Source organism: Actinoplanes oblitus, assembly GCF_030252345.1.
Lineage (GTDB): Bacteria > Actinomycetota > Actinomycetes > Mycobacteriales > Micromonosporaceae > Actinoplanes > Actinoplanes oblitus.
Window position 1 is genome coordinate 399,987 of record NZ_CP126980.1, and the last position, 52,514, is coordinate 452,500.

46 protein-coding genes and 1 pseudogene (1 of these 47 only partly in view) are annotated in these 52,514 nt (G+C 72.5%); 19 read left to right on the top strand and 28 right to left on the bottom strand.

Annotation, left to right across the window (positions count from 1 at the left end; translation table 11 throughout):
- Positions 1-280, top strand: partial view of an NADPH:quinone reductase gene (locus tag Actob_RS01840; protein ID WP_284918203.1) — the 3' portion only. The gene continues 740 nt to the left of window position 1, outside the view; only the last 280 of its 1,020 coding nucleotides appear in the window; its start codon lies beyond the left edge, outside the window; it ends in the stop codon at positions 278-280.
- Here Actob_RS01840 and Actob_RS01845 read toward each other — a convergent pair.
- From Actob_RS01845 to pseB, 6 genes and pseudogenes are all read right to left on the bottom strand, one after another.
- The gene (locus Actob_RS01845) at positions 255-1,265 is read right to left on the bottom strand and encodes a PseG/SpsG family protein (protein WP_284918204.1); all 1,011 of its coding nucleotides are present in this window, start codon (positions 1,263-1,265) and stop codon (positions 255-257) included. The genes Actob_RS01840 and Actob_RS01845 overlap by 26 nt on opposite strands.
- A gap of 79 nt (positions 1,266-1,344) precedes the next feature.
- The gene (locus Actob_RS01850) at positions 1,345-2,043 is read right to left on the bottom strand and encodes a glycosyltransferase family protein (RefSeq protein ID WP_284922209.1); all 699 of its coding nucleotides are present in this window, start codon (positions 2,041-2,043) and stop codon (positions 1,345-1,347) included.
- 40 nt (positions 2,044-2,083) lie between these two features.
- Positions 2,084-3,571: a class I SAM-dependent methyltransferase gene (locus Actob_RS01855; RefSeq protein ID WP_284918205.1), complete on the bottom strand. Its 1,488-nt coding sequence runs from the start codon at positions 3,569-3,571 to the stop codon at positions 2,084-2,086.
- Between the two features lie 218 nt (positions 3,572-3,789).
- Positions 3,790-4,584: pseudogene (locus tag Actob_RS01860) on the bottom strand (hypothetical protein); the annotation flags it as partial.
- Positions 4,585-4,587: 3 nt separating this feature from the next.
- Entirely contained in the window at positions 4,588-5,712 is a 1,125-nt protein-coding gene (locus Actob_RS01865; protein ID WP_284918206.1) for a DegT/DnrJ/EryC1/StrS family aminotransferase, read from the bottom strand.
- On the bottom strand, positions 5,712-6,692 hold the full coding sequence (gene pseB / locus Actob_RS01870) for a UDP-N-acetylglucosamine 4,6-dehydratase (inverting) (RefSeq protein WP_284918207.1): 981 nt from the start codon (positions 6,690-6,692) through the stop codon (positions 5,712-5,714). The genes Actob_RS01865 and pseB overlap by 1 nt, the downstream gene beginning before the upstream one ends.
- Positions 6,693-6,881: 189 nt before the next feature.
- On the opposite strand from pseB, the gene Actob_RS01875 reads away from it, so the two are divergent.
- The 10 genes from Actob_RS01875 (at position 6,882) to Actob_RS01920 (ending at position 19,506) form a co-directional block, all read left to right on the top strand.
- Positions 6,882-7,124, top strand: a complete 243-nt coding sequence (locus Actob_RS01875; RefSeq protein WP_284918208.1) for an acyl carrier protein — start codon at positions 6,882-6,884, stop codon at positions 7,122-7,124.
- Positions 7,121-7,852, top strand: coding sequence for an SDR family NAD(P)-dependent oxidoreductase (locus tag Actob_RS01880; protein ID WP_284918210.1), 732 nt, complete (start codon positions 7,121-7,123; stop codon positions 7,850-7,852). The genes Actob_RS01875 and Actob_RS01880 overlap by 4 nt, the downstream gene beginning before the upstream one ends.
- Positions 7,849-9,072: an AMP-binding protein gene (locus Actob_RS01885; RefSeq protein WP_284918211.1), complete on the top strand. Its 1,224-nt coding sequence runs from the start codon at positions 7,849-7,851 to the stop codon at positions 9,070-9,072. The genes Actob_RS01880 and Actob_RS01885 overlap by 4 nt, the downstream gene beginning before the upstream one ends.
- Positions 9,069-10,103, top strand: coding sequence for a LuxE/PaaK family acyltransferase (locus Actob_RS01890; protein ID WP_284918212.1), 1,035 nt, complete (start codon positions 9,069-9,071; stop codon positions 10,101-10,103). The genes Actob_RS01885 and Actob_RS01890 overlap by 4 nt, the downstream gene beginning before the upstream one ends.
- The gene (locus tag Actob_RS01895) at positions 10,100-11,287 is read left to right on the top strand and encodes an acyl-CoA reductase (protein ID WP_284918213.1); all 1,188 of its coding nucleotides are present in this window, start codon (positions 10,100-10,102) and stop codon (positions 11,285-11,287) included. The genes Actob_RS01890 and Actob_RS01895 overlap by 4 nt, the downstream gene beginning before the upstream one ends.
- Before the next feature lie 10 nt (positions 11,288-11,297).
- Complete coding sequence (locus Actob_RS01900; protein ID WP_284918215.1) at positions 11,298-13,595, top strand: hypothetical protein; 2,298 nt, start codon at positions 11,298-11,300, stop codon at positions 13,593-13,595.
- A 65-nt stretch (positions 13,596-13,660) separates the two neighbouring features.
- Complete coding sequence (locus Actob_RS01905; RefSeq protein WP_284922210.1) at positions 13,661-14,971, top strand: sensor histidine kinase; 1,311 nt, start codon at positions 13,661-13,663, stop codon at positions 14,969-14,971.
- A 40-nt stretch (positions 14,972-15,011) separates the two neighbouring features.
- Positions 15,012-16,568, top strand: a complete 1,557-nt coding sequence (locus Actob_RS01910) for a M1 family metallopeptidase (RefSeq protein ID WP_284918217.1) — start codon at positions 15,012-15,014, stop codon at positions 16,566-16,568.
- A gap of 21 nt (positions 16,569-16,589) precedes the next feature.
- Complete coding sequence (locus Actob_RS01915) at positions 16,590-17,234, top strand: response regulator (protein ID WP_284918218.1); 645 nt, start codon at positions 16,590-16,592, stop codon at positions 17,232-17,234.
- A 70-nt stretch (positions 17,235-17,304) separates the two neighbouring features.
- A complete protein-coding gene (locus Actob_RS01920) occupies positions 17,305-19,506 on the top strand; it encodes an MMPL family transporter (protein ID WP_284918220.1) in 2,202 nt (733 codons plus the stop codon).
- 222 nt (positions 19,507-19,728) lie between these two features.
- Here the strand turns inward: Actob_RS01920 and crcB are convergent, their stop codons facing one another.
- From crcB to Actob_RS01965, 9 genes are all read right to left on the bottom strand, one after another.
- Positions 19,729-20,085, bottom strand: coding sequence for a fluoride efflux transporter CrcB (gene crcB, locus Actob_RS01925; protein ID WP_284918222.1), 357 nt, complete (start codon positions 20,083-20,085; stop codon positions 19,729-19,731).
- A 24-nt stretch (positions 20,086-20,109) separates the two neighbouring features.
- The gene (locus Actob_RS01930; protein ID WP_284918223.1) at positions 20,110-20,523 is read right to left on the bottom strand and encodes a fluoride efflux transporter FluC; all 414 of its coding nucleotides are present in this window, start codon (positions 20,521-20,523) and stop codon (positions 20,110-20,112) included.
- Between the two features lie 275 nt (positions 20,524-20,798).
- On the bottom strand, positions 20,799-21,764 hold the full coding sequence (locus Actob_RS01935; RefSeq protein ID WP_284918224.1) for a right-handed parallel beta-helix repeat-containing protein: 966 nt from the start codon (positions 21,762-21,764) through the stop codon (positions 20,799-20,801).
- 80 nt (positions 21,765-21,844) lie between these two features.
- Positions 21,845-22,819 (bottom strand): hypothetical protein, encoded by a 975-nt coding sequence (locus Actob_RS01940; RefSeq protein ID WP_284918225.1) that lies wholly within the window; start codon positions 22,817-22,819, stop codon positions 21,845-21,847.
- The gene (locus Actob_RS01945; RefSeq protein WP_284918226.1) at positions 22,816-24,417 is read right to left on the bottom strand and encodes a hypothetical protein; all 1,602 of its coding nucleotides are present in this window, start codon (positions 24,415-24,417) and stop codon (positions 22,816-22,818) included. Before Actob_RS01945 ends, Actob_RS01940 begins: the two co-directional genes overlap by 4 nt.
- 1 nt (position 24,418) lies before the next feature.
- On the bottom strand, positions 24,419-25,435 hold the full coding sequence (gene pseI / locus Actob_RS01950) for a pseudaminic acid synthase (protein WP_284918227.1): 1,017 nt from the start codon (positions 25,433-25,435) through the stop codon (positions 24,419-24,421).
- Positions 25,432-25,881 (bottom strand): GNAT family N-acetyltransferase, encoded by a 450-nt coding sequence (locus Actob_RS01955; RefSeq protein WP_284918228.1) that lies wholly within the window; start codon positions 25,879-25,881, stop codon positions 25,432-25,434. Before Actob_RS01955 ends, pseI begins: the two co-directional genes overlap by 4 nt.
- 4 nt (positions 25,882-25,885) lie before the next feature.
- Entirely contained in the window at positions 25,886-26,947 is a 1,062-nt protein-coding gene (locus Actob_RS01960; protein WP_284918231.1) for a glycosyltransferase, read from the bottom strand.
- Between the two features lie 86 nt (positions 26,948-27,033).
- Entirely contained in the window at positions 27,034-29,367 is a 2,334-nt protein-coding gene (locus Actob_RS01965) for a putative bifunctional diguanylate cyclase/phosphodiesterase (RefSeq protein WP_284918232.1), read from the bottom strand.
- Positions 29,368-29,421: 54 nt separating this feature from the next.
- Here Actob_RS01965 and Actob_RS01970 point away from each other — a divergent pair, with 54 nt between their 5' ends.
- The gene (locus tag Actob_RS01970) at positions 29,422-31,083 is read left to right on the top strand and encodes an APC family permease (RefSeq protein WP_284918233.1); all 1,662 of its coding nucleotides are present in this window, start codon (positions 29,422-29,424) and stop codon (positions 31,081-31,083) included.
- A gap of 7 nt (positions 31,084-31,090) precedes the next feature.
- Here the strand turns inward: Actob_RS01970 and Actob_RS01975 are convergent, their stop codons facing one another.
- A complete protein-coding gene (locus tag Actob_RS01975; RefSeq protein WP_284918234.1) occupies positions 31,091-32,374 on the bottom strand; it encodes an NAD(P)/FAD-dependent oxidoreductase in 1,284 nt (427 codons plus the stop codon).
- An 80-nt stretch (positions 32,375-32,454) separates the two neighbouring features.
- Here Actob_RS01975 and Actob_RS01980 point away from each other — a divergent pair, with 80 nt between their 5' ends.
- Positions 32,455-33,516 carry a lysylphosphatidylglycerol synthase transmembrane domain-containing protein gene (locus Actob_RS01980; protein WP_284918237.1) on the top strand — a complete coding sequence of 354 codons (1,062 nt, stop codon included), beginning with the start codon at positions 32,455-32,457 and terminating at the stop codon, positions 33,514-33,516.
- On the opposite strand, the gene Actob_RS01985 is transcribed toward Actob_RS01980, so the two are convergent.
- The 6 genes from Actob_RS01985 to Actob_RS02010 form a co-directional block, all read right to left on the bottom strand.
- Positions 33,513-34,232, bottom strand: a complete 720-nt coding sequence (locus tag Actob_RS01985; protein WP_284918238.1) for a tetratricopeptide repeat protein — start codon at positions 34,230-34,232, stop codon at positions 33,513-33,515. The two genes, Actob_RS01980 and Actob_RS01985, sit on opposite strands and share 4 nt — an antisense overlap.
- Positions 34,233-34,327: 95 nt before the next feature.
- Positions 34,328-35,344: a tetratricopeptide repeat protein gene (locus tag Actob_RS01990; RefSeq protein ID WP_284918239.1), complete on the bottom strand. Its 1,017-nt coding sequence runs from the start codon at positions 35,342-35,344 to the stop codon at positions 34,328-34,330.
- Positions 35,344-36,237 carry a cyclase family protein gene (locus Actob_RS01995; RefSeq protein WP_284918240.1) on the bottom strand — a complete coding sequence of 298 codons (894 nt, stop codon included), beginning with the start codon at positions 36,235-36,237 and terminating at the stop codon, positions 35,344-35,346. Before Actob_RS01995 ends, Actob_RS01990 begins: the two co-directional genes overlap by 1 nt.
- 16 nt (positions 36,238-36,253) lie before the next feature.
- A complete protein-coding gene (locus Actob_RS02000; protein WP_284918241.1) occupies positions 36,254-36,841 on the bottom strand; it encodes a TMEM165/GDT1 family protein in 588 nt (195 codons plus the stop codon).
- Positions 36,842-37,093: 252 nt separating this feature from the next.
- Positions 37,094-38,683, bottom strand: a complete 1,590-nt coding sequence (locus Actob_RS02005) for an alpha/beta hydrolase (protein ID WP_284918243.1) — start codon at positions 38,681-38,683, stop codon at positions 37,094-37,096.
- Positions 38,684-38,775: 92 nt separating this feature from the next.
- Complete coding sequence (locus Actob_RS02010) at positions 38,776-39,972, bottom strand: MFS transporter (RefSeq protein WP_284918244.1); 1,197 nt, start codon at positions 39,970-39,972, stop codon at positions 38,776-38,778.
- Positions 39,973-40,057: 85 nt separating this feature from the next.
- Here Actob_RS02010 and Actob_RS02015 point away from each other — a divergent pair, with 85 nt between their 5' ends.
- Positions 40,058-40,630 carry a TetR/AcrR family transcriptional regulator gene (locus Actob_RS02015; protein WP_284918246.1) on the top strand — a complete coding sequence of 191 codons (573 nt, stop codon included), beginning with the start codon at positions 40,058-40,060 and terminating at the stop codon, positions 40,628-40,630.
- Between the two features lie 85 nt (positions 40,631-40,715).
- Here Actob_RS02015 and Actob_RS02020 read toward each other — a convergent pair whose 3' ends face one another.
- Positions 40,716-40,916, bottom strand: coding sequence for a hypothetical protein (locus Actob_RS02020; protein ID WP_284918247.1), 201 nt, complete (start codon positions 40,914-40,916; stop codon positions 40,716-40,718).
- A 26-nt stretch (positions 40,917-40,942) separates the two neighbouring features.
- Positions 40,943-42,493 (bottom strand): MFS transporter, encoded by a 1,551-nt coding sequence (locus Actob_RS02025; RefSeq protein ID WP_284918248.1) that lies wholly within the window; start codon positions 42,491-42,493, stop codon positions 40,943-40,945.
- A 115-nt stretch (positions 42,494-42,608) separates the two neighbouring features.
- Here Actob_RS02025 and Actob_RS02030 point away from each other — a divergent pair, with 115 nt between their 5' ends.
- Together Actob_RS02030 and Actob_RS02035 are read left to right on the top strand one after the other, a co-directional pair.
- Positions 42,609-43,106, top strand: coding sequence for a hypothetical protein (locus tag Actob_RS02030; RefSeq protein ID WP_284918249.1), 498 nt, complete (start codon positions 42,609-42,611; stop codon positions 43,104-43,106).
- A 4-nt stretch (positions 43,107-43,110) separates the two neighbouring features.
- Complete coding sequence (locus Actob_RS02035) at positions 43,111-43,797, top strand: LamG-like jellyroll fold domain-containing protein (protein ID WP_284918250.1); 687 nt, start codon at positions 43,111-43,113, stop codon at positions 43,795-43,797.
- On the opposite strand, the gene Actob_RS02040 is transcribed toward Actob_RS02035, so the two are convergent.
- Positions 43,794-44,957, bottom strand: a complete 1,164-nt coding sequence (locus Actob_RS02040; protein ID WP_284918251.1) for a glycoside hydrolase family 18 protein — start codon at positions 44,955-44,957, stop codon at positions 43,794-43,796. The two genes, Actob_RS02035 and Actob_RS02040, sit on opposite strands and share 4 nt — an antisense overlap.
- A 97-nt stretch (positions 44,958-45,054) precedes the next feature.
- On the opposite strand from Actob_RS02040, the gene Actob_RS02045 reads away from it, so the two are divergent.
- Together Actob_RS02045 and Actob_RS02050 are read left to right on the top strand one after the other, a co-directional pair.
- Positions 45,055-47,094, top strand: a complete 2,040-nt coding sequence (locus Actob_RS02045) for an alkaline phosphatase family protein (RefSeq protein WP_284918252.1) — start codon at positions 45,055-45,057, stop codon at positions 47,092-47,094.
- Positions 47,095-47,100: 6 nt separating this feature from the next.
- Positions 47,101-48,315, top strand: a complete 1,215-nt coding sequence (locus Actob_RS02050) for an NHL repeat-containing protein (protein WP_284918254.1) — start codon at positions 47,101-47,103, stop codon at positions 48,313-48,315.
- A gap of 637 nt (positions 48,316-48,952) precedes the next feature.
- Here Actob_RS02050 and Actob_RS02060 read toward each other — a convergent pair.
- Positions 48,953-49,789 carry an SDR family NAD(P)-dependent oxidoreductase gene (locus Actob_RS02060; protein ID WP_284918255.1) on the bottom strand — a complete coding sequence of 279 codons (837 nt, stop codon included), beginning with the start codon at positions 49,787-49,789 and terminating at the stop codon, positions 48,953-48,955.
- 140 nt (positions 49,790-49,929) lie between these two features.
- Between Actob_RS02060 and Actob_RS02065 the strand changes: the two genes are divergently transcribed.
- The gene (locus Actob_RS02065; RefSeq protein WP_284918256.1) at positions 49,930-50,427 is read left to right on the top strand and encodes a hypothetical protein; all 498 of its coding nucleotides are present in this window, start codon (positions 49,930-49,932) and stop codon (positions 50,425-50,427) included.
- A gap of 119 nt (positions 50,428-50,546) precedes the next feature.
- On the opposite strand, the gene Actob_RS02070 is transcribed toward Actob_RS02065, so the two are convergent.
- Together Actob_RS02070 and Actob_RS02075 are read right to left on the bottom strand one after the other, a co-directional pair.
- Complete coding sequence (locus Actob_RS02070; protein WP_284918257.1) at positions 50,547-51,215, bottom strand: DedA family protein; 669 nt, start codon at positions 51,213-51,215, stop codon at positions 50,547-50,549.
- Positions 51,216-51,324: 109 nt separating this feature from the next.
- Positions 51,325-52,143 (bottom strand): RNA polymerase sigma factor SigF, encoded by an 819-nt coding sequence (locus tag Actob_RS02075; RefSeq protein ID WP_284918259.1) that lies wholly within the window; start codon positions 52,141-52,143, stop codon positions 51,325-51,327.
- Positions 52,144-52,514 lie beyond the last annotated feature (371 nt).

Below are 52,514 nucleotides of genomic sequence, written 5' to 3' on the forward strand. Positions count from 1 at the left end.
CGCCGTCCACGTGGCCGGTCAGATCGCCGTGTCCGGCACCAGGGCGGCGCTGAAGAACGTCAGCCTGGACTTCGTGCTGACCTACCCGACCACACCGGAGCAGAAGGCGCACGCGGTGGCGGCCGTCGCCGAGGCGGCGAACGCGGGCGCGTTCCGGGTCGGTGCGGAGCACGGGCTGCCGATCATCCGGTTCCCGTTCGACAGGGTGGCCGAGGCCCACGAGGCGGTGGCGCAGCACGCCGTGGGCAAGGTCGTCATCGAGGTGACAGCACCCTGCTGAGCAGCGCGTCGGCGACCCGTTCGACGCCACGGCCGTCCACGGCGGCCCAGCCGGCGGCGGCCAGCGCGGTGCGTGCGGCCGGGTCGGTGAGCAGGGTGCGCAGCACCTCGACGGCGGTGACGTCGAAGGCGCCCAGCCGTCCCAGGCCGGCGGCGTAACCACGGGCGACGGTCCGGTCGTACCCCAGGATCTGGTTGTCGACCACCCAGACCAGCGCGGCCGCCCGGCCCAGGCAGAGCAACTCCCAGGTCGACGTGCCGCTGGCACTGACCACCAGGTCGGCGCCGGCCAGCAGCTTGGGCAGGTGATCGGTGGGCGCGATGATCTCGAACCGCTGGCCGGGGCCGGGTGCGACGGTGAGCAGCTCGGCCCGCAGACCGTCGTCGGCGGCCACCACTGTCGCGTCGAAGGGCACGCCGGTGTCCGCGAGGAGCCGCGCGACCCGCGGCGCGGCACGGTAGGCGTCGGTGCCACCGAAGAAAGCGACGACCTTTGGGGTACGCACGTCGCCGTGCACCGGGGCGGCGACCGGTCGCAGCTGGCGCACCGCCGAGCGCAGCAACGCGTAATCCAGCCCGGTGAGCAGCTCCCCGCCGGCCGCCAGCGCGGTGTCCAGGTTCTGGTCGACGTAGATGTCGGCGCTCTGCCCGCGGGTCGCGCCGTCCACGATGGCCAGCACCGGGACGCCGGCCGCCCGCACCGCCGCGCTGTGCTGCGGCGGCAGCGTGTACGAGTCCACCACCAGCGCGTCCAGCCCGAGCCGCCGGGTGGCGGCGACCAGCCCGACCTCGTCGTAGGGCGCCGGGTGCCAGGGCAGCCCGCGCTGGTCGAGCTGGGCCTCGGCCCAGGCGACCCCGCCCAGATCGGCGAGGAAGTGCACGTCCACGCCGCGCGCGGTCAGCTCCTCGGCCAGCGCCACGCACCGCACGAGGTGCCCGACCCCGGTCCTCGGTCCGGCGTCGCACCGGATGCCGACGGCCGTCATGCCGGGCCGGCCGGGGCGTGCTCGGCGGGCCAGCGAGCGTCGCCGCCCGGTCGCGGTGGCTGCCGCTCGGTGCAGTCGATCATGCCTCGGACAGCTCCTTCTGGTGGATGTGCGCGTTGAGCTCGACCAGTTCAGGATGCTCGGCGAGCCAGTCGGCGACGGCCGCCACGCCGACCGGCCGGTCGCCGAACCGGTCGGCGATCGCCTCGATCAGCTTCCAGTCGTCCTCGGTGTCCAGGGTCAGCCGCAGATGCGACCGGTCCGGCAGCACTGTCACGCCGATCACGTCGAACTCGCCCGGGTGCGAGTAGATGTACGACGTCACGTGCGTCCGGTGATGCCCGGTGGCCCGGCCGTCGATGTCCCGCAGCACCGCCGCCCTGACCACCTCGACGTCCAGCCCGCGCGGCAGGGTCCGGGTGATCGACGTGGTCAGGTAGTCCACTCCGGACGCCGCGAAGACGTCGCGTACCCGCCTGACCAGCGAGGGGTCCAGCAGTGGGCAGTCGGCGGTGAACCGCAGCACGGTGTCCACGTCCGCGCGCCCGGCGAGCACGCCCAGGAACCGGGTCAGCACGTCGTCGACCGGGCCGCGGTAGCAGGTCACCCCGATCCGCGCGCACTCCGCCTCGACCGCGTCGTCGGCGGCCTCGGTGGTGGTCGCGACGACCAGGTCGTCGAGAACGCCGCTCTCCCGGGCGGCGCGGACCACCCGGTGCAGCACGGTCCGGCCGGCCAGCGGGCGCAGAACCTTGCCGGGGAGCCGGGTGGAGCCCATCCGGGCCTGGATGATGCCGAGCGTGGTCACGGTGAGTCCTTCAGGTCTGTCGGCGGAGTCGGTTGCCGGCGGTGCGGGCCAGGGCCAGGCCGGCCTTGACGGCGCGGTAGCCGAGGCTGCCGCTGAACGCGGCGATCTGCATCCGGGCGCGGCCCAGTTCGGCGTCCCGCTTCTCCAGCTCGTGCTCGAAGAAGCCGGCCCGGGCCTCGGCGTCGGCGAGCCGCCGGCGCAGTGCCAGGAACTGTTCCTCCCGTTCCCGGAGGCCGTCCGGGAGCGGCTGGTCGCCGGCGATGTCCGGGAGGTCGGCGAGCCCGGCCGCGCCGGCCAGGATCGCGGTGAGCCGGGGCAGTTCGGTGATCGCCTGCCACGGGTGGGAGTAACCGCCGGTGGTCAGCGTCCGGGCGAAGCGGGTCAGCGCGTCCGGGCAGGGCGGGGCGTCCGGGTCGAGCAGGGCGTACCGGTCGCCGTCCACCAGCACGTTGCCGGCCGCGGCGGTGGGCAGCGCGACCATCCAGCCGGTGAGCAGCCGCCGCAGCGCCGGCAGCTCGTGCCGCAGGGCAGCGGTGAGCAGCAGTTCCTCCAGCACGCGGCCGGGCGGCAGCGGCCGGTCGTCGTGCCCGCCGGCCGTGCGGCGCGACCAGCCATCCACCGGCGTGCCGACCAGCTCGGTGATCGTTCCCGGACCGGCGTGCAGCACCGGGGGCAGCGTCACGGCCGGGGCCGCGGCCGGGGCGCGGTGGGCGACGGCCAGCCAGGCCGGGGCCAGTTCGGCACCCAGGCCGCGGCGCACGGCCGCGCCGGCCAGGCGCCGGGGATCGCTCAGGACGGGCGTTCTCTCGTACGCCGAAGCGACGGACGCCGTGGCGAGCGCGCCGAGAGCGTCGATCGGCCCGTGCCCGAGAGTCTCCGGGGTGATCAGCAACGTCGGGTGATGGGGCAGTGGCCAGGCGGCCGCCAGGCCGGTCACCGGCAGGTCCTCGGCGTCCAGCGCGGCAGCCAGCCGGTCGGCCCGGCCCGGCGCGGCGCCGAACTCGCCGAGCGGCCGCCAGGCGTCGCCGGTCCGCGCCGCGGCGCGGATGCCCGGTTCGGTCAGGCGGTGCACGCCCAGCTCGTTGGCCACGGTGAGCAGCAGCGTCCCGCCGGGGCGGAGTGCCCGCTTGAGCGCGCGGATGGCGTCCAGCCAGTCGAGCTGGGGGCCGTCCGGGGAGCAGAGCCGGTCGGCGCCGTCCAGGGCGAGCACCGCGTCGTACCGGTCGATGTCGGTCAGCTTGGGAAGCGTGCCGCAGAGGATCCGGACTCCCGGGACGTCCCGCAGGTCCTGGGCGACCGCGTCCGGGTGCGAGCGGAGCAGGCAGGTCACCTCGCGGCCCGGGGCCAGTGCGGCGACCAGTTCCGGCTCGTGCGGACCGGCCAGCAGCACCCGGCCGCCGGTGGGTAGCAGGCCGGCCAGGTACCGCAGCAGCGGGCCGCCGGCCGGCGGGAGCTGCTCGGCGTACTCCGGCATCTCGCCGCCGATGAGCTGGATCATGCCACCTCCCCGGCCGCAGTCGCCGTCGTCGGGCTGGCACACACGGTGGTGTCCGGGGCCGGGAGACCACCGTGGGTGCCAGCCGCTTTCTGTCGGCTGGTGGTGGCGGTGGTGTCCGGGGCCGGGAGACCACCGTGGGTGCCAGCCGCTTTTTGGCGGCTGGTGGTGGCGGTGGTGTCCGGGGCCGGGAGACCACCGTGGGGGCCAGCCGGGGCCGGCCAGCCGAGGATGGCGCGCAGTTCGGCTGGTGACGCCAGGTGGCCGTCGCCGAGCTCGGCCAGTGCGGTGGCCCGGGCCGCGACCGGGTCCGGCGCGACCCCGTGCAGCTCCGGCCACTCCCGGCGGATCCGGTCGGCGGTAGCGGTGTCCTCCGAGGCCAGCCGCATCGGGTCGCCGTAGACGGCGGGCTCGCACCCGGCCGCCGCGCCGTAGAGCACCGCGCTGCTCAGCCGGTTGGACGCCACCCGCCGGTGCCGGCGCAGCTCGGCGAGCTGGTTGTGCAGGAACCGGGTGTCGGTCCGCATCCGCATGTATCCCCGGTAGCCGTGGCAGATCACCCGGCCGGCCTGCTCGTAGAACGCCCGCACCCGGTCGTCCCGGAACTCCTGCCAGTACAGGCAGAAGGTGACCGGGCCGGGTTCGGTGGCCAGGATCTCGTCGATCAGCCGCCGGTGGTCGCCGGTGACGTGCTGGCCCTCCCAGCCGTGGAACGGGTACCAGATGGTGCCGGTCCGCTCGACCGGCTCGTCCGGCGTGGACCGCAGCAGGTAGAGGAAGGGCGCGCCGGTGACCATGGCCAGCGGGCGGCCCATCGACCAGGCCCGCCGGCGGGTCCGCTCGGACCAGACGAAGATCGGCCGGCCGGGCGCGTACGGCGTGCCGGCGCCCAGCCCGTCGACCACGTTCCAGCCGTGCTGCAGGTACCCGTCGACCCGCGGTGGGTCCGCCGGGTCCAGCCCGCAGTACTCGGCCAGCACGTGGGCGTGGCCGTAGAAGTGATTGCCGTGGTGCACCGGCTAACTCCCGAGAACGCCGCGCACGGTGTCGATGACGCGATCCTGGTCGGCGTCGCTGAGGTCGACGAAGAGCGGCAGGGAGAGCTCCTCGGCGTAGAAGGACTCGGCCACCGGGCACATGCCGCGCCGGTACCCGAGGTCCTCGAACACCGGGTGCCAGTACACCGGGATGTAGTTGACCTGCACACCGATCCCGGCCGCGTGCAGCCGGTCGTAGACCTCGCGGCGCCGGCCGTCCAGCACGCGTACCGGATAGAGGTGCCGCATCGGGTCGACGTCGTCAGGGGTCACCGGCAGCCGCAGCCCGGGTACGTCGGCGAGCAGCGCGTCGTACCGGGCGGCCAGGTACTGCCGGCGTGCCTTGAACGCGGCCAGCCGGCGCAGCTGGGCGCTGCCGAGCGCGCAGAGCACGTCCGGCAGCCGGTAGTTCAGGCCGAACTCGTGCACCTCGTAGAACCAGCGGCCCTCGTCGGTGTGCCGTAGCTTCTCCGGCTGCTTCACCATGCCGACCGTGCGGAACGTGCGGAGCCGGTCCACCAGGTCAGGGTGGATCGAGGCGACCGCGCCGCCCTCACCGGTGGTCAGGTTCTTGGTCGGGAAGAAGGAGAACGTGGTCAGGTCGGCGAGCGAACCGACCGGCCGGCCCCGGTAGGCCGAGCCGATCGCGTGCGCCGCGTCCGCGATCAGCACGGCGCCGGCGCTGTCGCTGAGTTTGCGCAGCCGGTCGTAGTCGGCCGGCACGCCGGCGTAGTCGACGGCGGCGATCGCGCGGGTGCGCGGGGTCAGCGCGGCCTCGGCGGCGGCCGGGTCCAGGTTCGCGGTGCCCTCGTCGATGTCGGCGAAGACCACTGTGGCGCCGAGCATGGCCGCGCCGGAGGCGGTGGCCACGAACGTCATCGGCGTGGTGACCACCTCGTCACCCCGGCCGATGCCGGCCGCGGCGTACGCGGCGTGCAGCGCTGTGGTCCCGTTGGTGACCGTCACGCACGGCGCGCCGGCGACCTGCTCCAGCTCCGCCTCGAACCCCCGGACCCGGGGGCCGGTGGTCAGCCAGTCGCTGCCCAGCGCGGCGACCACGGCGTCCACGTCGGACGGAGCGATGGACTGGCGTCCGTACGGCAGCATCACTTCTCCGACAGCAGGTCGCGCATCTCGTCCACCGAGAGCCACAGGTCGTTGTTGTCGGAGCGGTAGTTGAAGCCGTCGGCGACCTGCTCGCCACCCTCCGGCGTCTCGTAACCCCAGCTCGCGGCGACCGGCTGGACCACGTACCGGTCCTTGAAGCGCAGCGTGCGGCGGCTGTCGTCGGCAGCGATCATCTCCTCGTGCAGCTTCTCGCCCGGGCGCATGCCGATCTCGTGGGTCGGCGAGCCGGGCGCCACCGCCTCGACCAGGTCGAGGATCCGCATGCTCGGAATCCGCGGCACGTAGAGCTCGCCGCCGCGCATCACGTCGAAGGAGTTGACGACGAACTCGACGGCCTGGTCCAGGGTGATCCAGAACCGGGTCATCCGCTTGTCGGTGATCGGCAGGCTCTTGTTCTCGGCGGCCAGCTGGCGGAAGAACGGGACCACCGAGCCGCGGCTGCCCATCACGTTGCCGTAGCGGACCACTGCCAGCCGGGTCGAGTGGGTGGCGGCGTAGTGGTTGCCAGCCACCACGATCTTGTCGGCGGCCAGCTTGGTCGCGCCGTACAGGTTGATCGGGCTGGACGCCTTGTCGGTGGAGAGCGCGACGACCTTCTTGACCTCGGCCTGGATGGCCGCGTCGATCACGTTCTGGGTGCCGTTGATGTTGGTCGCGACGAACTCCGACGGGTTGTACTCGGCGGTGTCCACCTGCTTCAGGGCAGCGGCGTGCACCACGTGGTCGATGCCGTGCATGGCCCGGTCCAGGCGGGCACGGTCCCGGATGTCGCCGAGGAAGAACCGCAGCCGGGGATCGCCCCCGAACATCTGCCGGACCTCGTACTGCTTCAGCTCGTCACGGGAGAACACCACGATGCGATGCGGGTCGAGGTGGGTGAGCGCGTACTTCAGAAATGCCTTGCCGAACGAGCCGGTGGCGCCGGTGACAAGGATCGAGGATCCGCTGATTTCAGACACGTGTTTTCTCCGGGGGACTGGGCAGCAAGGCGCTACGGGGCGGAAGCATAACCACCTGTCCAGGCAATTCCTCGGGTCGCGGAGAACAGCCAATGGCAATTCATTTTCAGTTCAACCGGGATTGGTCGTGACGACCGCGCGGCTGCGGGAAGGTGAAGTCCTCCATTTACCACCCCTGGGAGTAACACCGTGACTGAGCTGCAGAGACTGCGCGACGCGTTCCGTACCGCGCTGGACCTTCCGGCGGACGCGCCCGTGGACGACCTGCGCTACCAGGACAATGAGAAGTGGGACTCCCTGGCGCACATGTCGCTCGTCGCCGCTATCGAAGATGAATTCTCGGTAATGATCGACACGGACGACGTCATCAATATGTCCAGCTTCGCCGAGGCCGTGCGAATCCTCGGTAAATACGGAGTGGACGTCAAGTGAGCGTCGCCCTGGTGACCGGGGCGTCGCGCGGCATCGGCCGGGCGGCCGCCCACCGTCTCGCCGAGCGGGGTTACGACCTGGTCCTGCACGGGCACGGCCCGGCCGGGGTCGCCGAGACCGCCGAGGCGCTGGCCGGCAAGTTCGGGGTGACGGTGGTCCACGGCGCCGGCGACATCGCCGACCCGCAGACCAGCAAGGCACTGGCCCGGCTCGCCTTCGAGCGGTTCAAGCGGCTGGACGCGCTGGTGGTCAACGCCGGCACGCACGCCGCCGGGATGCTCGGCATGACCGGCGACGACACCATCGCCCGGCTGTTCGCGGTGAACGCGGCGGGTGCGGCGTACACCCTGCAGCACGCGGTGCGCCTGCTGGCCCGCGGGGAGAACCCGGCAGTGGTGCTGACCGCCTCGATCACCGGCACCCACGGGGCGGCCGGTCAGGCCGTCTACGCCGCGTCCAAGGCCGCCGTGGCCGGGCTGACCAGGTCGGCTGCCAAGGAACTCGGGCCGCGTGGCATCCGGGTGAACGCCGTCGCGCCCGGCTTCATCGCCACCGACATGCTCGACACCCTGGACGAGGCCGGCCGCGCCGAGCGGATCGCCGCCACCGCCCTGGGCCGGCTCGGCGTCGCCGAGGAGGTCGCCGACGTGATCGCCTTCCTGCTCTCCACCGAGGCCCGGTTCGTGACCGGCCAGATCGTCGGGGTCGACGGGGGACTGACACTGTGAACCTGCTCCACCCGGATGCCCGCGTGATCGACGCCGCGACCGGTGCCGAACTCACCCCCGAGCTGATCGACGCGGCCGCCGCCGAGCTGGCCGGCGAGCACCTGGTCTTCCTGCCGATGCCGTCGACAGTGCCGGCGGTCGCCCGCTACCTCGCGGCGCTGCGGCTCGGCGTGCCCGTCGTACTGCTCGACCCGGACGCCGACCACACCGCGCTGATCGAGCGGTACGCCACCGACCGGGTGCATCCGGACCTCGCGCTGCTGCTCACCACCAGCGGGTCGACCGGCGACCCGAAGCTGGTCAGGTTGTCCCGCTCGGCGGTGCTGGCCAACGCCGGGCAGGTGGCCGACAGCCTCGGCGTGACCGGCGCCGACGTGGCGATCACCACGCTGCCGCTGTTCTACTCGTACGGCATGTCGGTGCTGCACTCGCACCTGCTGCGCGGAGCCACCGTGATCCTCGAACGCAGCGGCATCATGCAGCGCGACTTCTGGACGGCGGTGAACGAGCACCGGGTCAGCTCGATGGCGTTCGTGCCGTACCAGTACGAGATGCTGCGCCGGCTGCGCTTCGACCCGGCCAAGTACCCGACGCTGCGGACGATCACGCAGGCGGGCGGCCGGTTGCGTACCGAAATGGTCGCCGAATTCGCCGCCAAGATGGCCGCCGTGGGTGGCCGGATGTTCGTGATGTACGGGCAGACCGAGGCCGGGCCCCGGATGGCCACGCTGCCCCCGGAGCGGATCGCCGACAAGCTCGGCTCGGTCGGCCTGCCGATGCCCGGGGCGAGCTTCGCCATCGAGGACGACGAGGTCGTCTACCGCGGCCCGAACGTGATGATGGGGTACGCCGAGTCCGCCGCCGACCTGGTCAAGGGCGACGAGCTGGGCGGCGTGCTGCGCACCGGCGACCTGGGCCGGCTCGACGAGGAGGGCTTCCTCCACCTCACCGGCCGGCTCAAGCGGATGGGCAAGGTGTTCGGGGTCCGGATCAACCTGGACGACGTGGAGCGGAACTTCCCGGTGACCGCGGTGGCCGGCGACGACAAGCTGCACGTGTTCGCCGAGGGGATCGGCGCCGACGAGGCCCGGGCGCTGCGCACCAAGATCGCCGAGTGGCTCGGGAGTCACTTCACCGGCATCGACGTACGCGTGATCGAAGCCTTGCCGTTGCTGCCGAACGGCAAGACGGACTATCGGGCGCTGGAGGCGTCGCTGTGAGTGTCTTCACCCTCGCTCAGGACGAGAAGGAGGCGGCGCTGCTGCCCCAGCTCGACGAGCTGACCTCCTTCCACCGGGCGAACTGCGAGCCCTATGACCGCATCCTGTCGGCATCCGGCTACCAGAAGGCCTCCGGCATCGCCGAGTTGCCGTGGTTGCCGGTACGGCTGTTCAAGACGCTGGACCTCAAGAGCATCCCGGACGACGAGGTGTTCAAGGTCCTCACCTCCAGCGGCACCACCGGCGACGTCAGCAGGATCTACCTGGACAAGGCGGCCGCCGCCGAGCAGCAGAAACGGCTGGCCGCCACGGTGCAGACCGTGCTCGGCCCGAAACGGCTGCCGATGCTGCTGGTCGACACCAAGGCGATGCTCAAGGACCGCCGCTCGTTCAGCGCCCGTGGCGCCGGCGTGCTCGGCATGTCCACCTTCGGCCGGGACCACGTCTGGGCCCTCGACCTGGACGGGCAGGTCGACCTGGCCGCCATCCGGGGCTTCCTGGCCCGGCACGGCGACGCGCCGTTCCTGATCTTCGGCTTCACCTTCCTGGTCTGGCTGCACCTCTACGAGGTGGCCCGGGACAACGGCCTCGACCTCGCGAACGGCATCCTGATCCACTCCGGCGGCTGGAAGAAGCTGGTCGACCAGGCGGTCTCGCCCGACGAGTTCCGGGCACGGCTGGCCGGCGTCGGCCTGACCCGGGTGCACAACTACTACGGCATGGTCGAGCAGATCGGCACGATCTTCCTGGAGGGGCCGGACGGTGGCGCGCTGTACTGCCCGGACTTCGCGGACGTGGTCATCCGCGACCCGCTGACCTGGGCGGAGCTCCCACCCGGCGAACCGGGGCTGATCGAGGTGATCAGCACGCTGCCCACCTCGTACCCCGGTCATGTGCTGCTCACCGAGGACCTCGGCGTGGTGCACGGGATCGACGACGGGGCCTGGCCGGGCAAGCGCTTCTCGGTGCTCGGCCGGCTGCCGCGCGCGGAGGCACGGGGCTGCTCCGACACGTACCGGGAGGCGGCATGAGCATGCGGTTCCGATTCGGCGCCGAGGGGGACGTCACGGCGCCCTCCGACGACCGGCTCGCCGTCGGTGACCCGCGGGTCGTCGACTTCCTCGCCAAGCTGGCCCGCAAGCTGCTCGCCCCGGCGCTCGCCCGGCGGCACCCGGAGCTGGGCTCGCTCGGCTACTTCTTGCGCCCCGCCGAGCTCAAGCGCGCGGTGGACCGGATGCGGCGGGACGACGCGCTGGTCTTCCCCCGGGGCAACGTCTTCCACATCCCGCCGGCCAACGTGGACACCATCTTCGTCTACTCGTGGGCGCTCGCCGCGCTGGCCGGGAACCACAACGTGGTCCGGATCTCCAGCCGGTCGGCCGGCGCGGCGGAGGCGATCTTCCAGGCGCTGAACGAGGTCGACGCCGACCCGGTGATCGCCCGCACCCAGCGGATGGTCACCTACGGCCGGGACGACGCCGTCACCGGCGCGCTCAGCCGCTGGGCCGACCTGCGGGTGATCTGGGGCGGCGACGCCGCGGTGGAGGCGATTCGCCGGCACCCGCTGCGGCCGTCCGGGCGGGACCTGACCTTCCCGGACCGGACGTCCTGGGCGGTGCTCTCGATTCCCGGCTGGCGGGCCGCCGACCCGGCCGCCCGCAAGGCCGCGGCGCTCGGGTTCGCCAACGACGCGTACTGGTTCGACCAGGCCGCCTGCTCGTCCCCGCGGACCGTGTTCCTGGTCGGTGCCGGCGACGCCGAGGCGGTCCGGGCGGAGTTCCTGGAGCTGCTGCTGGAGGTCGTCGACCAGCGGGGCTGGACGGTGGACGCGGCGATGGCGGTGGAGAAGCGGGTCAACGCGTACGGGCTGGCGGCCACCGGTGCCGCCACCTCGATGGAGTTCCCGGACAACCGGATCACCTCGCTCACCCTGACCGGATCGGATCAGGTGCCCCGGCGCTGGATCGGGGCCGGCGCCTTCCCGTTCGCGCGGGCCGGGTCCCTGGTCGACCTGGTGCCGGTGATGACCCGGCAGGACCAGACGGTGAGCCACTTCGGGTTCACCCCGGCCGAGCTGCGCGAGTTCGCGACAGCGTTGGGCGGCCGCGGGGTGGACCGGATCGTGCCGTTCGGCTCGGCGCTGACCTTCGGGGCGATGTGGGACGGGTACGACCTGCCCGCCGAGTTCACCCGCCTCACCACCCTGCAGACCTGACCAGCGAGCGATGACAACTACCCTGGTGGCCCGCACGGCCACGGAGCCGGCGTCCCGCGAGGCCGGCGAGTGGCGCTCGCTGCTGCCCTGGATCGTGCCGGCGGTGGCGGCGCTCTGGGCACTGCTCGGCACCGGCACACCGGCCCGGGACATCGCGCTCTACGGCGGGTACTTCCTGCTGGCGATCGTCGTACCGGGAACTCTGGTCTTCCGGGTCCTCTTCGGCAGCCGTGGCAACTGGCCGGAGGACCTGACCCTGGGCACCGCCACCGGCCTGGTGGTCATGCTCGCCGGCTGGGCCCTCGGCGCCGCGCTCGGCCAGCAGTCGCTGCTGATCGGCTGGCCGGTCCTGGTGGTGCTGCCGTTCCTGCTGGTGCCCCGGCTGCGGCGGAGCTGGCGGCGCGGCGCCGGCGACCCGCTGCCGGTCGGCTGGCACTGGGCGATGGCGGCCGTGCTGCTGCTGGTGATCCTCTGGCTGGCCACCGTCTTCCAGAACTTCCCGCTGCCGCCGGTTCGGTTCGAGTACTACAAGGATCTCTACTACCACCTGGCGCTCGTGCACGAGATGACCCGCTCGATGCCGTTCCAGGTGCCGCAGCTGGCCGGGTACGAACTCCGCTACCACTACCTCTCCGACGCGGACCTGGCCACCGCCAGCATGGTCACCGGGATCGCGCCGACCACCCTGCTGTTCCGGCTGTGGCTGCTGGCGATCACGGTGGCCGGCGTGTTCGCCTTCGCCACCCTGGCCCGGGTGCTCAGCGGCCGCTGGTGGGCCGCGCCGGTCGCGGCGGTGGCCGGGTTCGCCGGGCAGGCGGTGTCGTTCGGCTCGGCGGCCGCCACCTTCAACAGCGGCGGCCCGGTGACCCTGCTCAGCCCGTCGCAGGACATCGCCATGCCGCTGATCGCCCTGTTCGCGGTGCTCGCCGTGGACCGGCTGCGCGGCCGGCCGCTCGGCTGGGGCTGGGCGTTCCTGCCGTTGCTCGCGGTGGCCGGGGCCGGGTCCAAGGCGAGCGTGCTGCCGCCGCTCGCGGCCGGGCTAGCGCTGACCGGAGTGGTGTCCCTGGGGCAGCGGCGGAAGGTGCCGTGGGCGGCCGCCGGACTGTTCGCGGTGACCGTGTTCGGCATGCTCTTCGGTGCGAGGTTCTTCGCCGGCGGCGGGGCGAGCGTGCTGCAGCCACAGGCGCTGGGCACGCTGCGCTGGCTGGCGCCGTACACGGAGACGCTGGGCGTCGACGACGGCCCGCGGTGGGGTGGCTTCGTACCGCCCGGTGTCGAGGCGGCGGGCACCACCGGCCGGCTGTTCGTCGCCTGGGTGGTGATCTGGGCCCTGCTGCTGCAGGCACCCCGCCTGATCGGGCTGGTGGTGCCGCCCCGCACGCGGGGGACCGGTGACCCGGCGTTCGCGCTGATCGCCGGAGTCCTGCTCGCCGGCCTCGGCGCGACCTGGGTGTTCTGGCATCCGACGGCGAGCCAGGTCTACTTCTACGCCGGCGTCATCCCGTTCGGCGCGGTGCTGGCCGCCTGGTCGCTGGCCGACCGGGTGCGCTCCTGGCGCGTCCCGGTGGCCGGGGCGGTGGCCGGCGCCCTCTGCGCGGTGCTGCTGCCCCGCGTCGATCCGCCGGCCCACCCGACCATCGGCCACTGGGCCTGGACGATGGCCGTGCCGCTGCTCCGGCTCGCCGCGATCACCGCGGTGGTGATCGTGGTGCTGGTGGCCGTCTGGCGGGGCCGGGCCCGGCGGGCGCTGCCGGTGGCGCTGGTCGCCGCGACGCTGGGCGCCGGGGTGGCCTCCTACACCGCGCAGAACGTCGCCGCGATGACCGTCACCGCGGCACCCAAGGGTGAGCCGAAGTACCAGCTCACCGCGCTGGAGATGCGGGCGGCGCAATGGCTGGACCGGAACGCCGGCCGCGACGACCTGGTGGCCACCAACGTGCACTGCCGGCCGATGAACGCCACCACGCTCTGCGACGCGCGGGCCTTCTGGGTGGCCGGGCTGGGCGGGCGGCGCACCCTGGTGGAGAGCTGGGGTTACAGCGACCAGGCGGTGGCGGTGAACGGGGTGGGCAACCGGATCTACTACTACCAGCCGGCGCCGGACAGGGCGTTGTTCGAGCTGAACCAGCGGGCGTTCACCACCGGTGACCCGGCGGTCGTCGCCCGGCTGCGTGACGAGTACGGCGTACGCTGGTTGTTCGCCGACAGCCGGGCCGGTGCGGTGGCGCCGGAGCTGTCCGCTGTCGCCACGCAGCGCCTCCGGCTCGGTACGGTGACCATCTATGAACTGGGCCGGGGGTCGGGTTAACCCTACCGTCGATCGGGCGGCCCGCAGGATCGGATGGGAGGGCTCCGGTGCCTAGCGTCGAGGACATGGAGACGACGTACGCCGGAGCCCCGGCCACCTACCCCATCGCCCCGGCCCGGCGCTACCTGCGTCAGCTGGGCATCGACACGCAGTTCGTGCTGCTCGGCTTCCCGATCGGGCTGCTCACCATCGTGCTCTGCCTGGCCGGGTTCGCGGTCGGCGTGGGCACCGCGATCATCTGGATCGGGGTGCCGTGGCTGGCCGCGACGCTCCTGATGGCCCGCGGTTTCGCGCACATCGAGCGGCGCCGGGTGGCGTCGGTGCTGCGCCGCCGGATCACGCCCCCGATCTACCGCACCGCACGCACCAAGGGCCGGGTGGCCAAGGTGTTCGCCCCGATCGCCGACGGCCAGTCCTGGCTGGACCTGGCGCACGGCATCTTCCGGTTCATCCCGAGCACCATCGCCTTCTGCTTCGTCTTCACCTGGTGGGTGGTCGCGCTGGCCGGCCTCACCTACCCGCTCTACGACTGGGCGCTGCCGCACCCGCCGGACAACATGGAGCTGCCCGAGCTGCTCGGCTTCCCGGACACCGCCACCGTGCGGATCGTCTTCAACCTGGGGATCGGCCTGTTCTTCGCCCTCACCCTGTTCCCGGTGGTGCGCGGATCCGCGCTGCTCGAGGCGCAGTTCGCCAGGGGCATGCTGAACGGGGTCAACGAGCTGCGCCGGCAGGTGGCCGAGGCGAACGCGGCCCGGGACGTGGCGCAGGAGCAGAAGGCCGCCGCGGTCTCGGCCGAGGCGACGGCGCTGCGCAAGCTGGAGCGCGACATCCACGACGGCCCGCAGCAGCGGCTGGTCCGGCTGGCCATGGACCTGGGGCGGGCCGAGCAGCAGTTCGCCAACGACCCCGAGGCGGCCCGGGCCACCGTCGCCGAGGCGCTCGCCCAGACCAGGGAGACCCTTGACGAGCTGCGCGCGCTGTCCCGGGGGATCGCCCCGCCGATCCTTGTCGACCGCGGGCTGCGGGCCGCGCTGACCGCCCTGGCCGGCCGCTGCACCGTCCCGGTGGACCTGGACGCCCCGGTGGCCGAGCGGCTGGACCCGGCGGTGGAGTCGACGGCGTACTTCGTGGTGGCCGAGGCGCTGACCAACGTCGCCAAGCACAGCCACGCCAGCGAGGTGCGGGTCAGCGTGGAGCGGCTCGCCACCGGCCTGCTCGTCACCGTCGCCGACGACGGCGTCGGCGGGGCCAGCCTGGCCAAGGGACACGGCCTGGCCGGCCTGGACGACCGGGTCAAGGCGGCCGGCGGGGTGCTGGCCGTGGAGAGTCCCGAGGGCGACGGCACCCGGCTGACGGCGGCCCTGCCCATATAGATGATGCGTGGGGTTGCGACGGGGCCGTATCGTCGCGAGCATGCGTAAGATCGTCAATGGCCTGTCCGCGGCGCTCGCCGCGGGCACTGCCGTGCTCGTCGCTGTCGCCGGGAGCGCGTCTCCCGCCCTCGCCGCCGCGGGCACCCCGGGTTCCGCCGGCCTCGGTGACCGTCTGTACCCCCTGCTCGGCAACGGCGGGTACGACGTCCAGAACTACAACCTGACCCTGAAGTACCCGGCCAAGAACCCCACCCAGGCCGTCACCGGCAACGTGGTGATCACCGCGAAGGCCACCCAGAACCTCTCCCGGTTCGACCTCGACTTTGGCGGCCAGAGCGTCGCCAACGTCTGGGTGAACGGGAAGGCCGCCGGCTTCCGCCGCTCCGGCGACGAGCTGGTCATCACCCCGGCCCACTACCTGCCGAAGGGCAAGACCTTCAAGGTCTACGTCGGCGGCTTCACCGCCACCCCGACCTCGGCCAGCGCCCTGGAGCCGGAGGGCTTCGTCTCCACCGCCGACGGCACCGTGCTGGCCGGTCAGCCGAACACCTCGCACGAGCTGTTCCCGAGCAACGACCACCCCCGGGACAAGGCGACCTACACCATCACGCTGACCACCCCGCAGGGCTGGATCGGCGTGGCCAACGGCAAGCATGTCCGGGACACCAGGAAGGCCGGCTACGTCTCGTCGACCTACCGCGAGTCCAAGCCGATGGCCAGCGAGCTGGTCCAGGTCGTGGCCGGCGACTTCGTGGTGAAGAACCGCGCGGCGGTCGGCGGCGTGCCGGTCCGCGACGTGGTGCCCCGGCGCCTGGCCGCCAGCCTGCTGGACAAGGCCAAGGTCGAGCGCTCGCAGATCGCCTGGATGACGAAGAAGGTCGGCAAGTACCCGTTCGAGAACTACGGGTCGCTGGTCATCGACGCCGACCTCGGCTTCGCGCTGGAGACCCAGACCCTTTCCCTGTACGACACCGGCATCTTCAACTACCCGGCCTACACGCGTAACCCGGTCATGACGCACGAGCTGGCGCACCAGTGGTTCGGCGACAGCGTGGCCCCGAAGTCGTGGAGCGACGTGTGGCAGAACGAGGGCCACGCGACCTGGTACGAGCTGCTCTACGCGGCGGACACCAAGACCTTCAAGAAGTACACCGGGTTCAGCAGCCGGGACGCGTACTTCAAGGCGGTCTACCAGCTGGCCAACCAGTGGCGTGCCCAGTACGGCCCGGTGGCCCGCCCGAAGAGCTCGAAGTCGGTCTGGGACGTGTTCAACCCGAACGTGTACTCCGGCGGCGCGCTCGTCCTGTACGCCCTGCAGCAGAAGATCGGCGACAAGAAGTTCCAGAAACTGGAGCGCACCTGGGTGAGCAAGTACCGCGGCAAGTCGCCCTCCACCCAGGACTTCATCAAGCTGGCCTCGAAGGTCTCCGGGCAGAACCTGAACTCGTTCCTGACCAAGTGGCTCTACGGCAAGAAGGTCCCGCCGATGCCGAAGCACAGCAGCTGGAAGCCGACCGGCGCCTCGTCGCAGGCGTTCGGCGCCGGTGAGACCAGCGTCATCACTCCCGCCCAGCACGAGCGGCCCGCGCAGGGCTGAGCGATCTGACAGCATGGCGGCATGCGGGTGGTGATTGCCGATGACGCCGTGCTGTTGCGCGAGGGACTGGTCCGGCTCGTCGAGGAGAACGGGCACACCGTGGTCGCGGCCGTCGGTGACGGGCCGTCCCTCGTCGCGGCGATCCGGGAGCACCGTCCGGACGTCTCCATAGTGGATGTCCGGATGCCTCCGTCGCACACCGACGAGGGGTTGCGGGCCGCCGTGGCGGCCCGCGCCGAGGTGCCCGGCACCCCGATCCTGGTCCTCTCGCAGTACGTCGAGGTGTCCTACGCCGACGACCTGCTGGCCGACCGCCGTGGCGGGGTCGGTTACCTGCTCAAGGACCGGGTCGCGCTGGTCGCCGACTTCCTCGACGGGCTGCGCCGGGTGGCCGGGGGCGGCACCGTGCTCGACCCCGAGGTGGTCGGCCAGCTGCTGGTCCGGCGCCGCCGCGACGATCCGCTGCGCACCCTCACCCCGCGCGAGCGCGAGGTGCTCGGGCTGATGGCCGAGGGCATGTCGAATGCCGCTATCGCCCGCAAGATGGTGGTCACCGACGGCGCGGTGGAGAAGCACGTCCGCAACATCTTCACCAAGCTCGACCTGCACCAGGACGAGGAGCAGCACCGGCGGGTGCTGGCCGTGCTGGCCTACCTGCAGACGTAGGGTTAGCCCTACCCCAAGTCGGGGGCTCGCCGGATCGTCGGTGATGTCTGTGATCCATAGCGTTCTCGCCATGGAGACCAGGGGGAAAGTGAAAGGGATCGCGGCGCGCGCCGCGATCTGGAGCGCCCGGCACCGGGTGCTCGCGATACTCGGCTGGATCGCCTTCGTGGCCGCGACAGTGGTGCTCAGCGCCCAGTTCGGCACCCGTGAGGCGACCTCGGCCGAGCAGGGCAACGGCGACTCCGGCCGGGCCGACAAGATCGTTGAGGCGGCCGGGTTCCCGGTGCGGCCGGCCGGCGAGATGGTGCTGATCCAGAACCGGGCCGGCACCGACCGGGCCGCTGTCACCACCGAGGTGACCCGGACGCTGAAGACGCTTGCCGACGTCACCGACGTGCAGGAGGCCATCCAGTCACCCGACGGCCGGTCGACGCTGGTGGCGTTCAGCGTCAAGGGCGACCCGGAGACGGCGAAGGAGCGGGTCGGCCCCGCCCTGGACGCGGTGGCCGAGGTGCAGGCCGCCCACCCGGAGCTCTATGTCGCCGAGGCGGGGGACGCCAGCGGCGACAAGCTGATCGGTGACGAGTTGGACGCGGGCCTGTCCCGGCTCTCCATGCTCTCCATCCCGGTCACGCTCGGCATCCTGCTGGTGGCGTTCGGCGCGGTGGTGGCCGCGCTGCTGCCGGTCGGCCTGGCGGTGACCGCGGTGATCGCGGCGATCGGGCTGATGGCGGCCGGTAGCCGGTTCGCGCACACGGTGGACGCCACGACGCACGTGATGCTGCTGGTCGGGCTCGCCGTCGGCGTCGACTACTGCCTCTTCTACATCCGCCGGGAACGCGATGAGCGCCGGGCCGGCGCCGATCCGGACCGGGCCCTGATGATCGCCGCGCAGACCTCCGGGCGGTCGATCTGGATCTCCGGTCTCACCGTGATCGTGGCGATGGCCGGCATGTTCCTCACCCACGACACCACGTTCGTCAGCTTCGGGTTGGGCACCATCCTGGTGGTCGCGACGGCGGTGCTCGGCTCGCTCACCGTGCTGCCGGCCCTGCTCTCGGCGCTCGGCGACCGGGTCGACGCCATCAAGATCCCGGGTCTCTACCGCCGGCGCAGCGACGGCCGCTTCTGGACCGGGCTGCTGCGGCTCGTGCTGGCCCGGCCGCTGATCTCCACGCTGGTCGCGGTGGGCCTGCTCGGCCTGCTGGCCGCTCCGGTGCTGGACATGCGTACCCGCGGGCAGAACATCCTGGACGTCTCGCCGAAGGCGCCGGTGGTGCAGGCGTACCAGGCGGTCAGCGAGGCGTTCCCGAGCAAGACCTCGCCGGCGCAGGTGGTGGTGCGGGCGCCGGTCGTCAAGGGCAAGCAGTTCGACCAGGCCCTCGCCGACTTCAAGACGGCGGTCGGGCGCAGTGGCGGCAAGCTGGTCGAGCCGGTCGACGTCGAGGTCAACCCGGCCGGCACTGTCGCCATCGTCTCGGTCGGCCTGGCCGGCAACGGGGAGAACAAGGCGTCGACGGACGCGCTGAAGCTGCTGCGCGGCGACGTCGTGCCGGCCTCGTTCGGCCACCTGCCCGGTGCGACAGCGCTGGTGACCGGGGCCGCCGCGGGCAACGCCGACTTCAACCACCAGATGCAGAAGAGCCTGCCCTGGGTGTTCGGGTTCGTGCTCGGGCTCGCCTTCATCCTGCTGCTGGTGTCGTTCCGATCGGTGACCGTGGCGATCACCGGGGTGGTGCTCAACCTGCTCTCCGTCGCCGCCGCCTACGGCATGCTGGTCTTCGTCTTCCAGTACGGGCACTTCGACGAGCAACTCGGCTTCCTGCCCTCGGACGGCATCATCAACTGGATCCCGCTCTTCCTCTTCGTGATTCTTTTCGGACTCTCGATGGACTACCACGTGTTCGTGCTGAGCCGGATCCGCGAGGGGCACGACCGGGGACTGCCGACCCGGCAGGCGGTCAGCGAGGGCATCGGCCGCACGGCCGGCGTGATCACCAGCGCCGCGGTGGTGATGATGGCGGTGTTCGCGCTCTTCGCGACGCTGCCGCTGACCTCGACGAAGGAACTCGGGGTGGGGCTGGCGGCCGCGGTGCTGCTGGACGCCACGCTGGTCCGCGCGGTGCTGCTGCCGGCCGTGATGGCCCTGCTCGGCAAGGCGAACTGGTGGCTCCCGAGAGGGCTGCGCTGGCTGCCGGAGATCGCTCACGAGCCGCCGGCGCCGGTCGTCGAGCCGCGTGACGAGGAGCGCCGGCTGATGCCGGTGGGCTGAGATCCGCCGAAACGGTCCGGGTGCGCCGCGCATCCGGACCGCTTCGCGTCTGGGGTACGGCGGGGGCGGCGCTTCTAGGGGTCCGGCGGGTGCGGCGCTGGGGGTACGGCGGGGACGGCGCTTCTTCGGTTCAGCGGGGGCCGGGCTTGAGGGCGGCGCTTCTGGGCTGGGCGGGCGCGCTTCACGCGTACCGGAAATGGGGTGGATTTTGTGGGGGAGCGGTCAGAGCGCCTGGGCTGTGATGGCGCCGAGGCTTGCGGCGCCGAGGCCGGTGAGGAGGCTGACCAGCACATAGGCGACGGCGGTGGCCTGTTCGCCGCGGCGGGCGAAGGTGAGCGTCTCCCAGGAGAACGTGGAATAGGTGGTGAGCGCGCCGCAGAAACCGGTGCCGAGGAGCGCGGTCAGTCCCGGGGAGAGTGGCTGGCCGAGCAGGAACCCGAGGACCAGCGAGCCGACCGCGTTGACGGCGAGGGTGCCCCACGGGAAACCGGTGCCGTAGCGGGCCTGGACGTAGCGATCGGTCAGGTAGCGCAGCGGCGCCCCGATCGCCGCGCCGAGCGCGACCAGCAGCAGTGTCATCTCACGTCTCCCGCCGGGCCCGCGTCATCGGGCGTCGACCGGGGCCTCGTGCCGCGGGCGGGTGCCGAGTGCGGCGAGGGTGCTGCCGGCCCAGACGGCGAGGAGGGCGCCGGTGATCGTGGCGGCCAGATAGCCGAGCCCGATCGCGGGGGTGGCGTGCTGGACCTCGACCTCGGCGGTGGAGAACGTGGTGTAACCGCCGAGCAGGCCGGTGCCGAGGAAGAGCCGGGTCAGGCGGTGCCCCGGGCGGAAATGGGCGAGCAGGGTGAACAGGACGCCGATCAGGAAACAGCCGGAGACGTTGATCAGCCAGGTGGACCAGGGGAACTCGCTCGAGGTGTGTGGCCAGGCCGCGCCGATGGCGTAGCGGGCCAGCGCGCCGAGCACGCCGCCGGCCGAGACGGCGGCCAGCGCCCGGCGATCAACGTCGAGATCCATCACGGGCACGGTATCGCGCGGGCGGCCGGGGGGACGTGGCGGCGTCCTCCCCGGCCGGTTCCGGGCGCTTCGGGGCAGATCCACCGATCGCATGAAACGACCTGAAACAGGCGTTGTAAATGCCCGTTGACCTGTGCCTCAGCGGTTTCAACGTCCACTGTAGGCGACGATCTTGCACGGTGGTAATCCGGCCCGGCACGCTTTCTTGACGTAGTCTCGCGGCTCCGCAGCGTCGCATTCCGGGCCGGCCGGCGAGGTGATCTGGACCGGCCGCGCTACGAGTGGATGCAGGTGTTGCCGGTGGTGACAGTGAGCTCGCGGAGGGCCACGCCGGGGGCCTGCTCGACGAGAACCGGGGACCAGCTGTCGCCGGATCCGGCGCCGGCGATCCGGCAGTCGCGGACCTCGCAGTCGCGGTAGGCGAGCACGGTGACCACGCCGTCCACCTCGCTGCGGCCCCACCCGGCGATCCGGACCGCGTACCGGGGGCCGGACCAGCGCACGCACACGTCGCTCACCACGATGCGGGCGCCGACGTCCTCCGACGACGACACGAAGCGGTTGGTGTTGTCGCCGGGTAGCAGCCGGAAGCCCATCTCCACGTCGTGCAGGCAGGCGCCGGTCACCCGTACGTCGTGCACCGAGCTGAGGTAGAACCCCTCGGTCGCGTCCCGGACCCGCAGGTCGGAAACGGTCAGCCGGTGCGGGTGGTAGGTGGGGCCGACGATCGACGACACGTCGGCGCCGGCCGCGCCCCAGTGCACAGCGACCCCGGTGTACCCGCCGGTGACCAGCACGTCGTGCAGGACGACGTCGCGCACCGCGCCCATCACGCCGATCGCGTTCGCGGTGCGCAGCGGGCCGTGGTCGACGTGTACCCGGTGCACCTCGACCGCACTGATCCACTGCGGTTCGCCCGGGTAGAGGTACTCGCCGACGGTGAGGCCGGTGCCCCGGTCGCCGCCGTGCTCACCCGGGTCGGACGGGGCCGGCCGGAGCCCGAGGTCGCTGATCGCGACCTCGGAGCCGAGCACGTGCAGCACCGGATGCCCGGTCCGGGACTCGGAGATCAGCCAGGTGTTCTCGGCCGAGGCACCGCGCACCGTCCAGCCGCCGGGCACCCGCAGCCCCTCGGCCAGCCGGTGGTTGCCGGGCGGCAGCTCCAGCTTGCCGGGCGGCTGGGTGTCCAGCAGGTCCTGCAGGTTCCGGTGGTTCGCCACCGGGTCATCACCGAGGATCATGGTGCTCCGCTCAGGTGCCGGGAGGGGCCGCGAGTGTCAGGCCGGAGAAGAGGGCGCCGGGAGGGTGGCCGGGACCGGCATCAGCCGACAGGCGCGGACGCCGGGGCCGGGACCGGCTTGAGGCGCCAGGACAGCGTCGGCTGTGCCTGCGCCGAGCCGAGCAGCACCGGATTCGGCGCCGGCTCGGCGAACCGCAACGTGGCCACCCCGTCGGCGCCGCGGGACACCTCGACCGGCACCGGCTCGCCGGTGACCAGGTCGGTGGCCAGCACCCCGCTCAGCTCGCCGGGCCGCTGCGGGAGGGCCCGCACCGCCACCCGCCGGGCCGCCCGGGTCAGTTTGAACACGGCGCGGGCCGGTTTCTGCCGGGTCCACCGGTTGCCCGGGCTGACCGGCAGCGGCGGGGCGGCCGCCACCCCGGCCGATTCCAGCCGGTAGCCGAGCGCACCGCCCGGCTGCACGACAGCGAAGTCGCAGCCGCTGTGCCCGGGCGGGCCGCTGACCGGTTCCGGCTGGTCGGCTTCCCGCACCACGACGCTGTTGAGCCGCAGGCCGATCGCCGACCGCGGGCTGAGCCGCGCCGCCGCCCACTCCGGGTGCCGCGCCTCGGCCAGCTCCACGATCAGCATGCCGTCCTCGGCCAGCTCGCCGGCGGCCAGGTCGAAGCCGAGGGTGGCGGTGGCCGGCGCGGCGCTGCGCCAGCCCTGGCGCCGGGCCAGCACCACAGCGCCGCGGATCCGGCCCTGCACTCGGACCAGGACCAGCCGGGGCAGCTCGGGTGCGAGCCGGGACGGCCGTACCCGGTCGGACCACCAGCGGGTGGCCATCTCGTCCAGGCCGATCGAGACGGTGACCCGGACCGGTCCGCCGGTGCCGTTCACCTTGATCGCGACCGCGCCGAACTCGCCGGTGGCCCGGCTGACGATGCCGGTGCCCCGGATCATCTGGTCCAGGATCAGGATCGACGGGCTGGCCCCGCTGGTCAGGTTCAACGGGAGCGACGCGGCCACCGACGGCTCGTCGAAGTCGGTGCGGAAGTACGAGCCGACCCTCATGAGAGACCGGCCGGCGCGAGGGACTGGCCGGCCGGGGCCGCGGCGAGGTCGGTCCGGGTGAGCAGCGGCTCGCGCCGGGTCCACATCCGCGCCACCGTCTCGAACAGCGGGTCGGCGTCGCTCTCGATGTGCCGGAACGTCGCCCGCATCGACTTGAGCAGGATGTTCGGTCCCCAGACCTCCCACTGCGGCACCTGCGGGGTGACCACGTCCGAGCCGCTGCGGTAGAGCCACAGCCAGAGCCGGGCCCGTTGCACCTGCTCCTCGGTGACCAGCGGGACGCCGTCCTTGATCGCGTTGATGCTCTCGTCGAGCGTCTTGAAGTACGAGTCGGTCGAGTCGACCACCGTGGACAGCCCGCACGAACTCCACTCCGACCAGCCGGCCTGCACCACCGGAATGCCGTAGGCGGGCAGCTCGTTGCTCACGCTGCCGCGCACCGTGACGCCCAGGTCGGTCAGGCTCCACAGCGCGTTCTTGCTGAGCGTGGCGCTCGGCTGGAAGATCATGTGCCGGGACTTCTTGTGCTGCTTTGCCAGCTCGTCGAAGAAGCCGGTCGAGTCGTAGAGCCGCTGGCTCGGGTGGTCCAGGAACATCCACTGCGCGTCGGTCCGGGAGGCCGCCCAGTTCGCGGTGTCGGTGAACCACTCGGAGAGGCTGGGGAACAGCTCCCGGTTGGTGCCCAGCGCGTCCGACACGGCGTGGTTGAAGACCGCGATGATCGGCTTGTCCGGGTCGAACCCGAACCGGGCAGCGGCGTGGCTGCGCAGCAGGGCCCGCTCGGCCGGATTGTTCAGGTCGACCGAGGCGTTGGTGCCACCCCGCCACCAGCTTGGCCGGCCCAGGTTGACCTTGGCCCGCCAGGCGATCAGCTCGGTGGTCGGGCGCAGTTCCGCCCGGCGCGGCCAGACCCGGGTCTCGAAGATCTCGCCGATCTGCCGGGTCAGCTCACCGCGGAACGTCTCGGTGTGCGTGTCGTGCTCGGGGAAGAGCGCGTACGCCTTGAGGCAGCCGGTCTGCTGGGTGTGGATCACCGGGACGCCGGCCCGCCGCGCCACGTCCACCGCCAGACCCCACTGGTCGTAGTCGACGTGGCTGGTCACCAGCGCGACCACGTTCCGCTGCTGGAAGACGTCCGCGTAGTACGCGGCCAGCGCGTTGCCGTAGCGGACCCGCTCGGCCGGCGGGTTCTCCCGCATCCGGGGCAGCTTGGCCAGCCGGGCGTCGGTCGCCTTGATGTTGTCCATGACGTCGAAGGCCGGCTTGGCGTCCGACGCGCGGACGATGTCCCAGACGTCGATCACCTCGGAGGCGCCGTACGCCGTGCCGAACTCCCGCACCAGCGACACGTCGAAGCCCTGCCACAGCGTCTTCGCCCAGGCCTCCTCGACCCCCGTGAAGATCACCAGCCGGGCCGGCCGCACCCGGCGGATCGCGTTGGCCACCGCCAGGTTGCGCAGCGTGACCCGGATGTCCTGGTGGAACGCCTCCACCAGGATCACCCCGTCATCGGTGGCCGGTGGCAGGTTCTTCTGCCAGAACACCTCGGCCGCGTTGAGGAAGTGCTTCCACTCCTGCTTGTTCGCTTTCAGCTGCACGTCAGATCAGGTCCCAGGTCAGTGGAGTTCCCTTGGCGGCGTCGGTGCGGAAGACGCGACCGAGCACCTGGCCGATCGCGTCCGGCTCGAGGCCGCCGGTGGGCCGGATGGAGCGGACGTTCGCCTCGGTCACCGGCTCGCCGGCCTTGACGTCGGTCACCACGTAGAGCGAGCGGCGGAACCGCAGGCCCTCCTTCTCCGCCTCGGTCGGGCCGATGGCTGTGGTGCCCAGCGCCTGCCAGGCCCGCTCCGATTCCACCACGAGCGCGGCGAGCTCGCCCGGGTCGAGGGAGAACGCCGAGTCCACGCCGCCGTCGGCCCGGTCCAGCGTGACGTGCTTCTCGATCAGCACGGCGCCGAGCGCGACGGCCGCGATCGGCACGCCGATGCCCAGCGTGTGGTCGCTCAGGCCGATCGGCAGTCGCAGCGCCTCGGCCAGCACCGGGATGCGCCGCAGGTTCGTCGACTCCGGCGGAGCGGGGTAGGACGCGGTGCAGCTGAGCACGGTGATGTCGGTGGCGCCGGCGCCCCGCGCGGCGTCGACCGCCGCGGTGATCTCCCGGAGCGTCGCCATGCCGGTGGAGATGATGATCGGCTTGCCGGTCGAGGCGCAGAGCCGGATCAGCGGCAGGTCGGTGATCTCCGACGAGGCGATCTTGTAGCGCGGCGCGTCCAGTTTCTCCAGCAGCTCGACGGCTGTCGGGTCGAACGGGCTGGAGAACGCCTCGATGCCCCGCTCCCGGGCGCGCTCGAAGATCGGCGCGTGCCAGTCCCACGGGGTGTGCGCGCGGGTGTAGAGGTCGTAGAGGTACTCCCCGCCCCACAGCTCATGACCCGCGGAGAGCTGGAACCGCGGATGTCTGACGTCCACGGTGAGGGTGTCAGCGGTGTACGTCTGGATCTTGATGGCGTCCGCGCCCGCGTCCGCGGCGGCGTCCACCAGCTGCAACGCCCGGTCCAGGGAACCGTTGTGGTTCCCCGACATCTCCGCGACGATGTAGGGCTTCGTTCGACTCATTTCGCTCTCTCTGTCCAGACGACCGTCTTCGGGACCCCGTCGACCAGCCGTTCGTATCTGCGCGTCTCGCGGAAGCCGAAGCGCCGGTGCAGGGCGAGCACCTGCTTGTTCTCCTCGAGCGTCTCGCCGCCGAGGGTCTCCAGGCCGAGGGTGCCGAAGGCGTACTCGACGGCCTCCTGCTCCAGCCGCATCCAGGCCGGCAGCAGGCGCCGGCCGAGCCCCTCGACGTCGAGGTAGAACGACCAGGTGCTGCCGTTGAAGATGACCACCCCGGCCGGTACGCCGTCCTCCTCGTAGATCAGGACGTCGCCGCCGTGGCTCGCCCACCAGGCCGCGTGTTCGGCCGGCTGGATCTCGTGGGTGGTGAGGCTGACGGCGCGTACCGCCGGGTGGTTGCGCCAGCTCAGGACCTGGTCGCGGTCGGAATCGGTGGCGGGTCGAAGCACGCGGTCAACGTAGGGAGGTGGTTTGGACCGGTCGTGGAGTTGAGGAGAGGTCCGGGGAAACCGCAGGTGTCGGTTCGGTGGACCGCTTCCGGGAACCGGCCAGCCGATAGCCGGCCCGCAGCGCCGAGTACAGCGCGTAGCTGTTCGCGGCGACCAGCCGGTGTTTCAGTCCCGCGGCGCCGGCCGGTGGGCGGTGCCCGGCGGGCAGGTGCCGGCGGTACTGCCTGACGATGCCCCGGAAGAAGCGGCGGCGGCAGCTCGGGTGCATCCGGGAGTCGTTGCCGGCCACCACCAGCAGGTGATTGATCATCAGGGTGAACACCCGGGCCCGTACGCCGGGCGCGGCCCCCAGCCGATCGAGCCGCTCGTGCAGCTCGTCGTACTGCTCGAAGGCCTCGAAATGCCGCTCGCTGCGGGTCGCGGTGATCGACCCCGGCCGGCCGACCCGGTAGTGATAGCAGACCCGGTTCAGCACCTCGACGCGCTCGGCGGCGACCAGCACCGGGTTGCTGAACGGGACGTCCTCGTACCACCCGGCGGGGAAGCGCAGCTCGTGCTCGGTGAGCAGGCCCCGCCGCGTGATCCGGTTCCACGCGGTGTGCTGCAGGCCGAGCAGCCGGTCCAGGGTGGCCGGGCCGGCCAGCACCGGGGAGCTGGCGTCGGGTTCCAGCCGCCCGTCCTCGTGCTCGCGCAGGTGGTCGACGAGCAGCACGTCCGGCGCTGACGCGCGGAGCCGGTCCAGCACGGCGCGCACCGAGCCCGGTGGCAGCCGGTCGTCGCTGTCGACGAACCAGACGTAGCGCCCGGTGGCCTCGGCCAGGCCGGCGTTGCGGGCCAGCCCGAGACCGACGTTGCTGGACAGGTGCAGCACCCGCAGGCCGCCGTGCCGGGCCGCGTAGGCGTCCAGCATCGCGCCGCAGCCGTCCGGTGAGGCGTCGTCGACGGCGATCACCTCGACCGACGCGTTCTCCTCCGGCGTCAGACCGGCCCGGATGGAGTCGAGGCAGGCCAGGAGGAAATCCTCGACCGCGTAGACCGGCACCACGACGGTCAGCAGAACATCCATCCGTCAACCGTGCGGGATCAACGTGACGCCGAGGCGAACCGCACCTGAAGCAGGCCTGCGACGAAGACGAATTCACCCAGGTGAGGTCACTCCTGGCGAGGGAAGAGCAGGTCGTCCATCGCCGTGGCGGTCAACGGCTCGGCGAAGTAGTAGCCCTGCCCCAGCTCGCAGTTCCCGCCGGCCAGCTCGCTCAGCTGCCCGGCGTCCTCGATCCCCTCCGCCACCGTGGACAGCTGCAACGCCTGACCGAGCTGGATGATGCCCAGGGTCAGCGCGGCAGCGGCCGGCAGATCGCCGATGTCGTCGACGAACGACTTGTCGATCTTGATGATGTCCACCGGGAAGTTCCGCAGGTACGCCAGCGACGAGTACCCGGTCCCGAAGTCGTCGATGGCCAGCCGTACCCCGAGCGCCTTGATCTCCTCCAGCCGGCGCAACGTCTCCGGCCGGTGGTCCACCAGCAGCGACTCGGTCAACTCGATGATCAGGCAGCGGGCCGGCAGGCCGCTCTCGGCCAGCGCCGCCGCGACCAGTTGTGGCAGGTCGGCCCGCTCCAGCTGGACCGCGGAGAGGTTCACGCTGACGGTCAGCGGCGCCTGCCCGTCCCGCTGCGCGTTCCACCGGGCCGCCTGCCGGCACGCCTCGCGAAGCACCCACTCGCCGATCGGCACGATCAGCCCGGTCTCCTCGGCGAGCGGGATGAACTCCAGTGGCGGGATCATCCCGCGCTCCGGATGCTGCCAGCGAACCAGCGCCTCCAGCCCGGAGATCTCCTCGGTGCGCAGCCGTACGATCGGCTGGAACCGCAGCTCGAACTCGTGCCGCAGCACCGCCCGGCGCAGGTCCGCCTCCAGTTCCAGGTGCCGCTGGAACGACTCGCGCATGGCCGGCTCGAAGACCGCGAGCTGGTCCTTGCCCTGCTTCTTCGCCTCGGACATCGCCAGGTCCGCGCGGACCAGCAGGTCCTCCGCGTCCACCAGGCCGGACTCGGCGTACGCCACCCCGACGCTGCAGGAGGCGAACACCTCCCGCCCGTCCAGGTCGAACGGCTCCCGCAGCGCGTGCACGATCCGCCGGGCCACCTGGACCGCCGCCGGCTCGGTCACCACGGGCAGCAGCACCGCGAACTCGTCGCCGCCCAGCCGGGCCGCCGTGTCCCCGGCGCGCAGGCACTCGCGCAGCCGGTCGGCCACCGCGGCCAGCAACCGGTCACCGGTCGCGTGCCCGAGCGAGTCGTTCACCACCTTGAACCGGTCCAGGTCGACCAGCAGCGTGGCCACCCCACCGGCCCCGGTGGTGGCCAGCGCGTTCTCGGTACGGGTGCGGAACAGCGAGCGGTTGGCCAGCCCGGTCAGCGAGTCGTGGAACGCGTGGTTCATCTCGCGCAGCGTGCGCGCGTCGGTGATGGCCAGGCTGACGTGCTCGGCGAACGCCTGCAGGATCTCCTGCGAGGCCCGGTCCCACGCGCGGATTTCCTGGTAGGAGCCGACGAACAGGGCCCCGACAACGGTGCCGTCCTCGTGCACCGGCACCGCCATCACGCTCTTCAGCCGGGCCCGGACGATCTCCGGCACCGCGATCGGCGAGTTCGCGTAGTCGTCCACGGCGACCAGCTCGTCGCCCATGATCGCGAGCCCGGCGACACCCAGCGCGGCGACCGGCACCGCCTGCAGCCGTGGTACCGCCTCGTCCGGGACGCCGCGGCTGGCGATCAGGCTGGTCCGGGCCGGGTCGTCGAGGTCCAGCACGGTCAGCCCGGCCATCTCCACGTCCAGCAGCTCGGCCGCGCTCGCGGTGATCTGGTCCAGGACCCGGCGCAGCGGCTCGCGCCGGGCGATCGCCCGCTGCACCGAGCCGAGCTCGTCGAAGAGCCGCTGCCGGCGCTGCAACGAGGTGATCAGGCGGTCGTTCTCGGCGGCCTGCCGGCGCTCCATCTCGATCAGGTGCAGCGCCTGCAGGCTCAGTTCGAGGACCCGGGCCATGCCGCGGAGCAGGCACACCTCCTCGACGGTGAACGGCGTCCGGCGGCCGAGCACCAGCACGCCGGGGACGACGCCACCGAGGTGGGCCAGGGTGACCGCGTAGCGGCGGCCGTCGACCTCCAGGTCGGCGCGCCGACCGGCGGCGATCTCGGTCAGGGCGCCGGCCGGGATCCGTTCGGCGGACAGTCCGACCGCCGCGACCACACCTCCGTCGACAGTCAGCACGGCGAGGTCGGCGCCGAGCGCGCGAGCCGCGCATTCGACGGCGGCATGCTGGGCGGCGGCCTCATCGGGCCGATCTGCGACGACGGCGAGGAACTCCGTCAGCTGCTGGGTGGCGAGCACGTCGTTGCAGTCGGCGCGGGCGCACCGCAGTTGAGGAATTGCAACCCGGGGGCGTGTTCCGGAGCCCGGCCGGCGGTGTGCCAATCTGGTCACGAGCGGTCAGTGTGCCGTCACGTATGGTTGTCAAATTTCGGTTCGGTGGGCTGAATGGAGTCCGTGGGCACCGCTCAGGAACCTCCCCATCCGGCACCGTCCGGGCTCGCCCGTGGCCGGATCGGCGCGGTCTCCGCCGCCCTCTTCGGCGTTGCCGCCGCCGCGCCGATCGCCACCGTGGTCACCGTGGTCACCGTGAGCCCGCCGGTCCTGGCCGCCGGTGCCGGGCCGCTCGCGGCACTGTCGGTGGTCGCCGTCGCGGTCGTCCTGCTCCTTTTCGGTACGCCCTACGCCGCCATGATCCGCCGTACCCCGCACGCCGGAGCCACCTATCCGCAACTCGCCCGCGGTCTGGGTCGCCCCGCCGCGCTGGTCGGCGCCTGGCTCGCGCTGGCCGGGTACCACGCGATCCAATTCGGTCTATACGCCCTGCTCGGCCAGGCCGCCGCGCCGCTGCTGCACAGCTGGTTCGGGGTGACCGCCCCGTGGTGGCTGGTGGCCGGCGCCGGCTGGTTGCTGGTCACCCTCGGCGGCCTGCTGCGCGTGGAGTTCGCGGCCGGCGTGATCGCCCTGCTCACCGTCGCGGAGACGGCGGTGCTGGCCGGTCTAGCCGCGGCCGGCGTGCTCCGCCCGGCGGGTGGTGCCCCGATCCGGACCGGCACCTACCTGATCACTGACCCGGCGCGGCTGGACCGCTCGCTGCTCGGCCTGCTGCTCGCCGTCGCGGTGCTGGCCTTCGTCGGCTTCGAGACCGCGGCGACGTACGCCGAGGAGACCCGCGATCCGCGCCGCACCGCCGGCCGGGCCGCCCGCGGCGCGGTCCTGCTGCTCGCCCTGCTGCTGGCCGGTGTCACCTGGAGCCTGATCGTCGCGGCCGGCCCGGCCGGGGTGGCCGGGCGGGCCGCCGCCCGCGGACCCGAGTTGCTGTTCGCCCTGGCCGGCGAGCGGCTCGCCCCCTGGGCCGTCACGCTCGCCCGGCTGATGCTGGTCACCGGCCTGCTCGCGGCCATCCTGGCGGTGCACCACGCGCTCGCCCGGTACCTGTACGCACTCGGCCGGGAACGGGTGCTCCCCGGCGTACTGGGAAATGTCTCGCCGCGGACCGGCGCGCCGCGCGCCGCCGCCCTGACCCAGTCGCTCGTCGCGGGGGCCGCCCTGACCGGCGCCTACCTGGCCGGGGCGACGGCCTCGGCCCGGACCGCCCGCGCTCTGGTGGTCGGCGGCGGCCTGGCGATCCTGGTGTTGCTGCTGCTCACCGCGGTGGCGGCGCTGTTGCACCTGAACCGCGTCCCGGCCCGGGAAGGTGTCGGTACCCGGTTCTTCGCGCCCGTTCTGTCCATTGTGTCCCTTGGCGTGCTGCTCTACCTGGCCGGCCGCGACCTCGCCGCGCTGCTGGCGGTCCGCGCCGGCTCGCCGTGGGTGAGCGTGGTGCTCGGCGCGCTGGCCGGCTGCCTGGCGATCGGGCTGGCGCACGCGCTGGTGCTGCGGCTCGCCGATCCGGTGCGCTACGCGGGCATCGGTCTCGGCGGCGCCGCCCTGGTGATCACCCCGCAGCCCGGGCCGGCCGCCGAGCAGCCGACCGGCAACCCGCGGACCTGGGCCGCACCGCCCGGCGACGCGCCGGAGGAGCCGGCCGACGCACCGGCCGGGCTCCCGCGGCAGCGCACGCCCGGCGCGCACCGCCCGGAGCGCGTCCATCCGGAGATCAACGGCTGACCCGCGATCAGCCGGAACGCTCCGCGGTCAGCGGGACCGCGCTGCCGCGGACCAGCCCCAGCTGCACCGGCTGGCGGGACAGCGTGGCGTCGAGCAGCCAGTCGGTGATCACCCGCGTCCGGTTGCCGGGTATCGACAGCAGGTGGTAACCGCGGGTGACCGCCTTTCCGGCCACCCCGCCCAGCGGCACGCCGAGCGGGTTCGCCGCCGCCTTCCAGCCGCCGAGGTCGACGGCGAAGCCGAGGTCCCGATGCCGGTAGGGACGCCGCCGGCCGTGGCCGTAGGAGGCCGCCACGTTCCCCGCCACCAGGCGTCCCTGCCGCACCGCGTGCTGGGCGGTCATCCCGGTCAGCGCGCCCGGGTGCAGCACGTCCGGCACCGCCGCGGCGTCCCCGCAGGCGAAGACGTCCGGCCGGCCGGGCACGTTGAGGAACTCGTCGACCACCAGCCGGCCCTCCCGGGTGGCCAGTCCCAGCCCGGCGACCATCGGCTCCGGCCGTACGCCGACACACCACACCAGGGTCCGGGTCGGCACCTGCTCGCCGTTGGTCAGCCGCACCCCGTCCGGTCCGGCCCGGTCCACCCCGGTCCCGGTGAGCACCCGCACCCCGCGCATCCGCAGCACCTCGCCGGCGGTGTGCGAGAGTCGCGGGTCGAGCGTCGGCAGCACCCGGTCGGCGGTGTCCACGACCAGCCAGCGCGGCAGGTCCCGGATCTCCGGCCGGTGGGCGGCCAGCGCGGCGGTGAACAGCGCGCCCTGGGCGGCCACCTCGGTGCCGGTGTACCCGGCGCCGGCCACCAGGAAGGTGCACCTGGCGCGGCGCTCGGCCGGGTCGGTGGCCTGCGCGGCGAGTTCGATCTGCCGGGTCAGGTGATCACGCAGGTAGAGCGCCTCGGCGACACCCCGGAAGCCGTGCGCGTACTCGGTGACCCCGGGCACCGGCAGCAGCTTGTTCACGCTGCCCAGGGCGAGGACCAGGCGGTGGTAGCCGAGGACGCGGCGGTTGCCCTCCGGGTCGGCCCACTCCACGGTCCGGGCGTTCAGGTCGAACGCGCCGGCGTGGCCGAGCAGGACCCGGACCCCGGGCAGCGTGGCCGGGAGCGGCACGGAGATCCGCCGCGGTTCCAGGACCCCGGTCGCCACCTCGGGCAGCAGCGGCAGGTAGAGGAAGTAGTCGGTCGGGTTGAGCAGGACGATCTCGGCCCGGCCGCGGGCGATCCGCAGCAGCCGGCGGGCTGCCGCGTGACCGGCGAAGCCGGCGCCGACGATGACGATCCGCGGGCGTGCCATGCGCAACAGCGTGCCACCGGCGGAAACCGTCGCGGCGAAGTTGCCGAAAGTTCCTCGCGGAGCTGGCAGCATGGTTTCTGATGACCGCGACAGGCACTTCGGCGGCGGCCACCCGGGCGACCGGCCCGCCACGACGGCGGGGCCGGGGACCGCTCGTGGCGGCCGTGATGGCCGTCGTCCTGGGTACCGAGCTGATCATCGGCTGGCCCGCGCTGACCGAGGCGTTCGCCCAGCTGCGCGCGCCGCACTGGGGCTGGGTGGGCGCGGCGCTGGCCGCCGAGATCGTCTCGATGGGTACCTACGCGCGGATGCAGCGGGCGCTGCTGCGCGGGGCGGGCACCAAGGTGAGCGTGCGGCGGCACGTGGCGATGGCGTACGCGGCGCACTCGCTGAGCGTGACGCTGCCCGGTGGCCCGGTCTTCTCCACCAGCTTCAACTTCCGGCAGATGCGCCGCTACGGGGTGTCGCCCGCCGAGGCGTCCTGGTGCATCGCGCTGAGCGGGGTGCTCTCCACCGGCGCGCTGGTCCTGGTCGGCTCGGCCGGCGGGCTGCTGGCCCGCAACACCGGTAGCTGGCGCACCCTGCTCGGCTACGCGCTGGCGGCGATCGTGGTGACCGCCGGGGTCCGGCTGCTCGCCAAGCACCCGCTGTGGCTGGACCGGCCGGTACGCGCGCTGCTCGGCGGAGTCAACAAGGTCCGCCGGCGGCCGCCCGAGCACGGCGCCGACCGGCTCTTCGGCTTCGTCACCCAGTTGCGCGCGATCCGGGTGCATCCGGGGCACTTCGTCGTCGCGGTACTGCTCGCGTGCGCGAACTGGCTCTTCGACGCGTTGTGCCTGTGGCTGTGCTGCGTCGCGGCCGGGGCGGACCGGATCGCGCCGGTGCACCTGCTGATCGCGTACTGCGCGGGGATGGCGGCGGCCAGCATCCCGGTGGTGCCCGGCGGCCTCGGCGTGGTCGACGCCGCTCTCGTGCTCGGCCTGGTCGCGGGCGGCCTGACCAGCGCGAATGCGATCGCCGCGGTGGTGCTTTACCGGCTGATCAGCTTCGGTTTCATCATCGGTACCGGCTGGTTGGTCTGGCTGCTGCTGCGGCACCGCGCCAAGAAGCCGGTCCAGGCCGGACTCCGAAACACGGTCTAGGTCCGCTCCTCGGGACGGATCGGTGCCGCGTCGGTCTTGCGGCCGAACAGCTTCCAGCCGCGCTTCTTCTTCTCCACCATCGGCGCCGCGTCCCCGTTCAGGATGTCCAGCCGCTGCCGGGCCACCGGGTTGTTCGGCTCCAGTCGCAGCGACGTGGTCAGCGCCTGCCGGGCCTGGTCGACGTGCCCGAGCGCGGCCAGTGCCACGCCGTGCGTGAAGTAGTAGTGCGCCTCGTTCGGGTCCAGGCCGATCGCGGTGCGCGCGGCCTGCTCGGCGTCGGCGAGCTGGCGGTCGGCGGCGAGCAGCGCCCAGGCCACCCGGTCGTGCCAGAGCGGGTTCTTCGGCTCCACGATGACGGCCCGGTAGGCCATCGACATCGCCTCGTCGTGCTTGCCCAGCAGGGTCAGCGCGCGGCTGGCGATGGCCAGCGGGCGCGGGTCGTCGGGGGCCAGCTCGATCGCCCGGTGCGCGGCGTCGAGCGCCGGTTCCACCTGGTCGAGCGCGAGCCGGATGCGGGCCATCAGGATCCAGCCGGCCGGCGTCCGCGGATTGCCGGCCAGCACCGGTTCGAGCATCGCGGCGGCCTCGGCCGGCTGCAGGTTCTCGAAGAGGGCGGCCGACCGGGCGATCGCCATGTCGGTCGGGTCGGCGAAGGCGCGCTCGGCGACGCCGGGCGCGGCCGGCGGGGGATAGGCGGGTGGGGCCAGGTCGGTCATCGGGCCGCTCCGGGTAGCCGAGGGATGGGGCTCACAAGCACCACTTCGGCAGTACCGCCCGGTTTCTTAGGACGCCGCCGCCGGCGGAAGCGGTCTCAGGGGCGGGGAACCAACGACGTCAGCAGCCGGACGGCGAAACCGGCCAGACTCGCCACCCCGAGCAGGCCGGGCAGCCAACCGGCCGGCGCCACCGTCGCGGCGAGCAGGAGGGCGAGGGTCAGGGCCGCCGCGCCGGTCGCCGCCCGCTGCCCGATGACCACCTCTTTGAGGTACGCCCGGAGCACCCGATCCACCCGCATCAGGAAGTACCCGGCGTAGGCGGCCGGAGCCAGCGCCGCCACCGCCGCCAGCACCCGCGCCCCGCCGGGCGAGTCGTCGGCGACCCGCCAGCCCAGGTAGGCGAAGACCACCATGATGATCGCCGTGTAGATCAGGAACTGGCGCAGCGCCGCGTCCAGCAGGTGCCGGCTCGCCTCCTGCCGCGGATCCGCGCGCAGCGCCGCCACCAGCCCGGTCGCGCCCCGCGCCAGCCGGCGCAGCGCGAACGGGTTGCGATGCACCACGTCGAACGCGGCCAGCTCGTGCCGGGCCACCGCGTTCTCCGGGTCCAGCCGGAGCGCGTCGAGCAGCGCCTCCCGCGCTCGTTTCGGCAGGTTGAGCTGCTTCATCACGATGGCGTAGGTGATCCGGAAGTCGGCCTCGTCCGGATCCAGCCGGACCGCCTCGCGGGCCGCGTGCTCCGCCTCCACCGACCGGGTGCCCTGCTCCAGCAGCGCCCAGGCGAGCCGGTTGTGCCGGTACGGGTTCGCCGGCTGCCGGGCCACCGCCTCCCGTGCCGTGCCGATCGCCTCGTCGTGGCGTCCGAGCGCGGTGAGGGTCCGGCTCAGGGCGGTGAGCGCCTCCGCCGAGCCGGGCGCCTGCCGTACCGCCCGCGTCGCCACCTCGTGCGCGAGGTCCGGTTTCTCCAGGGCCAGCTGGGTGTGCGTCATCAGCACCAGGGCCGGCAGGTGATCGGGTTCCGCGGCGAGCACCGGGCCGAGCAGCTCGGCGGCGGCGGCCGGCTCGCCCCGCTGCAACCGGAGCCGGGCCAGCGCGACCGGTTCGGCGGTCATCAGGCGGGCACCGTGGCGTACGCCCGCACCGGGAACGTCCCGAACCCGGCGATCCGGGGCGGCACCGCGGTGAACCGGAACTCGTGCACCGGCAGCGCCGCGAGGTTCGTCAGGTGCTCCACGATCGGGATACCGGCGGCCAGCAGCAGGCTGTGCGCCGGCCGCTCGCCGCGCGCCCCGGCCGAGATGTCGTCGATGTTCACCGCGTCGATCCCGACCAGTGCCGCGCCCCGGTCCACCAGGTCCCGCGCGCCCTCCCGGGTCAGGTACGGCGCGTTCACCGAGTAGTCCTTGGTGGCCCAGTGCCGGTCGCCGCCGGTGTGCAGCAGCACCGCCCGGCCGGCCACCTCCAGCCCGGCCAGCGACTCGGCGGTGATCCCGCGCGGGCCGCCGACGGTGCGCACCACCACGGCGGGCAGCTCGGCGAGCCGGTCGAGCGGCAGCCCGGCCAGGTCGGTCCCGTTCGGGTACCTGTGGAACGGGCTGTCCAGGTAGGTCCCGGTGTTGCCCACCATGGTGATCCGGTCGATGGAGAACTCGGTGCCCGGCGCGTAGCGGTCCCGGGACTCGGCATGGCTCAGGTACCGGCTGACCTGCGGGGCGGGCAGCCCCGGATAGGTGGTCAGGCCGTCCCGGACCACATGGCTGAGCTCGACGAACCGGGTCTGCGGGCGACGTGGCCCGGGGATCGCCGCGGGCTCGCCGAAGACCCGGACCGCGCTCAGCCGCGCCCTGTCGATCGGGCGTGGCGCGAGCACGGCGAGCAGCCGCTCGGTGATCTCCGCTTCGGTGACGTCGGGGTGCGGCACGTCCACCTGGAAACGCCGGGCGCTCAGGGCACCGCCGTCGGTGAAGGTGACCTCGGCGTCGAATTCGGCCCGATACCGCAGCACTGGCGTCTCCTCGCCATCAGGTGAGGCCGATCACGCCCTCGGCGATCAGCCAGATGCCGAAGATAGCGAATAGTGCCGCGGCGCCCCACTTGATGATGTGCTCGGGCAGGTGCTTGCCGAGCAGGCGGCCGACCAGGATGGCGAGCGCGTCCGCGGCGACCATGCCGACGGTGGAGCCGACCCAGGTGCCGAACCAGCCGTGCTGGGTGGCCAGCGTGATGGTCGCCAGCATGGTCTTGTCGCCCAGCTCGGCCAGGAAGAACGCGCCGCCGACGGCGAGGATCGCGGAGCCGGTGGAGCGTTCCGCCTTGCTCTTCTCCTCGTCGGTGAGCTTGTCGCCACGCAGCGTCCAGGCGCCGAAGACGAGGAAGGCGGCACCGGCGATCAGCGAGATCCAGTCGGTGGGCAGGGCGGCGCCGAGGCCGTACCCGATGGCGACCGAGACCAGGTGGACCAGCGCGGTGGCCACGGTGATCCCGATCAGCACGTGCGAGGTGCGGAACCTGGTGGCGAACGTCATCGCCATGAGCTGCGACTTGTCGCCGAGTTCGGCGACGAAGATGACACCGAAGCTGAGGACCAGCGCGGCGAGGAACTCTGTCACGGACAACTCCCGGTGGATGACGACCGGGTTCCAGGCGCGGGGCGACCTCGACCCGGCCGTGGGATGAACGGCCTGGTCGAAGGTCTCGCTCGCCTCGTGACGAGGCCGCGCGGCCGGACGATGTGCAGAACACCGTCAGTATGTCGACCGCGACATTGGGAGCTACTCCCCTTCGCGAGATCGACCTTACCGGAAACGCGGGCGGGCCCGGTGGCGAGATACGTCACCGGGCCCGGTACCGCGGCAGGCGGCTCAGGAACCGATCAGCCGCTGGATGCGCAGCCGGTCACCCAGCCCGGCCGAGCGCTTGAGCCCCGCCTGGCCGGGGTCCGGCGCGGCGAGCGGCTGGCACCGCTTGTCCGAGCGATCACCGGCGACCCGCTTGGGCAGCGCGCCGGTGGCCAGGTACGCGGCGACCGCGTCGTCGACGCACGCGTTGCCGAACAGCGACCCGGCGTGCGTGGTCCCGTTCACTCCCTCGATCAGCGCGGCGCGCGGGAACCGGTGCCGGACCTCGAGACTTCCGGAGAACGGGGTGGCCGCGTCAAGCGTCTCGCTGAGCAGCAGGATCGGCGGCACCTTCGACCCGTCCACCCGGGCCGCCGGTTTCGCGGGGGCGGCCCAGTGCCGGCACGGCGCGTTGTACCAGGCATTGCCCCAGGTCTCGAACGGCGCCCGGTGGTAGACCCGCCAGTTCTCCTTCGACCAGGTGGCCCAGTCGGCCGGCCAGGGCGCGTCGGTGCACTGCACGGCCAGGTAGATCGCGTAGTTGTTGTCGCTGCCCGGGGTCTGCGGGTTGTTGTCGTCGTAGAGCTTCTTCAGCCCGGCCGGGTCCTTCTTGGCGATCCAGCTCGAGAACGCCTGCGCGACCTGCTCCCAGCCGAAGATGTAGTAGCCGGGCTGCAGGAAGATGTCGGTCAGCTCGGCCGGCCCGATCACCCCGCCGGCCGGCTTGGCGCCCAGCTCGGCGAGCTGCCGGTAATAGAGCCGCTCGACCGCCGTACGGGTCCTGCCCAGGTGGTACGTGTCGTCGTGCGAGGCCAGCCAGCGGAAATAGATCTTGATGTTGCGGTTGAACGCGATGTCCTGGTCGAGGTTGGACTGCCACCAGATCCGGGCCGGGTTGACGTTGCCGTCCAGCACCATCCGGCGTACCCGCTGCGGGAACCGAGTCGCGTAGACCTGCCCCAGGTAGGTCCCATAGGAGAAGCCGTAGAAGCTGATCTTCTCGGCGCCCAGGGCCTGCCGGATGCTGTCGATGTCCCGGACCGAGTCCTCGGTGCGCAGGTGGTCGAGCAGTGCCCCGCCGGCCTTCGCGCAGTCCGCCGCGTACGCGCGGCTCCGGACGTGCCAGGCGTTCTCCAGCGCCGCGGTGACCGGCACGTACGCCGGCCGGTGGTATCCGGCGTAATCGCTGTCGCAGCTCAGCCTGGGCTTGCTCGCCCCGACGCCGCGCGGGTCGAAGCCGATCCAGTCGTAGGCGTCACCGGCCTGGCCCGGCACGTGCGAGCCTAGCGTGGCCATGCCCCGCCCGGCGCCGCCCGGCCCGCCCGGGTTGACCAGGATCGGCCCCTGGTACTTGCCGGCCGCGACGGTGTGCTTGATCCGGGCGACAGCCAGCTCGATCTTGGTGCCGCCCGGGTTCGCGTAGTCCATCGGCACGGTGACGAACCCGCACTCCGCGCCCTGTGTCTTGAGTGAGGTGTCGGTGCAGGGGCTCCACGCGATCGGCGCCGGCACGTAGCTCGGGGTGCCGCCTGGTGGGGCCGCCTCCGCCGAGGTGACAGCGGCGCCCACCGCACCGAGCACGACCACTGTCGCGGCCGCCCAGATTCTCTTCATGTACCCGCCCCTTGGTGTCCGATTCGCCCCATATGCTGAAGCGTTTTCGGGCACTTTCCACCCCTCCACGCCGAGGTGGGCCCCGAAAGGGATCAGGCGCGGCGCCGGCTGAGCAGCGCGACCAGGCCGAGGGCGGCGACCATCGTGCCGTACCAGAGCGCCGTGGTGTGCAGGCCGATCCGGGTGGCGGCCTGCCCGGCGATCACCGCGGGGATGCTCAGCGCCGCGTACGAGATGGTCAGCGCGACGGCCAGCAGCTCGCCCCGCTCGTGCGGCTCGGCGATCCGGGCCAGGGTGCTGAACGAGGCCAGCGACGCCGCACCGAACCCGGCCCCGGAGATCACCGTGCCGGCCGTGGCCAGCGCCAGGCTGCCGGTGACCAGCCCGGCCACCCCGAGCGCCCCGCCGGTCAGCAGCCCGGCCCCGGCGATGGTCAGCACCCGTGCCGTGGCCACCGCGCGCAGCAGGAACGACGTGACGGCGCCGGTGCCGGTGACCAGTGCCACCACCAGCCCGGCGAGCAGGTGGTCGTGGACACCGAACGCGTCGGACGCCACCGACGGGCCGAGTGAGAGGTAGAGGCCGCCCAGCGCCCAGCTCGCCACCATGATCGGGACCAGCGCGAACAGGTCGCCGCGGAGCCGGGCCGGCACCCCGAGGCGGGGGATCAGCGAGGCGGCGGCGCCCGGGCGACGCCGCGCGGTCTCCGGCATCCAGGCCACCGCCAGGCCGGCGATCACCATGCCGGTCAGCAGCACCGCGTAGACCAGGTGAGTGGGGAACGGCGCGAACTTGACCAGCGCGCCGGCGCCGAACGCGCCCAGCCCGAGCCCGGCCACCGGGGCGATGCCGCTGATCAGCCCGGCCCGGCCGGGTGCGTGCGCCGGGTTCAGGTCGATCAGCGTGGCGCCCAGCGTGCTCAGCGCGGCACCGGTCGCCACGCCCTGCACGACCCGGGCCACCAGCAGCACCGACACGTCACCGGCGGCCAGGAAGAGGATCAGCGAGACCGCTTCGAGCGCTATCGCGCCGGCCAGGATCGGGCGGCGGCCGACGTGGTCGGAGAGCGCGCCGACGGTGAGCAGGGTGGCGATCAGGGCGACCACGTAGACCGCGAAGATCACCGTCAGCATCGCCGGGGAGAAGCCCCAGAGCTGCTGGTAGACGACGTAGAGCGGAGACGGGACGGCGGACGCGGCGGCGAACGTCACCAGGATCGCGGCGATCGCGGTGAAGGCGGCGGGCCGGCTCAGCCGGGTTGCCGGGGCCCGCTCGGCGACGACTGTCATGAGGATTCCCCCAGTGATTGAACAGACAGGTCTGTCTAGTTGCTGGAACCGACACTAGACAGACCTGTCTGTTATCGTCAAACGCATGTCAGTCGCGTCACCCCGCCGGTCGGCCCGCGAGCGCCTGCTGGCCGCCGCGGACGAGCTGTTCTACGCCGAGGGCGTGCACACCGTCGGCATCGATCGGGTGATCGAGCGGGCCGGCGTCGCCAAGGCCTCGCTCTACTCCGCGTTCGGCAACAAGGACGGCCTGGTCCGGGCCTATCTGCAGGGCCGGCACGAGGAGCGCAGGGCACGCGTGCTGCGCCGCGTCGAGCAGCACGAGGAGCCACGCGAGCGCCTGCTCGCGGTCTTCGACGCGCTCGCCGAGTCGGCCGCCAAGCCGGGGTTCCGCGGCTGTGCCTTCTACAACGCCGGCGCCGAGGCCGACCCGCACGGCGTGGTGCGCGAGGAGGCCGCGGCCAACCGCGCCTGGACCCGCCAGCTCTTCACCGACCTGGCCCGCGCGGCCGGCGCCCCGGACCCGGCCGCGCTCGCCGGGCAGCTGGTCATCCTCTACGACGGCGCGACCGTCGGGGCCCGCCAGGACCGGGGTCCCGCCGCCGCCGAGCAGGCGCGCCTGATGGCCGCCGCGCTGCTGGACGCCGCCACCGCCTGACGACCGCCGGCACGCGGCGGGCCGCGGCCGGTCCGTCGCCGCCACTTTCCGGTACGCCCACCCGTACCGGAAACTGGTTTTGCTCTCAGTCCCTCGCGGGCTGGTCGAGCGGCTCGGCGATCCGGGTGGCGGGCGCCAGCGGCGACGCGTCGGCCAGCTCGGCGCTCACCTCGGCCTCGTGCGCCACGAAGTCGCCGCCGGTCGGCGTGCCGCCCGAGCGGGAACGGACCAGTGAGGCCAGGGCGCCGAGGACGGCCATCCCGATCGCCATCCAGAAGACCACCACCAGGCCGTCGTGGAACGGATCGGCGATCAGCCGGGGAAGAACTCCAGGCCGGTGAGGGTGGCCGCGTTGTCCGGCGGCAGCGTGCCCAGCACCGACGGCCCGAGCAGCTCGGCGATCGGGTTGTAGCCCAGGAACGCGGCGAACAGGGTCCCGACCGGCGGGATCCGCGCGGCGTCGGCGGCGACGTCCGCCGGCACGCCCTGCGCGGTCAGCCCGGCGTGCAGGCTGCCCGGCAGCGAGTCGGACAGGCCGGCCACCATCAGCGAGAAGAAGACGCCGATGGAGAGCACCTGACCGGCGTTCATGAAGGTGGCCCGCATGCCGGAGGCGGCGCCGCGCATGTTCGCCGGGACGCTGGACATCAGCAGCGAGGTGTTCGGCGCGGAGAACAGGCCGCCGCCCAGGCCGTTCATGAAGATCAGGGCGGCGAACACCGGGTAGCCGAAGTCGCCCGGGACGAGCAGCAGGCCGGCGAACGAGGCGGCCATCACCAGCAGGCCGCCGGCCGCGAACGGGCGGGCGCCGAACCGGTCGGAGAGGAACCCGGCGAGCGGGCCGGCCACCAGGAAGCCGATGGTCAGCGGGACCAGGTAGATGCCGGCCCAGAGCGGGGTCTGCTCGTAGTCGTAACCGTGCAGCGGCAGCCAGATGCCCTGCAGCCAGATGATCAGCATGAACTGCAGGCCGCCGCGGGCCACGCTGGCCAGCAGGTTGGCCAGGTTGCCGCCGGTGAACGCGGCGTCGCGGAACAGTCCGAGCGGGAACATCGGCTCGGCCACCCGGGTCTCGATGATCCCGAAGGCGACCAGCACCAGCGCCCCGCCGATCAGGCCGGCCAGCACCCACGGGTTGGTCCAGCCCTGGGTGTGCCCGCCGTACGGCTGGATGCCGTAGGTGATCGCCGCCAGCACCGCGGTGAGGCCGATCGCGAACGTCGCGTTGCCCCACCAGTCGATCTTCGCCGGCCGCCGGACCCCGCTGTCGTGCAGCGACCGGTACGCCCAGACCGCGCCGGCGATGCCGAGCGGGATGTTCACCCAGAACACCGAGCGCCAGTCCCACTCGGCCAGCACGCCGCCGGCGACCAGGCCGATGAACGAGCCGGCCAGCGCGGAGACGATGTTGACGCCGAGCGCCATGCCGCGCTGCTCGGCGGGGAACGCGTCGGTGATGATCGCGGCCGAGTTGGCCATCAGCATCGCGCCGCCGATCGCCTGTAGCACCCGCCAGCCGATCAGCCAGAGGGCGCCGCCCGAGCCGTGGAACGGGTCGACGGACAGGATGATCGAGGTGAGCGCGAAGATCGCGAAGCCGGCGTTGTAGATCTTGACGCGGCCGTACATGTCGCCGAGCCGGCCCAGCGTCACCACCAGGACCGCGGTGACCAGCATGTAGCCCATCAGCATCCAGAGCAGGTAGCTGACGTTGCCCGGGGCGAGCGGGTTGATGTCGATGCCCTTGAAGATGGCGGGCAGCGAGATCAGCACGATCGACGAGTTGATCGTGGCCAGCAGGTTGCCGAGTGTGGTGTTGGAGAGCGCGACCCACTTGTAGCGCGGATGATCCACGGCGAGCATGGGCCAAATTTACATCATCTGCTTATGTATTGGCCGGGTAGGCACCTGGTTACACTCCGACGCGCGGCACCGGAATCCCCACGAGGCCCGGGGGTCGCCTGGGACCATGCGAAACATGGACGAGTTCTGGCTCCACCCGCGGCTGGGGACGGCAACTCGGGACGGCCGGGCGCCACGGCACTACCTGATCGCGCTGCAGCACGCCGTACACACCCTCGACGCGGACCCGCGCTGGCAGCAGTGGTGGCACCGCAGCGGAATACCGGAGTGCCAGCTCGGCATCGTCACCGAGGGGTGTGACCACCTGCGCCCGAGCGCCGACATCCGCCGGGTCGGCGGCCAGCTGCGCGCGAACTTCACCTGCGCGCTGCCGCCGGCCTGCTCGGACGCCGAGCTGATGCGGCGCGCGGTGACCGAGGTGCGGACCATGTTCGAGGTGATCCGAGAGGCGATGGCCCTGCCCGACCTGCCGCCCGATCCCGAGCCCGCGCCACCGCCGCAGCACGGCCGCGACGACCTGCCGGTGATCGAGAAGGCGCTCCCGTCGGTGCCCCGGGAACTGGCCGAGCAGGGCTACCTGACCCTCACCCAGGTGCAGAACTTCTTCGGTTGACCTGATGCTGCTGTCGATGCTGATGATGAGCGCCGGGCTGTCGATGGGCACCCCGGTCCCGATCACCATCGCCCGGTACGACTTCAACGGCCAGAACGGCCTGGTGCTCGACGACTCCGGTTTCGGGCACCACCTGCGGATCGTCTCCGGGCACGGCGGCCAGGTCCGGCTGGTGGTGCACGGCACCGGCAACGCCGTCGCCTTCCCGGCCCACTGCGAGCTGACCGTCTGCCCGCACGTGGCCTTGCAGAGCCCCGGCACCGCCGACCTGAATCCGGGCGCCCGCGACCTCGCGTACGGCGCCGACGTGCTGCTCGCCCCGGCCGAGACCAGCAAGGGGCAGAACGTCGTGCAGAAGGGTTACTCCAAGACCAGCAGCCAGTACAAACTGCAGATCGACGGTACGGCCGGCCAGCCCAGCTGCGTGCTGGTGGACGTCCGCCGCCCCGGCATCCGGATGGTCCGCAGCTCGGTGTCGGCCGCCGACGGCCGCTGGCACCGGCTGCGCTGCGAGCGGGCCGGCAGCCGGTTCGAGATCTACGTGGACGACGTGCTGCGCGGGCGTACCCGGATCCCGGCGGGCCTGGCGGTCGCCAACAACCGCCCGCTGAGCATCGGCGGCAAGGGCGCCTACCGGGACAACGACCAGTTCAACGGCGCCCTGGACAACGTCTGGGTACGCATCGGCTAACCGGCCAGGGCGGTGAGCAGCGCGCCGTCCGGGGTGTCGCCGGACAGTTCCCAGGCGAAGACACCGCCCAGCGCCCGGCTCCGGGCGAAGGCCACCTTGCCGCGGATGGTCTCCGGGGTGTCGTACGACCACCACTGCGTCCCGCACCTGGCGTACGCCGTCCCACCCACCGTGCCGGTCGGCGGGCACCGGGAGGCCAGCACCTTGTAGTCCTCCATGCCCTTCTCGTACTTGCCGGGTGCCGGCCCGGTCGCCGCCGTGCCCGGCGCCGGGCTGTGCACACCGGTCCAGCCCCGCCCGTAGAAGCCGACCCCGAACAGCAGCTTGGCGGCCGGCACCCCCTGCCCCAGCAGCCGGGACACCGTCGCCTCGGTGCTCGCCCCGGCCCGCGGGATGCCCGGGTAATCGGTCAGCGCGGAGTGCGGCGCGGTCCGGGCGTCGGCACCGCCGGCCCCGAAGTAGTCGTAGGTCATCGCGCCCAGCCAGTCCGCCTGCGCCGCCGCCGCGGAGTAGTCGGTGGCCGCGAGCTTTCGCAGGTCACCCGGCACCGCCGCGGTGACCAGCCGGTCCGGGCCGAAGGCGGCGCGCAGCCCGCCGAGCACCCTGGCCAGGGACTCCCGCCCACTGGTGTCGCAGGTCTGGCCGCACGCGTTCGGGTACTCCCAGTCCACGTCGATGCCGTCGAACAGCCCGGCCCAGCGCGAATCGGTGACCAGGTCGTGGCAGGACTTCGCGAACGCCGCCGGGTCGGCGGCCGCCGCGGTGAACCCGGCCGACCCGGTCCAGCCGCCGAACGACCAGAGGATCTTGAGCCCGGGGTGGGCCGCCTTCAGCTTCCGCAGCTGCCCGAAGTTCCCGCGCAACGGGGCGTCGGCGGCGTCGGCGGCCCCGTCCACGCTGTTCGCCGCGGTCACCGGTTTCTGGTACGCCGCCCACGCGTCACCCACCGCGCAGCGGCCCTGATCCACCTTGCCGAACGCGTACAGCAGATGGGTGAGCCGCGCGGCCTGGACGTCGGACACCCGGAAGCCGCGCCCGTAGACGCCCCACTCGGTGAAGTACCCGGCCACCACCGGCCCGTCAGGTGCCCGGGGCGCCGGGCGGGCCGGGGCCGAGCAGGCGGCCAGGAACAGGAGAGTCAGAGCGAGGAAGGCACGCACCGGCACGAAAGTAGCCGCCGAACCGGGTGATCGGCCCCACGTTCCCCCTATCGTGTGCCGCGACCCGGCCCGAGCCCGGCTGTGCGATCGTCGAGCCGTGGCCGTATTCGCTTGGCGCCGAGTCCTGGGCCGGGCGCGCGCCGTGCTCCGCAGCGCGCTCATCACCTTCGTGGTGGTGACCGTGACGCTGTGGCTCATGCCCGGCGTGGCCGGCGCCGACATCCTGGACACGCTGAGCCTGGTGGTGCTGGTCGCGGTGGTCGGCGCGGTGCTGCGGCCGCTGCTGCTGCTCGGCGTCACCGCGCTGGGCGGCTGGGGCGCCATGCTGTTCGGCGTGGTCGCCCAGGTCGCGGTCATGGTGGTGGCCCTCGACCTGGATCCGGCGAACCGGATCAGCGGCCTGCCCACCCTGGTCATCGCGGCGATCCTGGCGGTGGTCTTCGCCGCCCTGCTGGACTGGATGGTCGACGCCGGCAGCGACGACACGTTCGTCCGGGAGTCGCGGCGGCTGATGCGCGGCGTCCGGCGCCGGGCCGCCAGGCGTGCCGGCGGGCCGCTGTTCACCATCCGCCGGCCGCGTCCCGGCACCGAGCCGGGCCTGCTCGTGGTGCAGCTCGACGGGGTGGCCGAGCCGGTGCTGCGCTGGGCGATCCGGGCCGGCAACCTGCCGGTCCTCGGGCACTGGCTGCGCTCCGGCAGCCACACCCTGCGCCGCTGGCACACCGGGCTGCCGTCCACCACCCCGGCGTCGCAGGCCGGCATCCTGCACGGCGCGTCCCGGCAGATCCCGGCGTTCCGCTGGTTCGAGAAGGAGTCCGGCAAGGTGCTGGTCGCCAACCGGCCCCGGGACGCCGCGGTGATCGAGCGCCGGCTCAGCGACGGCCGCGGCCTGCTCCGCGACGGCGGCGTGAGCATCGGCAACGCGTTCGGCGGGGACGCCGCCACCAACCTGCTGACGGTCAGCCACGCGGCGCTGCCCGGCCGGTCGGCGCGCGGCTGGGCGGCGTTCATGGCCTCGCCCTACGGTTTCACCCGCGCCCTGGTGCTCGGCGTCGCCGAGGTCGTCACCGAGCTGCACCAGGCCCGGCTGCAGCGCCGGCGCAACCTGCTGCCCCGGGTCAGCCGCTCCGGCGCCTACCTGGCGCTGCGCCCGGCCGCCATGCTGCTGCGCGACGTGAACGCGTCGCTGGTCGCCGAGCAGATGGCCCGCGGCGTCCCGGTGATCTACTGCGACCTGGTCGACTACGACGAGGTGGCGCACCACGCCGGCCCGGCCCGGCCGGAGTCGATGCGGCAACTGGAGAGCCTGGACCGGGTGCTCGGCGTGCTGGAGCGGCTGTCGCCCGAGGCGGCCCGGCGCTACCACCTGGTGGTGCTCTCCGACCACGGGCAGAGCCAGGGCGCCACGTTCCGGCAGCGGCACGGCGAGACCCTCGACCAGGTGGTGCAGCGGCTCACCGCCGAGACCGCTGCCGCACCCCGGGAACCGGCCGAGGAACAGGGCAAACGGGAACCGGACCCGAGCCCGGCGGCGGCCCCGCTGCTGGTCCTGTCGTCCGGGAACCTGTCGCTGGTCTATCTGACCCGCTGCCCGCACCGGGTGCTGCGCGCCGAGATCGAGCGGACCTACCCGCGGCTGATCGCCGGGCTGGCCGCCCATCCGGGGATCGGCCTGGTGGTGGTCGGTGACGAGCAGGGGCCGATCGCTTTCGGTCCGGGTGGCAGCCATCGGCTGCGGGACGGCGAGGTGTCCGGGAAGGACCCACTGCTTCCGTACGGCCCGCAGGCGCGCGCCGACCTGCTGCGTCACCAGGAGGCAGCACATGTCGGCGACCTGGTGGTGATCAGCTCGGTGGATCCGGAGACCGAGGAGGTCGCCGCCTTCGAGGAGCTGGTCGGCTCGCACGGCGGCCTGGGCGGCTGGCAGACCGACGCGATGCTGGTGCACCCGGCGGCCTGGACGGTGACCGCCGACCTGGACGGACCGGACGCGGTGCACCGCCAGTTGGTCGAGTGGCTGGAGTTGCTCGGCCTGCGGGAGGCGGCCCGGCCCGCGGTCGGCGCCGGCGAGCCGATCCACGTCGAGGACCTGGACCGCAACCGGTCACCGCGACTTTCCCCGACCCGGGAGGGTTAGTCCGGTGTGCGCCTGCGTGATCTGACGATCGTCCTGCTCGCCGTGGTTCTGCCGCTGACCGCGGCGCCGGCGGCAGCGGAGATCGCCGCTCCGCCCGCTCCGCCCGCTCCGCCCGCCGTCCGTGCCGCCCCGGCCACTCGGCCGCTCGGCCCCGCGCTGCCGCCCACGCCGCTGCTCCGGGCCGCGCCCACGTTCAACGGCAGCGTCTACGCCATCGCCCACCGCGGCACGGCGGTCTACGTCGGGGGCGAGTTCACCAGCGCCACCTCCGCCGGGCGGACCTATCCGCGGAAACGGCTGGCCGCCTACGACGCGCGCACCGGAGCACTGCTGAGCTGGGCGCCACCCGCCGACGGCACGGTACGCGCGCTGGCCGGCACCCTGGACGGGATCTACGCGGCCGGGTTCTTCCACACCGTCGCCGGCCGGCGGCGTGACGCTGTCGCCCGGCTCAGCCCGGGCGCCGGCCGGCTCGCCCCGTTCGCCCATCAGGTGGACGGGACGCCGTACGCGCTGGCCGTCGCGAACGGCCGCCTCTACCTGGCCGGCAGCTTCACCGGCGTGGACGGCGAACCGCGCGCCAACCTGGCCGCGTTCTCCCTGGCCACCGGCCGTCTCGACGAGACCTGGCAGCCGGCCGCCGACGATCGGGTGCACACCCTCGCGGCCAGCGGCGACCGGATCTATCTCGGCGGCGGGTTCCACACTGTGGACGGTATGCGCGGCACCCTGCGACTCGCGGTGGCCGACGGGCGTACCGGGGCGATCGACCCCTGGTTCCAGCCGCACCCGGTGGCCGAGGTGACAGCGATAGCCGTGGACGGCGCCGGCGTCTACGCGGCCACCGGCGGGCAGGGCGGCCGGGCCGTCGCCTACGCCTTCGACGGCAGGATGCGCTGGCAGCGGGTCTTCGACGGGGACGCCACAGCGATCGCCGCGGCCGCCGGGGTGACCTATGTGGGCGGTCACTTCGACAGGGCCTGCCGCACCCCGCGCAACGGCCCGCAGGGCGCCTGCCTGGACGGCGCCCTGCCTCGAGTCAAGCTCGCCGCGATCACCCCGGACGGCCGGCTCACCGACTGGAACCCGCCGGCCAACGGCGTGATCGGAGTCCGTGCCGTGGCGACCGGGGCCACCCCGCCCACCCTGGAGGCGGGCGGCGACTTCACCACGATCGACGGCCGCCCGCAGCCCCACTTCGTCGCCTTCACGCGGTCCTAGCCCGTGTTTCGGAGTCCGCCGTTGCCAGGCGCGCTCTGGGCCACGCCGCAGCCCCGGTCGGACTCCGAAACACGGGCTAGCTGTGACGTCCGGGGACGTTGGCCAAGGAAGTCTGACCACTCGATCTGTGGGCGGTTGATCCATCTCGCGAACAGGTGAAGGCCGCGTCGCCGACGACGAACCCGCCACCACCGCCGTCGGCGTCCTGCGACGCGCGGTTGCCTGGTACGCCGTACCCGGCGTCACCATCCGACGGGTGCTGTCGGACAACGGCTCGGCCTACAAATCCCGGCTCTGGGCCGTGACCCCCCTGCCGGTCACAGACCACCGGCAAGATCGAACGCGTCCACCGCACACCGGCCACGGCTGGGCCTTCGCCAAGCTTCACGCCAGCGAAAAGGGCCTGCCCTACCCGGGTTCCCGCACGACTACAACTACCACCGACCCCACACCGCGATCGGCGAGCTGGCACCCATCACCCGATTGCAAGTCATCACACCTAGTCACGTCGCCACGTCGTCCACACCAGCGCGTCGTCCACAGGGCTGCCGTCCAAGATCGCCGATGCGCGTCATGCTGGCACAGGGCAGGCCCCCCTGGGTGGGCGGGGACTGGCACGTTGCTGGGCGCCGCTCGGTCAGGTGAGCTTGCGCCGGCGGGCGACGGCCTCGCTGATCGTCCAGTAGTGGGCGGGCAGCACCCGGGCCAGCAGGTCGGCGGCCCGCGCCGCCTTGGTGATCACCAGGCGCGGACGGCGGGACTGGATGGCGGCCACGATCTGCCGGGCCGCCTCCTCCGGGGGTAGGGTCAGCGCGGTCTCGTGGAACCGCCGGTTCTCCGCCGCCTGCACGCCGGCCGGGTCGCTACCGCTGAGCCGGGCGTTCAGCGCGATGTTGGTGCGCACCCCGCCCGGGTGCACCACCGTCACCCCGACCCCGCGCGGCTCCACCTCGTGCCGCAGCGCCTCGGTGAACCCGCGCACCGCGTACTTGCTCGTCGCGTACGCCACCTGGCCGGGCGGGGCGATCAGGCCGAACAGGCTTGACACGTTCACCAGGTGGGAGCCGGGGCGGGCGAGCAGCTGCGGCAGGAACGCCTTGGTCATCCGGATGACCGCGTGCAGGTTGATCTCCAGCAGCCACTCGACGTCGGCGAGCGCGTTCTGCTCGAACGTGCCGGACAACGTCACCCCGGCGTTGTTGATCAGCAGGTCGGCCCCGCCGAGCCGGGACGCGACCTCGGCGGCCAGATCACCGCGGTCCTCGCCGTCGGCCAGATCGATGACGTACGTCGAGACGTCCGCCCCGCCCAGCTCGCGCGCCATCGCCGCGACCCGCGCCAGCCCTTCGGCATCCCGATCGACCAGCACCAGCACCGCCCGCCGTTTCGCCAGGTCGAGTGCGAGCGCGGCACCGATCCCACCGGCCGCTCCGGTGATCACACAGGTACGCCCCGCGAAGGTGAACCGTCGCACCGTGAAGCCTCCTGGGGTGAGCCGCCGTCCCCGGAGACTATCCCGGTACCGCCCGGCAACCGGCCCTTACCGGTCGCACAGGAGCCGCACAGGAACAACGGCCAGGCTGTTCCCATCGACGTGACCCACCGAGGAGCCCGATGACCGCGGACGACCCCGACGACCAGCCCGGTCCGGCGTACCCGCCGGGCGACGCGCACGCCACCCCGGAGCAGGGCGCCTCCCGGCCAGCCACCGGCCACGGCGACGCCCAGCACTGCGGGTGGGACCCGGCCGGGCATGTCGGCCAGTTCGCCAGCAGCGGCCTCGACCACAACTCGCCGGCCACCTGGGCACAGGGCAACGATGGGATACCGCCGTCCCGGGTCGGCGCACCCGTCCACCGGGACGCCCCGCCGCGCGCCGAGAACTGTCCACCGGTCCGCAGGAGTCCGCGACTGGCGCTGGTCACGGCCCTGGTCGCGGCCGCGCTGGCCGGTGGTGGGGTCGGCGCCGGGATCACCGCGGCGCTCCTTCGGGACCACGGCTCCTCCGCGCCCGGTGACCTGCCGGGACAGCCGGGCGGCGGACCCGGCCAGAACGGCCCGGACCGGCCGGGTGGGCAGACCACCCAGCCGTCGGCCACCGCCTCCGATTGATCGTCAGGGACGGTTCCCGCTGTGGGCGGCGCTTCCGCCGGCCCAGGAGAGCGGTGCCCCGGGCGTACCGGAAGGAAAGCGAGCGGAGCCGGCGGCGGACCGCCGACCGGGAGTGACAGCTACGCCGGGTTCTCCTCGGCCGGCGCGGCGGCCGAGGCGCGGGCCCGGCGGCGGCGGATGTGCCGCACGTGCAGCGCCACATAGGTCGCGACGGCGAGCACCACCAGCGCGATGGCCGGCCACTTGTACCGATGCGCGTGGTCGATGATCGTCACCAGGTTCGCGCCGAGCAGGTAGGAGATGGTGGTCCACCAGCCGACCCAGAGCGCCGCGCCGATCGCGTTGTAGAGCAGGAACGTCTTCCATGGCATCTTGGTGATCCCGGCGATCACGCCGTTCAGCTGCCGCAACCCGTCGATAAACCGGGCCACCACGATGATCCGGTTGCCGCGCCGGGCGAAGAACCGCTCGGCCTTCTCCAGCCGCTCCGGGGTGACGAAGATGTACTTGCCCCAGCGGTGCACCACCTTGCGACCGCCACGCAGGCCGATCCAGTACCCGATGTTGTCGCCGACCACCGCGGTGACGAAGCTGACGAGCGCCACCACGTAGATGTTCATCCGGCCGGTGCTCGAGTAGATCGAGGCGGCCACCATGATCGTCTGGCCGGGGGCGGGCACCCCGAAGCTCTCCACGACCATCACCGCGGCGAGAGCCAGGTATCCCCAGCGGTCCAGGATCGGGGCGACGCTGTGCAGGAACCCGGGAAGCTCGGCTGAAGGTGGCATCGGCCCTACGGTAGCTGGACTTGGTGACGTGGGTCGCACGGACCTGTGCGTCAGACCTTTGATGCGAACAGCCCCGGCCGGGAAGGACCGGGGCTGTCAGGACACGGGATCAGATCGTGTCGGCGGCCAGCTGGTTGCGCAGCTTGGCGAGCGCCTTGGTGAGCAACCGAGAGACGTGCATCTGGGAGATGCCGATCTGGTCGGCGATCTGCGACTGGGTCAGGTTGCCGTAGAAGCGCAGCGTCAGGATCCGCTGCTCCCGCTCGTCCAGGGTGGCCAGCGCCGGGCCCAGCGCGACGCGGGTCTCGGCCAGCTCGTACTCGTAGTCCTCGCCGCCGAGGGTGTCACCCAGCTCGGTGCTGCCGTCGGCGCTGATCGGGGTGGAGAGCGAGGTGGCGTTGTAGGCGCGGGCGCCCTCCAGGCCCTCCAGCACCTCCTCCTCGCTGATGCCCAGGTGGGCCGCGATGTCCGGGACCGTCGGCGAGCGGCCGAGGGAGTGGGTGAGCGTGCTGTTCGCCTCGGTGATCGCCAGGCGCAGCTCCTGCAGCCGGCGCGGAACCCGCACCGACCAGGTGCGGTCGCGGAAGTGCCGCTTGATCTCACCGATGATGGTGGGGATCGCGTAGCCGGCGAAGTCGACGCCGCGCTCGGGGTCGAACTTGTCGACCGCCTTGATCAGGCCGACCATGGCGGTCTGCACCAGGTCGTCGGTGGGCTCACCGCGACCGGAGTAACGGTTGGCGAGGTGACGGGCGAGAGGCTGCCAAGCCTCGATCGCCTGATCCCGCAGGGCGGCCCGGGACGGGTGCCCGGCCGGCATCGCGGCCATCGCGTTGAGCAGTTCCGCAGCGCTGTCCACGGGGCTTTCGGCGCTGGCAGCCGTCGACGGTGCGACGGTCGTCGAAGTCGAAGTCTCCATGACGGTCATGCGAGGTCCTCCCTGGCACCTTTCCGGAGAGCCGGTCCACTTTGCACTGGACCCAGTTCGGTCGGGCGTCCTTACCCACGGGCGACGCCACCTAATCATTCGGCGACACCCGCGCATGGTTGTCCGTTCAGTTGGGACCACCCTAGCCTGATGTCTGACGGAAGACTAGCCGAAAGTATGAGTGACACTCATCCGGCTGGTGTGCAGGCCGCGAACTTCGCGAAGCGGACGGAGTACCGCGTTATCCGGCTATTTCCGGCCCGATCGGTCAGGTGCTTTCCCTTCTTCTGCCTCGCCATCCTGGCTTCCCGCCGCTGCGGCACCGGCCATCCACTGACCTTCTGTCTCTCCTCTTCTCCTGGCCGTCCTTG

Bases quoted from the DNA above. Each gene is read 5' to 3' on its own strand.
- Actob_RS01920 (WP_284918220.1), top strand. From the start codon at position 17,305: ATGGAGACCAGGGGGAAAGTGAAAGGGATCGCGGCGCGCGCCGCGATC.
- Actob_RS01845 (WP_284918204.1), bottom strand. From the start codon at position 1,265: ATGACGGCCGTCGGCATCCGGTGCGACGCCGGACCGAGGACCGGGGTC.
- Actob_RS01915 (WP_284918218.1), top strand. From the start codon at position 16,590: ATGCGGGTGGTGATTGCCGATGACGCCGTGCTGTTGCGCGAGGGACTG.
- Actob_RS01865 (WP_284918206.1), bottom strand. From the start codon at position 5,712: ATGCTGCCGTACGGACGCCAGTCCATCGCTCCGTCCGACGTGGACGCC.
- Actob_RS01900 (WP_284918215.1), top strand. From the start codon at position 11,298: ATGACAACTACCCTGGTGGCCCGCACGGCCACGGAGCCGGCGTCCCGC.
- Actob_RS02025 (WP_284918248.1), bottom strand. From the start codon at position 42,493: ATGCTCGCCGTGGATCATCCGCGCTACAAGTGGGTCGCGCTCTCCAAC.
- Actob_RS01985 (WP_284918238.1), bottom strand. From the start codon at position 34,232: ATGACCGACCTGGCCCCACCCGCCTATCCCCCGCCGGCCGCGCCCGGC.
- Actob_RS02070 (WP_284918257.1), bottom strand. From the start codon at position 51,215: ATGCCACCTTCAGCCGAGCTTCCCGGGTTCCTGCACAGCGTCGCCCCG.
- Actob_RS01960 (WP_284918231.1), bottom strand. From the start codon at position 26,947: ATGGATGTTCTGCTGACCGTCGTGGTGCCGGTCTACGCGGTCGAGGAT.
- Actob_RS02010 (WP_284918244.1), bottom strand. From the start codon at position 39,972: ATGACAGTCGTCGCCGAGCGGGCCCCGGCAACCCGGCTGAGCCGGCCC.
- Actob_RS02065 (WP_284918256.1), top strand. From the start codon at position 49,930: ATGACCGCGGACGACCCCGACGACCAGCCCGGTCCGGCGTACCCGCCG.
- Actob_RS01910 (WP_284918217.1), top strand. From the start codon at position 15,012: ATGCGTAAGATCGTCAATGGCCTGTCCGCGGCGCTCGCCGCGGGCACT.
- Actob_RS01990 (WP_284918239.1), bottom strand. From the start codon at position 35,344: ATGACCGCCGAACCGGTCGCGCTGGCCCGGCTCCGGTTGCAGCGGGGC.
- Actob_RS02005 (WP_284918243.1), bottom strand. From the start codon at position 38,683: ATGAAGAGAATCTGGGCGGCCGCGACAGTGGTCGTGCTCGGTGCGGTG.
- Actob_RS01975 (WP_284918234.1), bottom strand. From the start codon at position 32,374: ATGGCACGCCCGCGGATCGTCATCGTCGGCGCCGGCTTCGCCGGTCAC.
- Actob_RS02015 (WP_284918246.1), top strand. From the start codon at position 40,058: ATGTCAGTCGCGTCACCCCGCCGGTCGGCCCGCGAGCGCCTGCTGGCC.
- Actob_RS02075 (WP_284918259.1), bottom strand. From the start codon at position 52,143: ATGACCGTCATGGAGACTTCGACTTCGACGACCGTCGCACCGTCGACG.
- Actob_RS01935 (WP_284918224.1), bottom strand. From the start codon at position 21,764: ATGATCCTCGGTGATGACCCGGTGGCGAACCACCGGAACCTGCAGGAC.
- Actob_RS01980 (WP_284918237.1), top strand. From the start codon at position 32,455: ATGACCGCGACAGGCACTTCGGCGGCGGCCACCCGGGCGACCGGCCCG.
- Actob_RS01905 (WP_284922210.1), top strand. From the start codon at position 13,661: ATGGAGACGACGTACGCCGGAGCCCCGGCCACCTACCCCATCGCCCCG.
- Actob_RS01850 (WP_284922209.1), bottom strand. From the start codon at position 2,043: ATGGGCTCCACCCGGCTCCCCGGCAAGGTTCTGCGCCCGCTGGCCGGC.
- Actob_RS01855 (WP_284918205.1), bottom strand. From the start codon at position 3,571: ATGATCCAGCTCATCGGCGGCGAGATGCCGGAGTACGCCGAGCAGCTC.
- crcB (WP_284918222.1), bottom strand. From the start codon at position 20,085: ATGACACTGCTGCTGGTCGCGCTCGGCGCGGCGATCGGGGCGCCGCTG.
- Actob_RS02035 (WP_284918250.1), top strand. From the start codon at position 43,111: ATGCTGCTGTCGATGCTGATGATGAGCGCCGGGCTGTCGATGGGCACC.
- Actob_RS01930 (WP_284918223.1), bottom strand. From the start codon at position 20,523: ATGGATCTCGACGTTGATCGCCGGGCGCTGGCCGCCGTCTCGGCCGGC.
- Actob_RS01970 (WP_284918233.1), top strand. From the start codon at position 29,422: ATGGAGTCCGTGGGCACCGCTCAGGAACCTCCCCATCCGGCACCGTCC.
- Actob_RS01940 (WP_284918225.1), bottom strand. From the start codon at position 22,819: ATGAGGGTCGGCTCGTACTTCCGCACCGACTTCGACGAGCCGTCGGTG.
- Actob_RS01895 (WP_284918213.1), top strand. From the start codon at position 10,100: ATGAGCATGCGGTTCCGATTCGGCGCCGAGGGGGACGTCACGGCGCCC.
- Actob_RS02030 (WP_284918249.1), top strand. From the start codon at position 42,609: ATGGACGAGTTCTGGCTCCACCCGCGGCTGGGGACGGCAACTCGGGAC.
- pseI (WP_284918227.1), bottom strand. From the start codon at position 25,435: ATGAGTCGAACGAAGCCCTACATCGTCGCGGAGATGTCGGGGAACCAC.